General features: G+C 71.9%; 52 protein-coding genes and 1 riboswitch. Of the genes, 33 read left to right on the top strand and 19 right to left on the bottom strand.

What is annotated here, in order from left to right:
• Positions 1 to 155 precede the first annotated feature (155 nt).
• From NOD94_RS19045 to NOD94_RS19000, 10 genes are all read left to right on the top strand, one after another.
• Positions 156 to 746, top strand: coding sequence for a CDP-alcohol phosphatidyltransferase family protein (locus tag NOD94_RS19045; RefSeq protein ID WP_281207176.1), 591 nt, complete (start codon positions 156 to 158; stop codon positions 744 to 746).
• Between the two features lie 102 nt (positions 747 to 848).
• Complete coding sequence (locus tag NOD94_RS19040; RefSeq protein WP_281207175.1) at positions 849 to 3,347, top strand: mannose-1-phosphate guanyltransferase; 2,499 nt, start codon at positions 849 to 851, stop codon at positions 3,345 to 3,347.
• Between the two features lie 111 nt (positions 3,348 to 3,458).
• Positions 3,459 to 4,352: a DUF881 domain-containing protein gene (locus NOD94_RS19035; protein WP_281207174.1), complete on the top strand. Its 894-nt coding sequence runs from the start codon at positions 3,459 to 3,461 to the stop codon at positions 4,350 to 4,352.
• Positions 4,349 to 4,681 carry a small basic family protein gene (locus NOD94_RS19030; RefSeq protein WP_281207173.1) on the top strand — a complete coding sequence of 111 codons (333 nt, stop codon included), beginning with the start codon at positions 4,349 to 4,351 and terminating at the stop codon, positions 4,679 to 4,681. The genes NOD94_RS19035 and NOD94_RS19030 overlap by 4 nt, the downstream gene beginning before the upstream one ends.
• Before the next feature lie 5 nt (positions 4,682 to 4,686).
• Positions 4,687 to 5,541 (top strand): DUF881 domain-containing protein, encoded by an 855-nt coding sequence (locus NOD94_RS19025; protein WP_281207172.1) that lies wholly within the window; start codon positions 4,687 to 4,689, stop codon positions 5,539 to 5,541.
• Between the two features lie 82 nt (positions 5,542 to 5,623).
• On the top strand, positions 5,624 to 6,568 hold the full coding sequence (locus NOD94_RS19020) for an FHA domain-containing protein (protein ID WP_281207181.1): 945 nt from the start codon (positions 5,624 to 5,626) through the stop codon (positions 6,566 to 6,568).
• A 44-nt stretch (positions 6,569 to 6,612) separates the two neighbouring features.
• Positions 6,613 to 7,386 (top strand): MerR family transcriptional regulator, encoded by a 774-nt coding sequence (locus NOD94_RS19015; RefSeq protein ID WP_281207171.1) that lies wholly within the window; start codon positions 6,613 to 6,615, stop codon positions 7,384 to 7,386.
• A gap of 63 nt (positions 7,387 to 7,449) precedes the next feature.
• A complete protein-coding gene (locus NOD94_RS19010) occupies positions 7,450 to 7,923 on the top strand; it encodes a bifunctional nuclease family protein (protein WP_007262890.1) in 474 nt (157 codons plus the stop codon).
• Positions 7,924 to 8,126: 203 nt separating this feature from the next.
• Positions 8,127 to 8,765, top strand: a complete 639-nt coding sequence (locus NOD94_RS19005; protein WP_281207170.1) for a MerR family transcriptional regulator — start codon at positions 8,127 to 8,129, stop codon at positions 8,763 to 8,765.
• Between the two features lie 130 nt (positions 8,766 to 8,895).
• On the top strand, positions 8,896 to 10,398 hold the full coding sequence (locus tag NOD94_RS19000) for a DNA polymerase IV (RefSeq protein ID WP_281207169.1): 1,503 nt from the start codon (positions 8,896 to 8,898) through the stop codon (positions 10,396 to 10,398).
• Here NOD94_RS19000 and NOD94_RS18995 read toward each other — a convergent pair.
• Positions 10,395 to 10,817, bottom strand: a complete 423-nt coding sequence (locus NOD94_RS18995; RefSeq protein WP_281207168.1) for a PRC-barrel domain-containing protein — start codon at positions 10,815 to 10,817, stop codon at positions 10,395 to 10,397. The two genes, NOD94_RS19000 and NOD94_RS18995, sit on opposite strands and share 4 nt — an antisense overlap.
• Positions 10,818 to 10,904: 87 nt before the next feature.
• A riboswitch (glycine riboswitch) is annotated at positions 10,905 to 11,003 on the top strand.
• A 195-nt stretch (positions 11,004 to 11,198) separates the two neighbouring features.
• Here NOD94_RS18995 and gcvP point away from each other — a divergent pair.
• Positions 11,199 to 14,084 carry an aminomethyl-transferring glycine dehydrogenase gene (gene gcvP, locus NOD94_RS18990; protein ID WP_281207167.1) on the top strand — a complete coding sequence of 962 codons (2,886 nt, stop codon included), beginning with the start codon at positions 11,199 to 11,201 and terminating at the stop codon, positions 14,082 to 14,084.
• 105 nt (positions 14,085 to 14,189) lie between these two features.
• Here the strand turns inward: gcvP and NOD94_RS18985 are convergent, their stop codons facing one another.
• Positions 14,190 to 14,378 (bottom strand): DUF5999 family protein, encoded by a 189-nt coding sequence (locus tag NOD94_RS18985; protein WP_007262885.1) that lies wholly within the window; start codon positions 14,376 to 14,378, stop codon positions 14,190 to 14,192.
• Positions 14,379 to 14,648: 270 nt separating this feature from the next.
• Positions 14,649 to 15,269, bottom strand: a complete 621-nt coding sequence (locus NOD94_RS18980; RefSeq protein ID WP_281207166.1) for a hypothetical protein — start codon at positions 15,267 to 15,269, stop codon at positions 14,649 to 14,651.
• A 496-nt stretch (positions 15,270 to 15,765) separates the two neighbouring features.
• Here NOD94_RS18980 and NOD94_RS18975 point away from each other — a divergent pair, with 496 nt between their 5' ends.
• Both NOD94_RS18975 and NOD94_RS18970 read left to right on the top strand, forming a co-directional pair.
• The gene (locus NOD94_RS18975; RefSeq protein WP_281207165.1) at positions 15,766 to 17,301 is read left to right on the top strand and encodes a glutamate-cysteine ligase family protein; all 1,536 of its coding nucleotides are present in this window, start codon (positions 15,766 to 15,768) and stop codon (positions 17,299 to 17,301) included.
• Between the two features lie 129 nt (positions 17,302 to 17,430).
• On the top strand, positions 17,431 to 18,264 hold the full coding sequence (locus NOD94_RS18970) for a CPBP family intramembrane glutamic endopeptidase (protein ID WP_281207164.1): 834 nt from the start codon (positions 17,431 to 17,433) through the stop codon (positions 18,262 to 18,264).
• A 25-nt stretch (positions 18,265 to 18,289) separates the two neighbouring features.
• Here NOD94_RS18970 and NOD94_RS18965 read toward each other — a convergent pair whose 3' ends face one another.
• The gene (locus NOD94_RS18965) at positions 18,290 to 19,108 is read right to left on the bottom strand and encodes a PhzF family phenazine biosynthesis isomerase (protein WP_281207163.1); all 819 of its coding nucleotides are present in this window, start codon (positions 19,106 to 19,108) and stop codon (positions 18,290 to 18,292) included.
• Positions 19,109 to 19,185: 77 nt separating this feature from the next.
• Entirely contained in the window at positions 19,186 to 19,710 is a 525-nt protein-coding gene (locus NOD94_RS18960; RefSeq protein ID WP_281207162.1) for a DUF6193 family natural product biosynthesis protein, read from the bottom strand.
• 263 nt (positions 19,711 to 19,973) lie between these two features.
• Here NOD94_RS18960 and NOD94_RS18955 point away from each other — a divergent pair, with 263 nt between their 5' ends.
• Entirely contained in the window at positions 19,974 to 20,588 is a 615-nt protein-coding gene (locus tag NOD94_RS18955; protein ID WP_281207161.1) for a PadR family transcriptional regulator, read from the top strand.
• A gap of 141 nt (positions 20,589 to 20,729) precedes the next feature.
• Here the strand turns inward: NOD94_RS18955 and NOD94_RS18950 are convergent, their stop codons facing one another.
• The gene (locus NOD94_RS18950) at positions 20,730 to 21,158 is read right to left on the bottom strand and encodes an SRPBCC family protein (RefSeq protein ID WP_281207160.1); all 429 of its coding nucleotides are present in this window, start codon (positions 21,156 to 21,158) and stop codon (positions 20,730 to 20,732) included.
• A 171-nt stretch (positions 21,159 to 21,329) separates the two neighbouring features.
• Here NOD94_RS18950 and NOD94_RS18945 point away from each other — a divergent pair, with 171 nt between their 5' ends.
• Complete coding sequence (locus tag NOD94_RS18945) at positions 21,330 to 22,286, top strand: EamA family transporter (RefSeq protein WP_281207159.1); 957 nt, start codon at positions 21,330 to 21,332, stop codon at positions 22,284 to 22,286.
• 293 nt (positions 22,287 to 22,579) lie between these two features.
• Positions 22,580 to 23,608 carry a DMT family transporter gene (locus NOD94_RS18940; protein WP_281207158.1) on the top strand — a complete coding sequence of 343 codons (1,029 nt, stop codon included), beginning with the start codon at positions 22,580 to 22,582 and terminating at the stop codon, positions 23,606 to 23,608.
• Here NOD94_RS18940 and NOD94_RS18935 read toward each other — a convergent pair.
• Positions 23,590 to 24,255 carry a pyridoxamine 5'-phosphate oxidase family protein gene (locus NOD94_RS18935; protein ID WP_281207157.1) on the bottom strand — a complete coding sequence of 222 codons (666 nt, stop codon included), beginning with the start codon at positions 24,253 to 24,255 and terminating at the stop codon, positions 23,590 to 23,592. The two genes, NOD94_RS18940 and NOD94_RS18935, sit on opposite strands and share 19 nt — an antisense overlap.
• Positions 24,256 to 24,292: 37 nt before the next feature.
• On the opposite strand from NOD94_RS18935, the gene NOD94_RS18930 reads away from it, so the two are divergent.
• A complete protein-coding gene (locus NOD94_RS18930) occupies positions 24,293 to 25,624 on the top strand; it encodes an aminotransferase class I/II-fold pyridoxal phosphate-dependent enzyme (protein WP_281207156.1) in 1,332 nt (443 codons plus the stop codon).
• A 7-nt stretch (positions 25,625 to 25,631) separates the two neighbouring features.
• Here NOD94_RS18930 and NOD94_RS18925 read toward each other — a convergent pair whose 3' ends face one another.
• Positions 25,632 to 26,654, bottom strand: a complete 1,023-nt coding sequence (locus NOD94_RS18925) for a DMT family transporter (protein ID WP_281207180.1) — start codon at positions 26,652 to 26,654, stop codon at positions 25,632 to 25,634.
• A 38-nt stretch (positions 26,655 to 26,692) separates the two neighbouring features.
• On the opposite strand from NOD94_RS18925, the gene NOD94_RS18920 reads away from it, so the two are divergent.
• A complete protein-coding gene (locus tag NOD94_RS18920) occupies positions 26,693 to 27,643 on the top strand; it encodes a LysR family transcriptional regulator (protein WP_281207155.1) in 951 nt (316 codons plus the stop codon).
• Between the two features lie 81 nt (positions 27,644 to 27,724).
• On the opposite strand, the gene NOD94_RS18915 is transcribed toward NOD94_RS18920, so the two are convergent.
• Complete coding sequence (locus NOD94_RS18915; RefSeq protein WP_281207154.1) at positions 27,725 to 28,183, bottom strand: pyridoxamine 5'-phosphate oxidase family protein; 459 nt, start codon at positions 28,181 to 28,183, stop codon at positions 27,725 to 27,727.
• 75 nt (positions 28,184 to 28,258) lie between these two features.
• On the opposite strand from NOD94_RS18915, the gene NOD94_RS18910 reads away from it, so the two are divergent.
• On the top strand, positions 28,259 to 28,876 hold the full coding sequence (locus tag NOD94_RS18910; RefSeq protein WP_281207153.1) for an isochorismatase family protein: 618 nt from the start codon (positions 28,259 to 28,261) through the stop codon (positions 28,874 to 28,876).
• Positions 28,877 to 29,176: 300 nt separating this feature from the next.
• On the opposite strand, the gene NOD94_RS18905 is transcribed toward NOD94_RS18910, so the two are convergent.
• On the bottom strand, positions 29,177 to 29,758 hold the full coding sequence (locus NOD94_RS18905) for a GNAT family N-acetyltransferase (protein ID WP_281207152.1): 582 nt from the start codon (positions 29,756 to 29,758) through the stop codon (positions 29,177 to 29,179).
• The gene (locus NOD94_RS18900) at positions 29,742 to 30,272 is read right to left on the bottom strand and encodes a DUF3995 domain-containing protein (protein WP_281207151.1); all 531 of its coding nucleotides are present in this window, start codon (positions 30,270 to 30,272) and stop codon (positions 29,742 to 29,744) included. Before NOD94_RS18900 ends, NOD94_RS18905 begins: the two co-directional genes overlap by 17 nt.
• A 315-nt stretch (positions 30,273 to 30,587) precedes the next feature.
• On the opposite strand from NOD94_RS18900, the gene NOD94_RS18895 reads away from it, so the two are divergent.
• The 8 genes from NOD94_RS18895 (at position 30,588) to NOD94_RS18860 (ending at position 37,285) form a co-directional block, all read left to right on the top strand.
• Entirely contained in the window at positions 30,588 to 30,941 is a 354-nt protein-coding gene (locus NOD94_RS18895; RefSeq protein ID WP_281207150.1) for a DUF6191 domain-containing protein, read from the top strand.
• Positions 30,942 to 31,085: 144 nt separating this feature from the next.
• On the top strand, positions 31,086 to 31,934 hold the full coding sequence (locus NOD94_RS18890; RefSeq protein WP_281207149.1) for a HipA family kinase: 849 nt from the start codon (positions 31,086 to 31,088) through the stop codon (positions 31,932 to 31,934).
• The gene (locus NOD94_RS18885) at positions 31,931 to 32,314 is read left to right on the top strand and encodes a DUF3037 domain-containing protein (RefSeq protein ID WP_281207148.1); all 384 of its coding nucleotides are present in this window, start codon (positions 31,931 to 31,933) and stop codon (positions 32,312 to 32,314) included. The genes NOD94_RS18890 and NOD94_RS18885 overlap by 4 nt, the downstream gene beginning before the upstream one ends.
• A 228-nt stretch (positions 32,315 to 32,542) precedes the next feature.
• A complete protein-coding gene (gene fabG / locus NOD94_RS18880; protein ID WP_281207147.1) occupies positions 32,543 to 33,304 on the top strand; it encodes a 3-oxoacyl-ACP reductase FabG in 762 nt (253 codons plus the stop codon).
• A 28-nt stretch (positions 33,305 to 33,332) separates the two neighbouring features.
• Positions 33,333 to 34,094 carry an SDR family oxidoreductase gene (locus NOD94_RS18875; RefSeq protein WP_281207146.1) on the top strand — a complete coding sequence of 254 codons (762 nt, stop codon included), beginning with the start codon at positions 33,333 to 33,335 and terminating at the stop codon, positions 34,092 to 34,094.
• A 152-nt stretch (positions 34,095 to 34,246) separates the two neighbouring features.
• Complete coding sequence (locus NOD94_RS18870; protein ID WP_281207145.1) at positions 34,247 to 35,830, top strand: ABC transporter substrate-binding protein; 1,584 nt, start codon at positions 34,247 to 34,249, stop codon at positions 35,828 to 35,830.
• Between the two features lie 99 nt (positions 35,831 to 35,929).
• The gene (locus tag NOD94_RS18865; protein WP_281207179.1) at positions 35,930 to 36,598 is read left to right on the top strand and encodes a uracil-DNA glycosylase; all 669 of its coding nucleotides are present in this window, start codon (positions 35,930 to 35,932) and stop codon (positions 36,596 to 36,598) included.
• 93 nt (positions 36,599 to 36,691) lie between these two features.
• Positions 36,692 to 37,285 carry a hypothetical protein gene (locus tag NOD94_RS18860; RefSeq protein ID WP_281207144.1) on the top strand — a complete coding sequence of 198 codons (594 nt, stop codon included), beginning with the start codon at positions 36,692 to 36,694 and terminating at the stop codon, positions 37,283 to 37,285.
• A gap of 92 nt (positions 37,286 to 37,377) precedes the next feature.
• On the opposite strand, the gene NOD94_RS18855 is transcribed toward NOD94_RS18860, so the two are convergent.
• Entirely contained in the window at positions 37,378 to 37,824 is a 447-nt protein-coding gene (locus tag NOD94_RS18855) for a hypothetical protein (RefSeq protein ID WP_281207143.1), read from the bottom strand.
• 278 nt (positions 37,825 to 38,102) lie between these two features.
• On the opposite strand from NOD94_RS18855, the gene NOD94_RS18850 reads away from it, so the two are divergent.
• Positions 38,103 to 39,014: a Gfo/Idh/MocA family oxidoreductase gene (locus NOD94_RS18850; RefSeq protein WP_281207142.1), complete on the top strand. Its 912-nt coding sequence runs from the start codon at positions 38,103 to 38,105 to the stop codon at positions 39,012 to 39,014.
• Here NOD94_RS18850 and lnt read toward each other — a convergent pair.
• The 5 genes from lnt to NOD94_RS18825 form a co-directional block, all read right to left on the bottom strand.
• The gene (gene lnt / locus NOD94_RS18845) at positions 38,953 to 40,497 is read right to left on the bottom strand and encodes an apolipoprotein N-acyltransferase (protein WP_281207141.1); all 1,545 of its coding nucleotides are present in this window, start codon (positions 40,495 to 40,497) and stop codon (positions 38,953 to 38,955) included. The two genes, NOD94_RS18850 and lnt, sit on opposite strands and share 62 nt — an antisense overlap.
• A 47-nt stretch (positions 40,498 to 40,544) precedes the next feature.
• Complete coding sequence (locus NOD94_RS18840) at positions 40,545 to 41,012, bottom strand: nuclear transport factor 2 family protein (protein ID WP_281207140.1); 468 nt, start codon at positions 41,010 to 41,012, stop codon at positions 40,545 to 40,547.
• Between the two features lie 68 nt (positions 41,013 to 41,080).
• Positions 41,081 to 41,257 carry a hypothetical protein gene (locus NOD94_RS18835; RefSeq protein WP_281207139.1) on the bottom strand — a complete coding sequence of 59 codons (177 nt, stop codon included), beginning with the start codon at positions 41,255 to 41,257 and terminating at the stop codon, positions 41,081 to 41,083.
• Positions 41,258 to 41,384: 127 nt separating this feature from the next.
• Positions 41,385 to 42,263 (bottom strand): undecaprenyl-diphosphate phosphatase, encoded by an 879-nt coding sequence (locus NOD94_RS18830; RefSeq protein ID WP_281207138.1) that lies wholly within the window; start codon positions 42,261 to 42,263, stop codon positions 41,385 to 41,387.
• Between the two features lie 48 nt (positions 42,264 to 42,311).
• Entirely contained in the window at positions 42,312 to 43,028 is a 717-nt protein-coding gene (locus tag NOD94_RS18825) for a TVP38/TMEM64 family protein (protein WP_281207137.1), read from the bottom strand.
• Positions 43,029 to 43,077: 49 nt separating this feature from the next.
• On the opposite strand from NOD94_RS18825, the gene NOD94_RS18820 reads away from it, so the two are divergent.
• The 4 genes from NOD94_RS18820 (at position 43,078) to NOD94_RS18805 (ending at position 46,248) form a co-directional block, all read left to right on the top strand.
• Entirely contained in the window at positions 43,078 to 43,803 is a 726-nt protein-coding gene (locus NOD94_RS18820) for a DNA alkylation repair protein (RefSeq protein ID WP_281207136.1), read from the top strand.
• A 394-nt stretch (positions 43,804 to 44,197) separates the two neighbouring features.
• The gene (locus tag NOD94_RS18815; protein ID WP_281207135.1) at positions 44,198 to 44,359 is read left to right on the top strand and encodes a hypothetical protein; all 162 of its coding nucleotides are present in this window, start codon (positions 44,198 to 44,200) and stop codon (positions 44,357 to 44,359) included.
• 185 nt (positions 44,360 to 44,544) lie between these two features.
• On the top strand, positions 44,545 to 45,378 hold the full coding sequence (locus NOD94_RS18810; protein ID WP_281207178.1) for a patatin-like phospholipase family protein: 834 nt from the start codon (positions 44,545 to 44,547) through the stop codon (positions 45,376 to 45,378).
• 78 nt (positions 45,379 to 45,456) lie between these two features.
• The gene (locus tag NOD94_RS18805) at positions 45,457 to 46,248 is read left to right on the top strand and encodes a fused MFS/spermidine synthase (protein WP_281207177.1); all 792 of its coding nucleotides are present in this window, start codon (positions 45,457 to 45,459) and stop codon (positions 46,246 to 46,248) included.
• Positions 46,249 to 46,279: 31 nt separating this feature from the next.
• On the opposite strand, the gene NOD94_RS18800 is transcribed toward NOD94_RS18805, so the two are convergent.
• Together NOD94_RS18800 and NOD94_RS18795 are read right to left on the bottom strand one after the other, a co-directional pair.
• Positions 46,280 to 47,584, bottom strand: coding sequence for an MFS transporter (locus NOD94_RS18800; RefSeq protein ID WP_281207134.1), 1,305 nt, complete (start codon positions 47,582 to 47,584; stop codon positions 46,280 to 46,282).
• 81 nt (positions 47,585 to 47,665) lie between these two features.
• Entirely contained in the window at positions 47,666 to 48,715 is a 1,050-nt protein-coding gene (locus NOD94_RS18795; RefSeq protein WP_281207133.1) for a hypothetical protein, read from the bottom strand.
• A gap of 96 nt (positions 48,716 to 48,811) precedes the next feature.
• Between NOD94_RS18795 and NOD94_RS18790 the strand changes: the two genes are divergently transcribed.
• Positions 48,812 to 49,270 carry a DUF4442 domain-containing protein gene (locus tag NOD94_RS18790; RefSeq protein ID WP_281207132.1) on the top strand — a complete coding sequence of 153 codons (459 nt, stop codon included), beginning with the start codon at positions 48,812 to 48,814 and terminating at the stop codon, positions 49,268 to 49,270.
• Positions 49,271 to 49,546: the final 276 nt, after the last annotated feature.

Raw genomic sequence — 49,546 nt, 5'->3', positions numbered from 1 at the left:
GGGAGAGTAGGACGCCGCCGAACAATCATTGTGGGAAAGCCCCGCACCAGTTATCTGGTGCGGGGCTTTTCTGCGTTCAGGGCCTGGTCAGGGACTCCTGTAGGGTCAGGGGGCATCGATTCGACATTTTCTACAGTCACAGTGGAGGCCCCCGGGTGGAGGTCCAGGAGACTCGGGTCCAGACTGACCGAATTTTCACCATTCCCAACATCCTGAGCATGGCTCGCCTCGCCGGCGTACCGCTGTTCCTCTGGCTGATCCTTGCCGAGTACGACGGATGGGCACTCGCTGTCCTCATGCTCAGCGGGATCAGTGACTACCTCGACGGAAAACTCGCGCGCCGCTGGAATCAGATCAGCAAACTGGGCCGGCTGTTGGACCCGGCCGCGGACCGGCTCTACATCCTGACCACGCTCTTCGGCCTGACATGGCGCGAGATCCTGCCCCTGTGGCTCACGGCCGCGCTCCTCGCCCGTGAGGCAATGCTGCTGGTCATGGTGTGGATCCTGCGCCGGCACGGCTATCCGCCGCCCCAGGTCAACTTCCTCGGCAAGGCCGCGACCTTCAACCTGATGTACGCGTTCCCCTTGCTGTTGCTCAGCGACGGGACCGGCTGGTTGGCCTGGACGGCGTCCGTTTTCGGATGGGCGTTCGCGGGATGGGGTACAACGCTCTATTGGTGGGCAGGAATCCTTTACGTGGTGCAAGTCCGTCGTCTCGTGAAGGCGGATGCCACGGCCGATTGAGCTCGCTCGGCGCCGGTAACTGACGCGGAGGAGTAGCGGAGTCACCGTCCGGGGCGGGTGAGGTCGGCCAGACCGTCATCTCTCTAGGAGGACTCTTCCGACATGAAGGCCGTCGTGATGGCCGGTGGCGAAGGTACGCGGCTTCGCCCCATGACCTCAAGCATGCCCAAGCCGCTCCTGCCGGTGGCGAACCGGCCGATCATGGAGCACGTGCTCAGGTTGCTCAAGCGGCATGGGCTCAGTGAGACCGTCGTCACCGTGCAGTTCCTGGCGTCGCTCGTCAAGAACTATTTCGGGGACGGCGAGGAGCTCGGAATGGAGCTCACCTATGCCAACGAGGAGAAGCCACTCGGCACCGCCGGCAGCGTGAAGAACGCCGAGGAGGCGTTGAAGGACGACACCTTCCTCGTCATCTCCGGCGACGCGCTCACCGACTTCGACCTCACCGATCTCATCAGCTTCCACAAGGAGAAGGGCGCACTGGTCACGGTGTGCCTGACGCGTGTGCCGAATCCCTTGGAATTCGGCATCACCATCGTGGACGAGGAAGGGAAGGTCGAACGCTTCCTGGAGAAGCCCACGTGGGGCCAGGTGTTCTCGGACACCATCAACACCGGCATCTACGTGATGGAACCCGAGATCTTCGACTACGTCGACGCCGACGTCTCGGTCGACTGGTCCGGTGACGTCTTCCCCCAGCTCATGAAGGAAGGCCGGCCGATCTACGGCTACGTGGCCGAGGGCTACTGGGAGGACGTGGGCACCCACGAGAGCTACGTCAAGGCGCAGGCCGACGTGCTCGAAGGCAAGGTCCAGGTCGACATGGAGGGCTTCGAGATCTCCCCCGGAGTGTGGATCGCCGAAGGCGCCGAGGTCAGCCCCGACGCCGTCCTGCGCGGCCCCCTGTACATCGGGGACTACGCGAAGGTCGAGGCCGGGGTCGAGATCCGGGAACACACGGTCATCGGCTCGAACGTCGTCGTGAAGAGCGGTGCCTTCCTGCACAAGGCCGTCGTCCACGACAACGTGTACATCGGCCCCCACAGCAACCTGCGCGGCTGCGTCATCGGCAAGAACACCGACATCATGCGGGCCGCGCGGATCGAGGACGGCGCCGTCATCGGCGACGAGTGCCTCGTCGGCGAAGAATCCATTGTCCAGGGCAACGTCCGCGTCTACCCGTTCAAGACGATCGAGGCCGGCGCCTTCGTCAACACGTCGGTGATCTGGGAGTCGCGCGGGCAGGCCCACCTGTTCGGCGCTCGCGGGGTCTCCGGGATCCTGAACGTGGAGATCACCCCCGAGCTGGTCGTCAAGCTGGCTGGCGCCTACGCCACCACCCTGAAGAAGGGGGCGATCGTCACCACCGCCCGTGACCACTCCCGAGGCGCGAGAGCGCTCAAGCGGGCCGTGATCTCGGCGCTCCAGGCCAGTGCCATCAACGTTCGCGACCTGGAGAACGTACCGCTGCCGGTGGCCCGGCAGCAGACGGCCCGCGGCGCCGCCGGCGGCATCATGATCAGAACCTCGCCCGGCGTGCCGGACTCCGTGGACATCATGTTCCTGGACGAGCGCGGGGCGGACCTCTCGCAGGCGGGCCAGCGGAAGCTGGACCGGGTCTACGCGCGCCAGGAGTACCGGCGTGCCTTCCCGGGCGAGATCGGCGACCTGCAGTTCCCGTCGAGCGTCTTCGACTCGTACACGGGTTCCCTGCTGCGGCGCGTCGACATCACCGGGATCGCCGATTCCGGGCTCAAGGTCGTCGTGGACGCTTCGAACGGTAGTGCCGGTCTGGTGCTCCCCAGCCTGCTCGGCCGGCTCGGGGTCGACGCGCTGACGATCAATCCCGGTCTGGACGAGTCCCGGCCGACCGAGACCGCCGAGTCCCGGCGGGCCGGGCTGGTACGGCTCGGGGAGATCGTGGCCTCGGCGCGGGCGGCGTTCGGCATCCGCTTCGACCCGGTGGGCGAGCGGATCTCGCTGGTCGACGAGCGCGGCCGGATCATCGAGGACGACCGGGCGCTGCTCGTGCTCCTCGACCTGGTCGCCGCGGAGAAGCGCAGCGGCAAGGTGGCGCTGCCCGTGACCACCACCCGGGTCGCCGAGCAGGTGGCGGCGTACCACGGGACGCAGGTGGAGTGGACGACGACCTCGCCCGACGACCTGACACGGGTGGGACGGGCCGAGAGCACCATCTTCGGCGGTGACGGCCGGGGCGGGTTCATCATCCCCGAGTTCGGCAGCGTCTTCGACGGCTCGGCGGCGTTCGTGCAGCTCATCGGGCTGGTCGCCCGCACGCAGCTCACGCTGAGCCAGATCGACGCCCGGATTCCGCGGGCGCACGTCCTCAAGCGCGACGTGCCGACGCCGTGGGCCGTCAAGGGGCTCGTCATGCGACGGGTCGTCGAGGTGGCCGGCGAGCGGCAGGTGGACACCACCGACGGGGTGCGCGTGGTCGAGGCCGACGGACGCTGGGCGCTCGTCCTGCCGGACCCGGCGGAAGCGGTCACCCACCTGTGGGCGGAAGGCCCCGACGACGCGTCCGCGCAGGCACTCCTCGACGAGTGGGCAGAGGTCGTGGACGGCGCGGGACAGCACTGAGCGGCCTCGCGTAGCGGAGCGTACGGCGGGCCGGGCCGGGCAGTCGCCCGGCCCGGCCCGCCGCACGACCGCATTCGGTGGGAGCGGGGGCGACATGCGACGATGTGGTGCATGTCGCAGCCGCCCAACAACCGGAGTTCGGCCACACCGCCCGCGCGCCCGGACGCCTCCATGTCGCTGCTGACGCACGTGATGGACCACAGCCTCGACGAGGGCTATGCGGAAGCGGCGGCCCGGAACCGGGCGGACGGAACGGCAGGGCTGCCGCGGACCCTCAAGGCGAAGCTGGCGCTCGCGGCCGGGCTCGTCGTCGCCGCCATGGTCGTCACGCTAGGTGCCGCCCAGGCGCGCATAGCGGCGCCGGTGCTGGCCAAGGAGCGCCAGGAACTGATCGACCGCGTGGAGCGTGCCGACGCCGGCGCGAACGGCCTGGAGCGCGACATCGAGCGGTTGCGGACCGAGGTCGCCGACCGCCAGGGCGCGGCGCTCCAACAGCACGGCGGGGACCAGGGTCGACTCGTTGCCCTGTTGTCGGGTGCGACCGAGGTGCGGGGCCCCGGCGTCAAGCTGGTGGTGGACGACGCCAAGGGCGCCGCGGCCGGCGGCGGCGGACCGCGCGAGAGCGCCGGGTTCTCCGACACCGGCCGGGTCCGTGACCGTGACATGCAACGGATCGTGAACGGACTGTGGCAGGCCGGAGCGGAGGCCGTCTCGATCAACGGACAGCGGCTGACGGCGCTGTCGGCGATCAGGGCGGCCGGTGACGCGATACTGGTCGACAACAAGCCGTTGGTGCCGCCCTACGAGGTCCTCGCGGTGGGGGACAAGAAACGGCTCGGCACCAACTTCCAGGACTCCGTGGACGGCCAGTACCTGCACGTGTTGCAGGAGAGCTACGGGATCCGCTACACGCTGTCCGCCGTGGACGAGGTGAAGGTGCCGGCCGCGTCGAGCCTGACCGTCCGTACAGCCACGGCAGAAGAGCCGAAGAAGGGTGCATCGTGATCGCGGTACTGGGCCTGGTGGCCGGAGTGGTGGTCGGGCTGCTGGTCCGGCCCGAAGTGCCGGCCGTCGTCGAGCCGTATCTGCCGATCGCGGTGGTGGCCGCGCTGGACGCGGTGTTCGGCGGCCTGCGCGCGATGCTGGACGGCATCTTCGTCGACAAGGTCTTCGTCGTGTCGTTCCTGTCGAACGTGGTCGTGGCCGCGCTGATCGTCTTCCTCGGCGACAAGCTGGGGGTCGGCGCGCAGCTGTCGACGGGCGTGGTCGTCGTCCTCGGCATCCGGATCTTCTCCAACGCCGCGGCCATCCGCCGGCACGTCTTCCGGGCGTGAGGCCGATGAGCAGCGACAACACCCCGCAGGGGGAGTCCGGGGAGCCTCAGCCGCTCCGGAAGGACGAACCGGCGGCGCAGGCCGCGCCAGGGCCCTCCGCGGTACCTTCGGCGGGTCCCGGGGCCGCCGAGGAGGAACAGACCGGTAGGCAGCGCCTCGCGGCCGGACTGTGGCCGCCGCGCGTGAGCCGGGCCCAACTGATCGTCGCGCTGCTGCTGTTCGTCCTCGGCCTGGGCCTCGCGATCCAGGTACGGTCGAACAGCGACTCCAGCGCACCGCTGCGCGGTGCCCGCCAGGAGGACCTCGTACGGATCCTCGACGAGCTCGACGGGCGGACCACGCGCCTGGAGGACGAGAAGCAGCGGCTCGACGACCAGCGCAAGGAGTTGGAGAGCAGCTCCAACCAGGCCGAGGAGGCCCGTCGGCAGACCGTGGAGAAGGAACGCCAACTGGGCATCCTGGCCGGTACGGTGGCAGCGCAGGGACCCGGCATCACGCTGCGGATCACCGATCCGCAGGGGCACGTGCAGTCCGACCAGCTCCTGGACACGTTGCAGGAGCTGCGGGCGGCCGGGGCCGAGGCGATCCAGATCAACGGTGTGCGCGTCGTGGCGAGCTCGTTCTTCTCGGACGAGGGTGGCGGCGTGTCGATCGACGGTAAGAAGATCACACAGCCTTACGAGTTCAAGGTGATCGGCAGGCCGCAGGATCTGGAGCCTGCGCTCAACATCCCGGGCGGTGTGGTGCAGACGTTGGAGAAGGAACAGGCGACGGTCGCCGTCGCGCGGTCGGCGAAGATCGTTGTGGATGCCTTGCGGGCTGCGAAGCAGCCTGACTACGCTCGGTCGTCATCGCCGTGATGTCGGGTGTGATGTGGACCGGCTCACGCGGGCGGACGCCTGCGGGGGGTCGACGCACCGAAGTCGCGGTGCGTGGTGGAAACTGTCTGGTGGTTACGGACGTTGTGAGAATGTCCGGGTCGGCAGGTGTGTGCATGCAGAGTTCGTCCTGCCCCACGGGCGGGTCTGTTTCGGTCAAGGGGAATCGCCCGTGAAGTTGTTTGAGAAGTTGTTCGGCAAGAAGAACCGCGAGGACAGCGGTGCCGCGCGGCACCGTGCGGGGCACGGAGACGGGGAAGCGCAGGGCGACCGGCCGCTCTTCCGCGATGAGGTGGCCGGCCAGGGTGACAATTCGGGCGCGCAGGGCGCGTCGGGTGTTGACCCTGCCGGTTCCGGACGCATAGGTTTCGGTGAACCATCAACCTCAAGTGCGGGTGGAGGGTTTGCGCCCGACCCGTATGCCACCAATGCCTCCGCGGGGCAGCCGCGGCGCGAGGAGCCGTCCATGTCGGCCGAGCAGGTTTGCAGCAGGTGTGGGCACCGCAGCGATGCGGCCAGCCGATTCTGCTCCAACTGCGGCGCGCCGCTGCGGGCGGGCCTGACGCCGGAGCGTGCCTCGGAGACCACGTCCACGATCTCGATCTCGGGCCTCGAGGCCTACGAGGCCGAGGTGTCGGGACAGCCGCACGCGTCGTCGTCGCTCTCTCCCGAGGCCCAGGCCGCGGTGGAGGCGCTGCCGCCGGGTTCCGCTCTGCTGATCGTCCGGCGCGGCCCCAACTCGGGCAGCCGCTTCCTCCTCGACGGTGAGCTGACCACGGCGGGCCGGCACCCGCAGAGCGACATCTTCCTGGACGACGTCACCGTCTCCCGGCGGCATGTCGAGTTCCGCAGGGGCCAGGAGGGCGGCTTCACCGTCTCCGACGTGGGCAGCCTCAACGGCACGTACGTGAACCGCGAGCCGATCGACTCGGTCGCCCTGCACAACGGCGACGAGGTGCAGATCGGTAAGTACCGGCTGGTCTTCTACGCGAGCCTGCGGGGCATCTGACCCTTCCCCCGGACCCGGTCCGGGGGACCCACAGGGAAGGTTCCATGCTGCGTACCCCCACCGGCGGTGCCCCGAAGAGCGGCACCGCCGGCACCGTCGGCCCGGCCGGGCGGCTGGTCAGCATCGGCACGGTGCTGACCACGCTGCGCGACGAGTTCCCCGAAGTCACGATCTCGAAGATCCGCTTCCTGGAGGCGGAGGGGCTCGTCGAGCCCCGGCGCACGCCTTCCGGATACCGCAAGTTCAGCACCGGCGACGTGGAACGGCTCGGGCACATCCTGCGCCTCCAGCGGGACCACTACCTGCCGCTGAAGGTGATCAGGGAGCAGCTCGACGCGCTCGACCGGGGTGAGCAGATCCGCATCCCCGGGCCGACCGCCCACGGGGAGTCCGTGGATCCCGCGAGCCCGTCCGCCGTCTACGGCGAGGTCGGTCGGGAGCGGCCGACCGTGCCCCGGGTGGGGCGGGCCGAGTTGATCGCGGCCGCCGAGGCGGACGAGGCCCAGCTCGTGGAGTGGGAGTCGTACGGCCTCATCTCCGAGGCGCCCGGCGGCGGGTTCGACGCGGAGACGGTCACCGTGGCCCGTCTGATCGCCGATCTCGGCCGGTTCGGCCTGGAGCCGCGCCACCTGCGTGCCATGAAGGCGGCCGCGGACCGCGAGGCCGGTCTGGTGGAACAGGTCGTCGCGCCGCTGCGCAGACACCGCAACCCCCAGACCAGGGCGCACGCCGAGGCGACGCTGAAGGAGCTCGCGAGCCTGTCGGTACGGCTCCACGAGGCCCTCGTGCAGACCGCCCTCGGCGTCCGGTTGCGCTGACGGCGCTGGTCGGCGTGGGGCCCCGACTACCCAAACCGGCCGGGCAGGTCCTAGGGTTGCTGTGTGAACGAGCTCGACGTTGTGGGTGTCCGGGTGGAAATGCCCTCCAACCAGCCGATCGTGCTCCTGCGTGAAGTGGGAGGCGATCGGTACCTCCCCATCTGGATCGGTCCTGGGGAGGCTACCGCCATTGCCTTCGCCCAGCAGGGAATGGCCCCTGCCCGGCCGCTGACGCACGACCTGTTCAAGGACGTGTTGGAAGCGGTCGGTGAGGAACTCACCGAGGTCCGGATCACGGATCTGCGGGAGGGTGTCTTCTACGCGGAGCTGGTCTTCGCCAGCGGGGTCGAGGTGAGCGCGCGGCCTTCCGACGCCATAGCGCTTGCCCTGCGGACGGGGACGCCGATCTACGGCAGTGACGGTGTCCTCGACGACGCCGGAATCGCCATTCCCGACGAACAGGAGGACGAGGTGGAGAAGTTCCGCGAGTTCCTCGACCAGATCTCACCGGAGGACTTCGGTACCGGCCCACAGTGAGGTTGGCGGTGGCGGCGCCGTGAAACGCGGCCGCGTCGTCCACCGGGAACTTTCAGCCCATTCGAGTAGCCTTTCCCCGCAATGGGGTACGGGAAACCACTCTCAGGGTGATTATCACTCGGCGTGCCGAGTGTGGCGATCGTTGACGCACCCCTGGTCACTGCCTACCTTCAAGGTGGGCAGGTCAAGGACGGAGGGTCGGCGTGAGGATCACGGGCGACGGTACGACCGGGGGCACCCCCGCACGGAGTGATGGTGGGCCGTACCCGCTGCACGGCGGCGCGGCCGGGCCCGCGCACCGTCAACCGGCGTCCACGCCGGTCGGACCGGTGAGCGACGCCCCGGCGCCCGAGCAGGTCGGCTACCGAGGCCCCACGGCGTGTGCCGCGGCGGGCATCACGTACCGGCAGCTCGACTACTGGGCGCGGACGGGGTTGGTGGAGCCGAGCGTCCGGCCCGCGTACGGATCCGGCACGCAGCGGCTGTACAGCTTCCGCGACGTGGTTGTCCTCAAGATCGTGAAGCGCTTCCTGGACACCGGGGTGGCGTTGCAGAGCATCCGCACCGCCGTCCAGCACCTGCGGGACCGGGGATTCCAGGACCTGGAGCGCATGACGCTGATGAGCGACGGCGCGACCGTGTACGAGTGCACCTCGCCGGACCAGGTGGTGAGCCTGCTCCAGGGCGGGCAGGGCGTCTTCGGCATCGCGGTGGGAGTCGTCTGGCGGGACGTGGAGAACGCCCTGTCGCAGCTGCACGGGGAGCGCGTGGACACGGGGGAGACCCTGGTCGGCCAGAATCCGACCGACGAGCTGGCCGCCCGCCGGAACCGGGCCGTCTGACCCGGCCGGGCGGGGCGGCGGCCCCCTGCGGGGGCCCACCGCCTTCCCGCGACCGCGGGGACGGCCCGTACCGCGGCGCCGTCGACGCGTTGGCGGCGCCCGTGTCAGTGCCGTAGGGCAGCATCGGGCTGTGAGATCCGCGCCGACCATCCTGCATCTGGACATGGACGCCTTCTACGCCTCGGTGGAGCAGGCGTCGAAGCCCAGCCTGCGCGGGAAGGCCGTGATCGTCGGAGGGCTCGGACCGCGGGGTGTCGTGGCCACCGCCTCCTACGAAGCCCGACGGTTCGGCGTCCACTCGGCGATGCCGATGGCGCAGGCCCGCCGGCTCTGCCCGAACGGGGCCTGCCTGATCCCCCGCTTCAGCCTCTACCGCGAGGTCAGCGACCTTGTCATGGGGTTGCTCAGGGAGCTGTCCCCGCTGGTCGAACCCCTCAGCCTGGACGAGGCCTTCGTGGACCTGGAGGCGGGCTCGGCCGCCTTCGACGCGGCCGGGGCCAGAGCGGTGGGGGAGCGGCTGCGGGCCGACATCACGGCCGCCACGGGGCTCAGCGGCTCCGTGGGACTCGCGGGATCCAAGATGCTCGCCAAGGTGGCCTCCGAGGAGGCCAAGCCGAACGGGCTGCTGCTCATCGAACCCGGCACCGAACGGGAACTGCTCGCGCCGATGTCGGTGCGGACCCTGCCAGGGGTGGGACCGGCCACCGGGGAGCACCTGCGCCGGGCCGGGATCACCACGGTCGGGGAGCTCGCCGAAGCCGGTGAGGACGAGCTGGTGCGGATGGTCGGCAGGGCGCACGGGGCGGGGCTGTACCGGATGGCGCTGGGGCTCGACGACCGGCCCGTGGTCGCGGAGCGCGACGCGAAGTCCGTATCGGTCGAGGACACCTTCGACGTGGACATCCACGACCGGGTACGGATCCGCCACGAGGTGCAGCGGCTCGCGGACCGGTGCGTGGGCCGGCTGCGGGCCTCCGGGCACTCGGGCCGGACCATCGTCCTCAAGGTGCGGCGCTACGACTTCTCGACGCTGACCCGCTCCGAGACCCTGCGGGGCCCGACGGACGATCCGGCCGTGGTGCGGGAGGCGTCCGCGCGGTTGCTGGAGGGCGTGGACACCACGGGTGGCGTCCGACTGCTCGGGGTCGGAGTGACGGGCCTCGCCGACTACACGCAGGAGGACCTCTTCGCCCAGGTGCGTGCCGCCGAGGCGGACGGGGAACCGGCGGGCGGAGCGGAGGAGAGCGGGGCCGTTGCGCCGGACGGGGTGGAGGGGTCATCCGGGGCCGTGGAGGCCGGCGCGGGAGGAGGGGCCGAAGTGGCGGGAGAGGCCGGGGGAGCGGGCGGTGTGGGCGGCGCCGCGGGAGCGGAAGGGGTCGTGGCGGCCGGAGGGGCCGTGGCGGCGTCCGGGGACGCTGTGGGCGCCGTGGGCGCCGTGGTGCGCCACTGGGCGGCCGGGAGTGACGTACGGCACGCCGTGTACGGGCCCGGCTGGGTCCAGGGCAGCGGGGTGGGACGTGTGACCGTACGGTTCGAACAGCCCGGGACCCCGCCCGGCCGGGTCCGTACCTTCCGGGTGGACGACCCCGAACTGGAGCCGTCCGATCCGCTGCCCCTGGTGGGTACGGCCTAACTCCCGCCGGTCAGCCGCCCGGCGTCGCGGCGGCGCTTCTTGGAGGGCGGGGGCGGGGGGTGCTGGAACTCCGAAGGGAGGGCCACGTCGAGCCCGTAGTGGTGGTACAGCTGGAGCTCCTGCTCGGGGGAGAGGTGGCGGCCGACCCCGAAATCGGGGGCGTCCTTGATGAGGGAACGTTCGAACGGCACGCGCAGGGTGTCGTCCACCACCTCGCTGGGCTCCAGCGGGACGAAGGCGTCCCGACCGAAGAGGCCGGTCCGCACCGCCGCCCACTCCGGTACGCCCGTGGCGTCGTCGAGGTAGACCTCGTCCACGGTGCCGATCTTGGCGCCGTTGCGGTCGAATGCCTTGCGGCCGATCAGGCTGCGCGGATCGATGTCGGTCTGCACGGTCCCTCCACTTGGTCGCAACTCCATCCGTAATCACTACAAAAGTGCATATCCGCAGACGGGGCCACTCGAGGGAGGGTCCAGATCCTCGCTGGTAGGCTGGGTGACGGCTGTCGACCCTGTGCGGGAGAGTCCTCCGAATGAGTTCGACGGAGGCGCCGAAGGAGCAAATCCTCCCCGGAATCTCTCAGGCATACGTACCGCACGTGAAGAGGCCACTCTGGAAAGCAGGAGCGGTGCCGGGACGCAGTGCCGGCTCCTCTCCTCACCGACGGTGAAAGCCGGATCCCGCGGGCGACCCCCGCGTGGCCCGGTGAAGCTCTCAGGTTGAGATGACAGAGGGGGAGGCCGTCCGGGTGCCCGCGCCGTGGTGCCCCTCGCAGGTCATACGACCAGGAGGCCTCCGTAATGACCGCCAACCGCATTCCGCTCTCCCAGCTTGAGCGAGGCATCCCCTTCGAGCAGCGCCACATCGGCCCGGACGCCGAGGCGCAGGCGAAGATGCTCGCCCACGTGGGCTACGGCTCCCTGGACGAGCTCACCGCCGCCGCGGTACCGGATGTGATCAAGTCCGCCGAAGCGCTGAACCTGCCCGAGGCGCGGACCGAGGCGGAGGTGCTCGCCGAGCTCCGCTCGCTCGCCGACCGCAACCAGGTCCTGTCCTCGATGATCGGCCTCGGTTACTACGGCACCTTCACGCCGCCGGTGATCCTGCGCAACGTCATGGAGAACCCCGCCTGGTACACGGCGTACACGCCCTACCAGCCGGAGATCTCGCAGGGTCGCCTGGAAGCCCTGCTGAACTTCCAGACCGTCGTGGCCGACCTGACCGGTCTGCCGACCTCCGGCGCCTCCCTCCTCGACGAGGGCACCGCCGCCGCCGAGGCCATGTCCCTGGCCCGCCGCGTCGGCAAGGTCAAGGGCGGTGTCTTCCTGATCGACGCCGACGCCCTCCCGCAGACCATCGCTGTCATCGAGACCCGCGCCGAGCCCACGGGCGTCGAGGTCGTCGTCGCCGACCTCTCGGACGGCATCCCCGCCGAGATCGCCGAGCGCGGCGTCTTCGGCGTGCTGCTCCAGTACCCCGGTGCCTCCGGCGCGGTACGCGAGATCAAGCCGGTCATCGACCAGGCGCACGAGCTCGGGGCCATCGTCACCGTCTCGGCCGACCTGCTCGCCCTGACCCTGCTGACCTCGCCGGGCGAGCTGGGCGCGGACATCGCCGTCGGCACCACCCAGCGCTTCGGCGTTCCGATGGGCTTCGGCGGACCCCACGCCGGCTACATGGCCGTCCAGGCCAAGCACGCCCGCTCGCTGCCGGGCCGCCTCGTCGGCGTCTCCGTCGACGCGGACGGCAACAAGGCGTACCGCCTGGCACTGCAGACCCGCGAGCAGCACATCCGCCGCGAGAAGGCCACCAGCAACATCTGTACCGCGCAGGTGCTGCTGGCCGTCATGGCCGGCATGTACGCCGTCTACCACGGGCCGGACGGGCTGCGGACGATCGCCCGCCGCACCCACCGCTACGCCGCCCTGCTCGCCGCGGGCCTGACGGCCGGCGGGGTCGAGATCGTGCACGGCTCGTACTTCGACACGGTCACCGCCCGGGTGCCCGGCAAGGCCGCCGAGGTCGTCGCCGCCGCCCGTGCGGCCGGCGTCAACCTCTTCCAGGTCGACGCCGACCTGGTCTCCGTCGCCTGCGACGAGACCACCCTGCGTGCCGACGTCGAGGCCGTCTGGGGTGCCTTCGGGGTCGACGCCGACCTGGAGGCCCTGGACGCGACCACGGCCGAGACCCTCCCCGAGGGCCTGCTGCGCTCGGACGAGGTCCTGACCCACCCGGTGTTCCACCAGCACCGCTCCGAGACCGCGATGCTGCGCTACCTGCGCAAGCTGTCGGACAAGGACTACGCGCTGGACCGCGGCATGATCCCGCTGGGCTCCTGCACGATGAAGCTGAACGCGACCACCGAGATGGAGCCGGTGACCTGGCCCGAGTTCGGCCAGCTGCACCCGTTCGCCCCGGTCGAGCAGGCGGAGGGGTACCTCACGCTCATCACCGAGCTGGAGGAACGACTCTGCGAGGTCACCGGCTACGACAAGGTCTCCATCCAGCCGAACGCCGGCTCCCAGGGTGAGCTCGCCGGCCTGCTGGCCGTCCGCGCCTACCACCGGGCGAACGGCGACGAGCAGCGCACCATCTGCCTCATCCCGTCCTCGGCGCACGGCACCAACGCGGCGAGCGCGGTGATGGCCGGCATGAAGGTCGTCGTCGTGAAGACGGCGGACGACGGCGAGGTCGACGCGGGCGACCTGCGCGCCAAGATCGAGCAGTACCGCGACGAGCTCGCCGTGCTGATGATCACCTACCCGTCGACGCACGGTGTGTTCGAGGAGCACGTCGCCGACATCTGTGCCCAGGTGCACGAGGCCGGTGGCCAGGTGTACGTGGACGGCGCCAACCTGAACGCCCTGGTGGGCCTGGCCAAGCCGGGTCACTTCGGCGGCGACGTATCGCACCTGAACCTGCACAAGACCTTCTGCATCCCGCACGGCGGCGGCGGCCCCGGCGTGGGCCCGGTCGGCGTCCGGGCGCACCTGGCTCCGTACCTGCCGAACCACCCGCTCCAGCCGACGGCCGGCCCGGAGACGGGCGTCGGCCCGATCTCGGCCGCGCCGTGGGGCTCGGCCGGCATCCTGCCGATCTCCTGGTCGTACGTACGCCTGATGGGTGGTGAGGGTCTCAAGCGAGCCACCCAGGTGGCGGTACTGGGCGCGAACTACATCGCCAAGCGTCTTGAGCCGCACTACCCGGTGCTGTACACGGGCCCGGGCAACCTGGTCGCGCACGAGTGCATCATCGACCTGCGTCCGCTGTCGAAGGTGACGGGCGTGAGCGTCGACGACATCGCGAAGCGTCTGATCGACTACGGCTTCCACGCGCCGACGATGTCCTTCCCGGTCGCCGGCACGCTGATGATCGAGCCGACGGAGTCCGAGGACCTCGCCGAGATCGACCGTTTCTGCGACGCGATGATCGCGATCCGCGGCGAGATCGAGCGGGTCGCGGGCGGCGAGTGGCCGGCCGACGACAACCCCCTCGCCAACTCCCCGCACACCGCCGCGTCGCTGGGCGGAGAGTGGAACCACCCGTACACCCGCGACGAGGCCGTCTTCCCGGCCGGTGTCACGGCCGCCGAGAAGTACTGGCCGCCGGTGCGCCGGATCGACGGCGCGTTCGGCGACCGTAACCTGGTGTGCTCCTGCCCGCCGCTGGACGAGTACGACAACTGATCCCGCGCGAGCGGTGACCGGGCGCTGACGTGGTGAGCTGACGCGCCGAAGGGGCCGTTCCCGGAGCATGTGCTCCGGGAACGGCCCCTTCCTCGTTCGGTCCGGTCAGGCCGCCGCGAGCGGGCGGTGCGGCGCGATGATCTGGCCGTCCGGCAGGAGTTCACCGGTGTCCTCGAAGAGGAGGACGCCGTTGCACAGCAGGCTCCAGCCCTGCTCCGGGTGGTTGGCCACCGGGCGCGCGGCCTCCCGGTCGGCGGATTCGGATGACGGGCAGGCAGGCTGGTGCTGGCACATGGATGCGTTCTTTCGCTGCGGTGTGGTCTGTTCGCTACGGCTCGATGCGTGATTCATGGCCGTCCCCCTGGGTCGTCCCCGCACCTGCGGGGAGGATGGGCTCAGTCTTCCCCCAGGACGGCTGCTTCGCAGGTATTTCCCGGCAGCTGTCCTCATGGATTGAGGACGCATCACCCGTGCGGGCGGTTCAGGCCAACTGCCCTGTCATTTCGGATGGTTCGCGAGTGGTCCGAGCTGACTAGGCCGAATGGGTCATCCGGGTGACTGTGGTCATGCCGCCGGAGCGGCTACTGGAGGCGGAACGGGAGGCGCCTGTCGGGTCAGCCGGTGCGTCAGTACGGGCAGCAGTTCGGACACGGTGTGCGGCCGGAACGCGGCGATGCCGGGGGGTGCCGGGGCGAGCGGAACCAGCAGGTCGGCGGCGGCGGGCAGACCGGCCGCCGCGTCGGCCCCGACCGCGCCGTGCAGCCACAGGGTGAGCATGTACAGCTCCGGTACGGACAGCAGCCGCGGTTGGTAGCCCGTCCCCATCGACTCCGCCTGGCGCAGGGCGCGTTCGGTGGCGGTGACGTAGGGGCCCTCGAAGAAGTGGGAGAAGGTCCAGCCGTCCGCCGTGAGACGGGTATCGGCCGCGGCGACGAAACGGTCCCCGCTGCGGATCAGGAACCGCCACGCGGTGAGCCTGGTGCGCGGGGGCCTTCCGCCGGCCGCGAGGTTGGACGCGTGGAGCCGGTCGATCACGTGCACCGGAAGGGGCAGCTCGGCGGTCAACGGGCCCTGGACCGTGCGCAGGGCCGGAGTGTGCGCCTCGTGGACGGCGGTGGGGGAACCGAGTGCCGCGAGGACGCTGCGCAGGGCGGGCGCGGGAGCCGGAGGGACATGCAGCGGCATGGTGGGTCGCCTCTCACTTGGGAGACCTGTGGTTCGGGGGAAGGAACGGGACGGCGCTGTCGCATTCTGGGGTCAGAGGGGGGCTGAGGGGCAATGACCGCGCGCCAACTCTCTGCCTCGATTGCGGAGTTTATACGACACGTGTTCACGCAGTGTTTCGGCTAGCTGTCCCCGCAATTGCCGACAAGTCGCTTACCGGTCCCGCTGCGATGCCATTCGTGCCGCCTGAGCGCAGACCTGCCGCGCTGACCTCGGAGGCTACCGGAAGGGGGCTCGGCTGGAAAGCATCGGTTATCCGGAACCGGCAAAGTCGACGCGGAATTTGCATACGACGACTTGCCAGGTGAATGTGCCGAAGCGCCCATCCGGCCATACCGGCGCGCGCTCCTGTCCGAGGGGCGGTCACCGGCGTTATCGATCACGGCGCCTGGGCATCATCGACCGTACGTGCGCGCCCGGATGCACTCGGCCGGGCCAATGGAGGAGGGACACTTCGATGGGGGAGAAGGTCGTGGCAGGCGGATTCGACCTGTCCGATCGGCAACGGTATCGGAGGAAGCTCCACGAGTGCCTGGAGGGACTGGAGCGGCTTCTGGCGGAGAAGAGGTTCGATCGCCCCAAGAACATGATGGGGCTGGAGATCGAATTGAATCTCGCGGGTGCCGACGGTTTGCCGCGAATGGTGAATGCCCAGGTGTTGGAGCGGATTGCCAGCCCCGATTTCCAGACCGAACTCGGATTGTTCAACCTTGAGGTCAACGTCCTTCCCCACCGCCTGGACGGCCGGGTATTCGACCAGCTCGCGGAGGAGCTGAGCGCGGGGCTCCACTACGCCCATCGGCAGGCCGCGGAGATCGACGCGGGGGTGGTGATGATCGGGATCCTGCCGACCCTCTCCCGCGCGGACCTGGCGCCGGCCAACCTCTCGGCGGTGGACCGCTACTCGCTGCTGAACGAGCAGATCCTGATGATGAGGGGGGAGGACTTCACCCTCGACATCGACGGTGTGGAGCGGCTGACCTGGAGCACCGGGTCGATCGTGCCGGAGGCCGCCTGCACCTCCGTACAGCTCCACCTGCAGGTGACTCCGGCGCGGTTCGCGGACGTGTGGAACGCGGCGCAGGCGGTGAGCGCCGTACAGATAGCGGTGGGCGCCAACTCGCCCTTCCTGTTCGGGCGCGAGCTGTGGCGCGAGTCGCGGCCGCCGCTCTTCACGCAGGCCACCGACACCCGGCCGCCCGAGCTCCAGGCCCAGGGGGTACGGCCGCGGACCTGGTTCGGGGAGCGGTGGGTGGATTCGGCGTACGAGCTGTTCGCCGAGAACCTCCGCTACTTCCCCGCGCTGCTGCCGATCTGCGACGAGGAGGAGCCGCTGCGGGTACTGGCCGACGGCGGGGTGCCGAGCCTGCAGGAACTGGTCCTGCACAACGGCACGGTCTACCGCTGGAACCGGCCCGTGTACGGGGTCGCCGACGGGGTGCCGCACCTGCGGGTGGAGAACCGGGTGCTGCCCGCGGGGCCGACCGTCGCCGACGTCGTCGCCAACGCGGCCTTCTACTACGGGCTGGTCCGCACCCTCGCGGACGAACCGCGCCCGGTGTGGACCCGGATGCCGTTCGCCGAGGCGGAGGCCAACTTCGACGCGGCCTGCCGGTACGGGATCGACGCCCGACTGCGCTGGCCCCGGCGGGGGCGGGCCGGGGGGCTGGTGAGCGTACCGGCGGTGAGGCTGGTGCTGGACGAGCTGCTGCCGATGGCCGCGGCCGGCCTCGACGCCTGGGGGATCGAGGCCGCGGACCGGGACCACTACCTGGGGATCATCGAGGAGCGTTGTCGGCGGCGGGTGAACGGGGCGACCTGGCAGGTGGACACCTACCACCGGGCCCGCGCCGGCGGGCTCGACCGGGACGCCGCGCTCGCCGCGACCACCCGCCGGTACAGCGAGCTGATGCACCGGGGTGACCCCGTGCACACCTGGCCCGTCGGAATCGCGGAGCGGGAGGTGGACGCCGCGACGGTGGCCGGCCGCTGACTCGTCCGTCCTCGGGCGGCCCCTCCGGTCCGCGCCCGTCGCTCCCGCATCCCCCGATCCCGCCGCGATCGTCCCCTCCGGCCGCCGAGGAGGCAGTATGGGGTGGTCGAAACAGGACGTCGCGGCGGGATGGCTCGCAGCGGGGCGGCGGGACGGGAGTCGGGCGTGCGCGCGGAGCCGGTGGTGGTGGAGCTGGACGAGGACCAGCGGCGGCGGGGGGTCCTGCGCACCGAGACGCTGCTCGTGCTCGCGCTGTCGTTGGGCGCGAGCGGGGTCTCCGCGCTGATCAGCTTCATCGGCTCGCTCACCAAGCCGGGCGGCCTCAAGGACCAGGCCGCCACGCTCAACGGCTCGTACGCGCCGGGCCGGCCATGGCTGGACCTCGCCTGGCAGCTGTTCGGCATCGCCTCGGCGCTCGTCCCCGTGCTGCTGGTCGCGCACCTGCTGACCCGCGAAGGGGCGCCCGGGTTGCGGGTCCTGGGCTTCGACCGGACCCGGCCGTGGCAGGACCTGGGCCGGGGGGCGCTGGTGGCGGCCGGGATCGGCAGCGCCGGACTCGCCTTCTACCTGGCCGCCCGCGCCACCGGCTTCAACCTGACGGTCGTGCCGGAGGCGCTGCCCGACGTCTGGTGGAAGTTCCCCGTACTGATCCTCTCCGCGGTGCAGAACTCCGTGGTGGAGGAGGTCATCGTGCTGGCCTACCTGCTGCGCCGGCTCGACCAGCTGGGCTGGTCACCGATGGCGGCGCTGCTGGCCAGCTCCCTGCTGCGCGGTTCGTACCACCTCTACCAGGGCATCGGCGGGTTCATCGGCAACATGGTGATGGGCGTGGTCTTCGTACTGGCCTACCGGCGCTGGGGCCGGGTGGGGCCGCTCGTCGTCGCGCACGCGCTGCTCGACATCGTCGCCTTCGGCGGGTACGCGCTGCTCGCGGGCAAGGTGGGCTGGCTGCCCACCCCCTAGGCTTTTCGGACTTCGGGGGCGGGCCTCACGGGGCGGTGAGCAGTTCGCCGTCGAGGACGGTGACGGCGTGGCCGGTCAGGAGGGTGCGCTCGCCGGCCAAGGTGACGCGGACCAGGCCGGTACGGGCTCCGCCCTGGAGGCCGGTCATCTCGGTGCGGCCCAGGCGGGCGCCCCAGAAGGGCGCGAGTGCGGTGTGCGCGCTGCCGGTTACCGGGTCCTCGTCGATGCCGACGGCGGGGAAGAAGCCGCGCGAGACGAAGTCGTAGCCGCGGGCGGGGTTCTCGGCGGCCGCGGTGACGATCACCCCGCGGCGGGAGTGGGCGCGCAGGGCGGCGTGGTCGGGGGTGAGCTCGCGCACGGCACGTTCGTCGGCCAGCTCGACCACCAGGTCGCCGATGTGGGCGGAGGTGTCGTGCACCGACTTGATCTCGGCGCCCAGCGCGCGGCCCACCTCGGGGTCCGGGTCCACGGGCGTCAGCGAGGACGTCGGGAAGTCCATCGTGATCGATCCGTCCCCGGTGGCCCGGGCGGTGAGGACGCCGCAGCGCGCCGCGAAGCGGATCAGGCCCTCCGCGAGGCCGTCCGAGGCGAGGACGTGGGCGGTCGCGAGGGTGGCGTGTCCGCACATGTCGACCTCGGCGGCCGGGGTGAACCAGCGCAGCGCCCAGTCGGCGTCCCCGCCGGGCGGCAGGGGGCGGGCGAAGGCGGTCTCGGAGAGGTTCACCTCGGCGGCGACCCGTTGGAGCCAGGCGTCCGGGGGGAAGGGGCCGTCGAGGAGCAGGACTCCGGCGGGGTTGCCGTGGAAGGGGCGGTCGGTGAAGGCGTCGACGATTCGGATGCGCATGGATCCGACGGTAGATCGGTCCGCCGGACGCGGACAAAGGCCAATCGGGGCCGACTGGCCTGGTCGCGGCCGGGGGATCACTCGTGCGGTGCGTGCGGTGCGTGCGGTGCGTCCGGTTCTGGCTCGGCCGGGAGGTGGCCCACGGCCATGGCCACGGCGTCCCGGGCCGTGCCGGCCTCGCCGATGACGTCGCCGTGCGGGTGCGTCAGGACGCGGTAGGCGCCGGCGGGGGCGCTCAGGGCAACCTCGATCTCGTACGGGTGGCCGGTTCCGGAGCCGAAGCCGAGGGTCCAGTGGCTGGAGTACACGTACAGCCGTCTCAGCCGGGGTTCCGCGCCGGCCGCTTCCAGGAGTTCGCCGAACCGAGGGAATTCCGGGGCCTCGGCCGCCGGCTGCCGGGTGAGGCGCCACTGCAGCTCGACCAGCGCCGCCGGACCGCGCTCGTACGCCTCGGCCTCCTCGTCGTAGGACAGGAACGGCAGTTCCGCCCGCAGGTCCCGGATCCCCTTGCCCCGCCCCCAGGCCACCCCGGCCCGTACGACGTCCGTCAGGTCGTCGGTCGATCCGGAGACGAGCTCGACCCCCCGGCTCCAGCCGTGCACGTCGAACCGGGGGCTCCCGGAGCGGGCGCGGACCGACAGCGGATTCCGGGCGGGATCCGGGGAGGCGATCCCCGCCGAGGCGAGCGGCCCCCGGTCACCGGGCAGGACGGTGACGTCGGCGCCGAGTTCGGCCGCCCATCACGCTCGGCGAGTGTTGACGATAGTTTCCGATATATCGTTGACGCATCGCGATGGATCAGCGATAGTGAAGAAGTCGAAAGACGACGACCGCCATGACAATCGATGACGAAAGGAGCGCAGTGATGCGTTCACGTGGACAGCACGACCATGGACAGGGGCATGAGCACGGGCGGGGGCACGGGCACTGCGGGCCCGACCGTCGGGAGGAGTTCCGGGAGCGGCGTGCCGCCTTCGGGCCGTTCGGCCCGCCCTTCGGTGGCGGTCCCTTCGGGGGGCGCGGCGGCCGCGGGGGACCGCGGGGCCGGGCGCGGCGCGGTGACGTGCGCGCCTCGATCCTGGCGCTGCTCGTCGACCGGCCGATGCACGGTTACGAGATGATCCAGGAGATCGGCGAGCGCAGCGGCGGGGCGTGGAAGCCCAGCCCCGGCTCGGTCTACCCGACCCTCCAGCTCCTGGAGGACGAGGGGCTCATCGTCAGTGAGAGCGAGGGCGGCAAGAAGCTGTTCACCCTCACCGACGCCGGCCGCACCGAGGCCGAGTCCGGTCCGGACGCCCCCTGGGCGGACGCCGGGCGGGGCTTCGACTTCGAGGCGATGCACGAGGTGCGCACGGCCGGGGTCGGCCTGATGGAGGCCTTCGGGCAGGTCTTCAAGACCGGCTCGCCCGAGCAGCGGGAAAAGGCCCTCGCCGTGATCAACGACGCCCGCAAGAAGCTCTACCTGATCCTGGCGGACTAGCGCTGAGCCGCCCGGCGGCCCCCGGGCATCCGGCCCGTCGGTCGACTCCCGTACGGACGACGGCGCGCCCCGCGAGAAGCCTCGCGGGGCGCGCCGTCACGTCGCCGTCCGGCCGGGTCGAACCGGCTCCGGTGGCCGCGGTCAGACGACCAGGCCGGCCAGTTTGCGCAGCGACTCGTTCAGTGCCGCGGTGGCGGAGTCCTTGAGCTTGCCCGCCATCAGGGACACGGCCGCGCCCGTGAACTCGCCGTCGATGCGGACGGTGGTGGCGCCGGCGTCCTCGGTCAGCGTGTAGCGGGTCAGGACGGCCACGCCCATGGGGCCCTTGCCGGTGATGGCGAAGAGCCGTTCGTCCTCCAGCTCCGAAACGGTCCACAGGACCTCGGCGGGGAAGCCCATCATCTTCATGTTCTCGGCGAAGGTGGCACCGAGCGCCAGGGTCTCGGGGCCGCCCTTCGGGAAGTTGGTGTGGGTCATGCTCCACTGCCCGTACGCGTCCCAGTCCGTCAGCTGGGCCCACAGCTGCGCGGCGGGCGCCTCGATGCGTGATTCCGCGGTGACTTCAGCCATGCGTCCACCCCTTCTCGTCGGGTACGTGCGGCGGAAGGTAGTCCCGGCGACCCCAACATTCAATACTGACGACCTGTCAGATCCGGAGGATCGCCGGAGTCCCGGTCTCGGCCGCGTCTCAACAGGCGTCACCGGCGTGACGGTGCTGACCGGCCCTGCCATGATGGCCGGATGCAAGCGTCAGGGAAGAACGCCGGACTGGGCCTCGCCCTCGTCTCGGCGTGCGCGTTCGGTGGTTCGGGGGTCGCGGCGAAGCCGCTGATCGAGGCGGGGCTGGACCCGCTCCACATGGTGTGGCTCAGGGTGGCCGGGGCGGCGCTGGTGCTGTCCCCGCTCGCCTGGCGCCACCGTGATCTCGTACGGCGCAAGCCGCTGCTCCTCGCCGGCTTCGGGCTCATCGCCGTCGCCGGTGTGCAGGCGTTCTACTTCGCTTCCCTGTCCCGGATCCCGGTCGGCGTGGCCCTGCTCCTGGAGTACCTGGGCCCGGCCCTCCTGCTCGGTTGGATCCGCTTCGTCCAGCGCAAGCCCGTGACCCGGGCGGCCGCGGCGGGGGCGGCGGTGGCCGTCGTCGGCCTGGCCTGCGTGGTCGAGATCTGGGCGGGTCTGAGCCTGGACCCGCTCGGCGTGCTCCTCGGTCTCGCCGCCGCCTGCTGCCAGGCCTTCTACTTCGTCTTCGCGGACCAAGGGGCGGACGGGGACGACGTGCCCGACCCGATGGGCGTGATCGCGTACGGAATGATCATCGGCACCTTGGTGATGACCGTGATCGCCCGGCCCTGGAACATGGACTGGCAGGTGCTGGGCGGGGACGCCGTCCTGAGTGACCTGGCGGTGCCCGCGTTCGCCCTGCTCGGCTGGGTGGTGCTGGTCGCCACCGTCTTCGCGTACGTCACCGGAGTGGTCTCGGTGCGCAAGCTCTCCCCGCAGGTGGCGGGCGTGGTGGCGTGCCTGGAGGCCGTCATCGCCACCGTCCTCGCGTGGATCCTGCTCGGCGAACACCTCTCCCTCCCGCAGATCATCGGCGGCGCGCTGGTGCTGAGCGGCGCCTTCATCGCGCAGTCCTCCCGGCCGACCCCGCCGGCCGCGGTCGAACCCGCCGTGCTCGACCTGGAGCACACCCGGGCGTGACGCGGCCTCCGGGCTGCCGGCCTGGTCAGGCGGGCGGAGGAGCCCGTAGGGTACGCACCATGCCTTCGACCGTACTTCCGCCTCCCGCCGCCTAGGTCCTGTCCGGACGCCCCCGCGGTCCCCGCCCGTCGTGCGGGGACACCTGGGGATTCCCGCGCAGGACCGGGCGCGGGTGGCTGCTCCTTTGAGGACCCACCCGTCCCGGCCGCCCTCCGGCGGCCCGGGGCGGGTTCGTGCTGCCCGCGAAGTGATGACCCGCTTTCCTCATCCTTCACGCATGCGCGGAGAACCACGTGTCGAACCATTCGCCCGCCGCCGGGCGCGATCTGCTGTACCTCGTCGTCGCCGGAGTCGCCTGGGGCACCGCCGGGGCCGCCGCCTCCCTCCTCTTCCTGGCCAGTGACCTCGGCCCGCTCGCCCTGTCCTTCTGGCGGTGCGCGGGCGGGCTCGTCGTGCTGCTGGGGGTCCTCGCCGTACGACGCCCCCGGGCCGTACCCGGCTCCGGAGCCGTACGACGCCCTGGATTCGGTCGTCGCCCCGGAGCCGTCCGCGGCCGGGCCGGGACGCGCCGTCCGTCCGTCGCCTCGCTCATCGGGACCGGCCTGATGTTCACCGTGTTCCAGGCCGCGTACTTCGGCGCGGTGCGGGAGACCGGCCTGGCCGTCGGCACCGTCGTGACCCTGGGGGCGGGGCCCGTGTTGATCGCCGTAGGCGGCCGGTACTGGATGGGCGAGCGGCTGGGCCGGGGCGGGGCGGCCGCCGTCGGCGGTGCCCTCGCCGGGCTGGCCGTGCTCGTCCTGGGCTCCGGCGGCGGGGAGGTGCGGCCGATCGGGGTGTTCTGGGCGCTGCTCTCGGCCGCCGGGTACGCGGCGATGACGCTGCGGGCACGCCTGCTCGGGCGGCGCGGCGCGGGCGGCGACCCGCTCGTCACCACCGCCTGGTCGGTCGGGGTGGGCACGGTGTGCCTGCTGCCGCTCGCGGCGGTGGAGGGGCTGGTGCCGCACACCGCCGACACGGTGCGGGTGCTGTGGCTGCTGGTGTACGTCGCCACCGTGCCGACGGCGTTGGCGTACGCGCTGTACTTCACCGGGGCCGCGTCCGTGCGCGCCGCGACCGTGTCGGTGATCATGCTGATCGAGCCGGTGAGCGCCGCGGCCATCGCGGTCGGGCTGCTCGGGGAGCGACTGACCGGGGCCGTGGTGCTCGGCACCGTACTGCTCCTCGCCGCCGTCGGCGCGCTGATCGGCGCCGAGGTGCGCAGGCCCGCGGACGAGCCGGTGGAGGTCCGGCCCGCCCCCGAGGCTCAGAGCGCTGCGATGTAGTCCGGCGTGGTGATGCCCGGGGCCAGATCGGCGGCCGGGACCGGCCTCCCGTACGCCGGGGCGACCGGGACCACGCCCGACCAGAACGGCAGGTCCAGGTCCTCGGCGTCGTCGTTCGGCCCGCCGGTGCGCAGCTTCGCCGAGACCTCCTCCAGGTCCAGTCGGATCACGGCCGTGGCGGCGAGTTCCCGGGCGTTCGCGGGCCGGGAGTCGGCGGAGCGGCCGGGTACGACGTGGTCGACCAAGGCGTCCAGCGCCGTCCGGCACTCCGCCTCGTCGGTGACCTGCCGCGCGACGCCGTGCGCGACCACCGAGCGGTAGTTGAGGGAGTGGTGGAAGGCCGAGCGGGCCAGCACCAGGCCGTCGACGTGGGTCACGGTGAGGCAGACGGGCAGCCCCGGGTCGGTGCGGCCCGCGGCGAGCAGCGGGCGGGAGCCGGTGGAGCCGTGGACGTAGAGGGTGTCGCCGACCCGTCCGAAGAGGGTCGGGAGGACCACCGGCGCGCCGTCCCGGACGAAGCCGAGGTGGCAGACGTAGGCCTGGTCGAGTATCGAGTACACGGTCTCCCGGTCGTAGCGCGCCCGGTCGCGGGAGCGGCTGGGGACGGTGCGGTCGGTGGGCTCGTAGGCGGCGGGCGTGGTGGTCATGGTGCGAACTCCGTTGTACTAGTGCATAATGTTGTTTGTGCTAGGAGAGTATCGGATCAGTGGGCGTCGCGCATCGGAAATCGCGGCCAGTGTCGAAGCGGGCGTCGGGTCGGGCGCCCTGGAGCCGGGAGCGTTGTTGCCGGCGATGCGGGAACTGGCCGGTGAGTTGGGGGTGAACCCCAACACGGTGGCCGCCGCGTACCGGACGCTGCGCGAACGCGGAGTCATCGAAACGGACGGCCGGCGTGGCAGCCGGGTGCGGCACCGGCCCGCGACCGCCCCCCGGAGCTCGCTGCGGATGTCGGTGCCCGAGGGAGTGCGCGACGTCGCCCAGGGCAACCCGGACCTGTCCCTGCTGCCCGCCTTGGACGGGCCGCTCGCGGCTGCCGCCCGTAGGTACGCGCAGGCCCCGACCCTGTACGGGCAGGACCCCGTGGTCCCCGAGCTCGCCCGCCTCGCTCGGGCCGGGTTCGCGGCGGACGGCGTTCCGGCCGGGGCCATGGCCGTGACCTCGGGCGCGCTGGACGGGATCGAGCGGGTGCTGGTCGCCCACCTGCGGCCCGGCGACGCGGTCGCGGTCGAGGATCCGGGCTGGGGGAGCGTGCTCGACCTCGCCCCCGCGCTGGGACTGAGGGTGCTCCCGGTCGCCGTCGACGACGACGGCCCGCTGCCGGACGCGGTGGCCCGGGCGCTGGCCGAAGGGGCCAGGGCCCTGGTGGTGACGGCCCGCGCGCAGAACCCGACGGGCGCGGTGGTCGGCGCGGAGCGGGCGTCGGCCTTGCGGGAGCTGCTGGCGGCCCACCCCGACGTGCTGGTCATCGACGACGACCACGGCCACGGGATCGTGGACGTCCCCCTGTGCGCGCTGAGCGGCGCCACCCGGCACTGGGCGCTGATCCGTTCGACGGCGAAGGCGTACGGCCCGGACCTGAGGCTGGCCGTCCTGACCGGAGACGCGGTGACCATGGACCGGGTCCGCGGCCGGCAGGGGCTGGGCCCGGGGTGGGTGAGCCGGTTGCTCCAGTACGCAGTGGTGGAACTGTGGAGCACCGGCGCCGTCGATCCGGCGGCGGTGGCCCGCTCCTACGGGGTCAGGCGGGACGCGCTGGTCGCGGCGCTGGCGGAGCGGGGGGTACCGGCGCACGGGCGGAGCGGGATGAACGTGTGGGTGCCGGTGTCCGACGAGACGGCCGTGGTGACGCGGCTGCTGACGGCGGGTTGGGCGGTGACGGCGGGAGCCCGGTTCCGGGTGCACTCGGGACCCGCGGTGCGGATCACCGTCTCCGGGCTCGCGCCCGCGGAAGTGCCCGCGCTGGCGGACGCGGTGGCCTCGGCGGTGCGTCCCGTACTCGGCGGACGCCGGGACTGAAGGGGGGCTACGGGCGGGGGGTCCTCGGGCGGGCCTGGGTGAGGGCGGCTCCGGCCAGGACCACGGCAGCGCCGACCGGGGTGTTCCAGTGGAGCTGCTCGCCGAGGACGAGGACGCCCGCCGTGGTCGCGATCACCGGGATGAAGTAGGTGACCATCTGGGCGGTGGTCGGCCCGACCTCCGTCACCAGCTGGTACTGCATCTGCAGGGCCATGCCCGTGCCCAGGGCGCCCAGGGCGATCACCGACAGGGTCGGCCACAGCGGGAACGAGACGGGCACCGAGGTGAACGCCGCGCTGACGGCGGCCAGTTGGACGGTCGAGACCAACAGCTGGGCCCCGGTGAGCGCCACCGGGGAGCCGGGCGCGGAGGCCAGCGTCCGGCGTACGTAGATCCAGCCGATCGGGTAGCAGAGCGCGGCCAGCAGGGCGAGCGCGGTGCCCTTGGCGTCGACCCCGGCGAAGCCCTGCCAGGCGCCGAGCACGGTCAGGACGCCGAGGAAGCCCAGCCCCAGCCCGGCGAAACGGCGTCGCGTCGGACGGTCCTCGGAGAGGGCGACCAGGGACAGGGCCATGCCCCACAGCGGGGAGGTGGCGTTGCAGATCCCGGCCAGGCTCGACGGGATGCTGAGCTCCGCGTAGGCGAAGAGGGAGAACGGGACGGAGTTCAGCAGCAGCGCCGCCACCGTGAGGTGGGCCCAGGTGCGCGCCGTGCGGGGCAGCGGCTCGCGGCGCACCAGCAGTACGGCGAGCAGGGCCAGCGCTCCGAAGAGGACCCGGCCCAGGGCGACTTGGAAGGGAGCGTACGCCTCGGTGCCCACCTTGATCAGGAGGAAGCTGAAGCCCCAGACCACCGAGAGGACCGCGAAGCGCAGCCGCCAGTCCAGCCGCGAGCCGGCGGTGCGGTCCTTGGTGGGAGGGGTCGCTACCGGCGCCGGGACCGGGCCGGTGGGGGAGGGTTGCGGGGTGGGGCGGGAGGGGGCGGGTGCGCTCATGAGGCTCACTCTGCTGTGCGCGATGTCGTAGGACAAGCGAGATTTCATGCGGCTTACGGCGTAGCATCCCTTACATGTTGAACCTGGAGCGCCTGCGCACCCTCGACGCCCTCGCCCGCCACGGTTCGGTCAGCGGGGCCGCGGGCGGTCTCCACGTGACCACCTCCGCCGTCTCCCAGCAGATGGCCAAACTGGAGCGGGAGGTCGGGCAGCCCCTGCTGACCAAGAACGGGCGCGGGGTCCGGCTCACGGACGCGGGGCGACTGCTCGCGGACCACGCGGCCCGGATCATCTCCCAGGTCGAGCTGGCCCAGGCCGATGTGGAGGCCCAACGGGGTTGCGCCGTAGGGGAGTTGCGGGTCGGGGCCTTCCCGACGGCCATGCGCGGGCTGCTGCCCCACGCCCTGACCTCCCTGCGCGAGGGCCATCCCGAACTAAGGGTCCTCGTACGGGAACGGGAACCCGAGGACAGCATGGCCGCCGTCGTGCGCGGGGACCTCGACATGGCCCTGGCCATCGACTGGCACAACAAGCGGATGCCGGTGCCGGGCGAGCTGACCCGCACCCATCTGCTCGACGACGGCGTCGACATCGCGGTCCCGGCCGGGCACCCGCTGGCCGACCGCACCGGCATCTCCCTCGCCGACTTCGCCGACGACGACTGGATCTCCTGGAACGAGGGGCAGTTCTGTCACGAGTGGCTGGTCTTCACGCTGCGTGGCACCGGCATCGAGCCGCGCATCCGGCACATCGCCGAGGAGCACCACACCCAGCTGGCCTTCGTGGAAGCCGGGTTGGGCGTGTGCGTGACGCCCCGGCTGGGTCGGGGACCCGTACCGGCCGGCGTCAGGCTGCTGCCCGTCTGCGACACCGTACGTCGACACGTGTACGCCGTCTGGCGGGCCGACGCGGGTCGCAGGCCCTCCATCCGGGCCGCCGTCGAGGCGCTGCACGAGGCGGCGGCGCGGGTGCGGGAGGCGCCGGGAGGTTCCGGGGGGTCGGCGGCGGTGGAGGCCCGGCCGTGAGGGGGCCGGCGACCGGTAGCCGGTCGGGGCCCCGGCATCCCCCCGGCCGGGCTCGCGCTCGGGGGGCTCCGTGCCGCGCCGTCAGATCTTGCGGAAGTCCCAGGACACCACCGACTCGGGGGTGAGTCGGATCCAGGCGTGCCGGCCGTCGTGCGGCATCTCCTCGATCCCGAAGTTCTTCACCGGGAAGAGCCGCTCCGCCTCGGCCAGTTCCGGGCAGGGCTCCCCCGTCCGGGGCGCCTCGCCGACGAAGGTGACGCTGCCGGACAGTTCCACCCCACGCAGTTCGTCGTACGCCTCCCCGGAGTCGACGACCACCGAGATCCTGGGATCCGCGCGCAGGTCGGACCAGCGCCGGCTGCGCGTGATCGAGTACAGCCACAGGGACTTGCCGTCCCACACGAACCACAGGGCGCCCACGTGCGGACGCCCGTCGGGGGAGACCGTGGCCACCCGACAGGTCCGCTGTTCGCGCAGGAAGACGTCCACCTCCGCGTCGGTCATCATGATGCGGCGTCCCCGCCGCTGGGTGCCGTCCATCCGCCCACGTCCCTTCACATCTGACTATGTGTCAGGAATCATGGGGGCTCTTTCGTCGCCGCACCAGGGGGAGCCATGCCGGACCTCGATCCCGCCACCACCGCGCTGCTCACCGTCGAATGCCAGAACGGCGTCGTCGGCGAGGAGAGCGCCCTGCCCGAGCTGGCCAAGGAGGCAAGGGACTCCGGGATGCTGGCCCGGGTGGCCGCGCTGGCCGACGCCGCGCGCGCGGCCGGCGTACAGGTGGTGCACGCGGTCGCCGAACGGCGGCCGGACGGACGCGGGGCCAACGCCAACGCCCGACTGTTCCGCGCCGCCGGGAAACTCCCGGTGCGCCAGCTGAGCGGGACCGGTGCGGTGGAGATCGCGGCGCCGATCGTCGTGGCGGAACAGGACCTTGTGGTGCGCCGGCTCCACGGGCTCTCCCCGATGGCGGGCACCGACCTCGACGCGCTGCTGCGCAACCTCGGCGTCCGCACCCTCGTCGTCACCGGGGTCTCCTCGAACATCGCGATCCCGAACACCGTCTTCGACGCCGTGAACCTCGGCTACCAGGTGGTCGTACCGGCCGACGCCATCGCGGGCGTACCCGCCTCCTGCACCGCGGAGGTGATCCGCAACTCGCTCGTCCTCGTCGCGTCCGTCGTCACCACTGACGACCTGCTGCGACAGTGGGTCGCCGCCGCGCGCTGACCGCGCCCCGGAAGCCGCACCGGGCCCGGCGCGGGGCCGTCCTCCGGCCCGTCCGTCGACAGTGGTTCGTCATGGCTGATCAGCTCGACGATCCTTGCGTCGCGCACGGACTCCGGGCAGTGCGCGATCGACAGGAACGTACGCCCCTCGATCAGCGCGGCGAGCGGGTCACCAACGCCTGCCGCAGCCGCGCGTCCGCCGCGTCCGGACGGCGCAGCGGCCTGGCTGCTGACGGGCCACGGCGGTGGCGGAGCGCGCCGGCTCCGGTCCCGGCCCGGCGGTCGTCCGGGTCGTGGCGGCTCAGGGGCAGGGCATGCTCATGTAGAGGGCGTGCTCGCCCTCCGATTCGGTTCCCTGGTAGAGGGTCGTGTCCAGTCCGCAGAAGGCGAAGCCGAGGCGCCGGTACGCGTGGATGGCCGGGGCGTTGATGTTGGTCACTTCCAACCAGACGTGCCCGGACCCCCGTTCGCGCGCGAAGTCCACCGCCTGCCCCATCAACGCCCGGCCGAGCCCCCGGCCCCGATGGCGCGGGGCGACCTCGATGTCCTCGATGGTCAGCCGCCGGTTCCACGGGGAGTGGGAGACGGCGACGAAGCCGGCGAGCCCGCCGTCGGCGGCGACGGCCACGAACGTCCGGCTGTCCCCCTCGGCGGCGTCCTCCCCGTTTTTGCCGTCCGCCGAGCCGTCACTGCCGTCGTCCCGCGGGAACACCTTGACCAGTGGCGGATCCACCGGCACCTCGCGAAGGGCGAAACCCTCGCCGGTCACGGCCACGGAGAAGACGGTGGCGGTGGTGAAGGAGCCGTCGATGCCGTCGATGGCCCCGGTGTCCTCGGGCCCGGCGATCCGGAACTCGTACGTCGTGTCACTGGTCGTGGTCATGCCCCGAGGCTATGACCGCTCTGCCCGATGGAGAGCTGATTTCAGTCGAATCGCTTCCGGGGGTCGTCGTGGGCGCAGCACTCGGGTCGCCCGTTCGCCATTGGTCCGCCATGCCCTTGCCGAAGCTTCTCGTCGCCAGCCCGAACAGCACTCCACCGAGAACGAACCAGGGGTTCCACACGGTGAGCGTCCAGAACCTCTGGGCGGCGCTGATCCCACCGACGGCGGGGACGCCGGCGATCAGCAGCACCTCGACGAGGAGGCCCCGGACCAGCAGCAGCAAGCAGATGGCCAGTCCCAGCAGTTGGAGCACGCGCCACGTGCGCCCGCGCACACCGCGCTTTCGCAGGCCCAGCGCCACCAGGGCGCCGATCAGACACAGGAAGCCGACACCCCAGAGCCCTCCGGCCACGAACCAGGCCGGCCGTTCGGACGCGAGCCGCTCACCGGACGAGACGTCCAGCCCGACCTCACCGCCCAGGGCCCAGAAGAAGTGCAGAGCGGCGAAGGCCACCGCCCATCCGGCAGCAAGGCATCCGTGCCAACGCGATCCGCCGAAGCGCAAACCCCCCGCACCCCCCTCGTGTTGAGACCGTCCCCCATCGCCCTCGGGCGCTGCCCGAGTTTCCCGGTCCGCGAGAGCCGGGTGCCGGCATGTTAGTCCTCATTTCGGATTTCTGTGCCACGAGTTGACGGTGCGCGGATCGATCCGGGTCGGGCGGACCGGTCCGCCGATCGGCCGTCAAGGAATCCGGACACCGAACTCCACCCGGACGTGGGTTGGTTGACGTCGGCGGATAGCCTCGACCCATCGGCAGGAGGTCATTCGATGTCAGTTGTGTGGAGTGAGGCCGTCATACCCGGGCTCGCGTTGTTGCTGTTCCTGTGCTGCGGGACGGAAATGGTCATGCGCCGCTTCTTCAAGGGGCGCACCATCCTCTTCGGGCGCAGCAGTGCGCGACGGCCTTTGACCGGCCACGCTTTCGACGAGTTCAACCTGATCTTCAACGGCAACAAGCTGGTCGAGATCCAGCAGCAGCAGTTGCAGGAAGTGCTCCGCGACGACGAGTGCGACGGCGCCCCGCCGCGGACGCGCATCGACCTGGACAAGGGCACCGCAAGCGTCGTCCTGCCGGGCGAGGGCGACCTCTCTCCCCGCCCCCGGCCTGCCGGCCGCGGGTGACCGGTGTTCCCGGACCCGGAGCCGGACCCGCCCCCGGTCCTCGGCGGACCGGCGCGCGTGCCGGTGGCCCGTTCCGGCAGGCTGTGCGACGGTTCCGGCGAAAACCTTGGATCGTGAATCCCCGTCGCCGGATAGCCTGGGAAAATGCTCACAGAAGTGATCGCGACCCGCTACGTCACGCCCCTGCGTGAGGGCGGCTCGCTCCCGGGAATCGTCGAGGCCGACGACCTCGGTACCTACGTCATGAAATTCACCGGCGCCGGCCAGGGTCGCAAGACCCTGGTGGCCGAGGTCATCTGCGGACGCCTCGCCCAGCGGCTGGGTCTGCGCGTCCCCCGCCTGGTGCAGATGCAGTTGGACCCCGTCATCGGGCTCGGCGAGCCGGACCAGGAGGTCCAGGAGCTGCTCAAGGCCAGCGGCGGCCTGAACCTCGGCATGGACTACCTGCCCGGCTCGATCGGCTTCGACCCGCTCGCCTACCGGGCGGATCCCGTCGAGGCGGGGCGCGTGGTCTGGTTCGACGCGCTGATCAACAACGTCGACCGGTCATGGCGCAACCCCAACCTGCTGGTCTGGCACGGGGACCTGTGGCTCATCGATCACGGCGCCACCATGATCTGGCAGCACAACTGGCCCACCGCCCGGGCCGCGGCGGCCAAGCCCTACAACGCCTCCGACCACGTCCTGGCCTCCGTCGGCCCGGACATCGCCGCTGCCGCCGCCGAACTCGCCCCGCGGGTGACCGAGGAACTGCTCACCGAGGTCGCCGCCGACGTCCCGGACGAGTGGCTGGTCGACGAGCCGGGCTTCGACTCCGCGGCCGCGGTCCGGCGGGCCTATGTGGAGGCGTTGCTGCCGCGCGCGGCCACGATCCACGAGAGGATCTTGTTGGAGGCCGAGGTGAAGGCTCCGGCGGGTCCGCCCGGCTGGCTCACCGACCACCTCCCCGAATGGCCCCACAAGATCAACAAGAAGACGAGCGACGACGAGTGACCGAGCGGGACGTGTTCGAGTACGCGCTGGTGCGCGTGGTGCCCAGGATGGAGCGCGGCGAGTGTTTCAACGCCGGCGTCATCGTTTACTGCCGGGCGCGCTCGTACGTGGCCGCGCGCATCCACCTCGACGAGGCGAAGCTCCTCGTCCTCGACCCGGAGGCCGACGTTGCCGGCATCCGGGCGGCCCTGTACGGGGTCGAGGGGATCTGCGCGGGCGGGGAACGGGCGGGGCAGGCGGCGGACGGCGACGCGGGTCGGCGGTTCCGCTGGCTCATCGCCCCCCGCAGTACGGTCGTCCAGCCCGGGCCGGTGCACACCGGCCTGACGGCCGACCCGGAGGCGGAGGTGGAACGCCTCCTGGACCTGCTGGTCCGCTGACCGGCCCGCCCGGAGCCCGCCCCGGAGCCCGATCCGGACCCGCCCGGGACCGTCCGGGGAAACCGTCCCGGGGTCCGGGTGGGGAGCCACTCGCGGGTGGCCCGCGGGGCGCGTCGCGAGGGCCCCCGTTGACACCGGGTGCCATGGCTCCTAGCGTCTCCTCAGCTGAAGCTACTAAGCGGTTGCTCACCTCCGGGCGGCCGTTTCTCGACGGCGAGGAGATCCAGCATGTCCACCACCGAGCAGCGCGTGGCGATCGTGACCGGGGCGGCCCGTGGCATCGGCGCGGCCACCGCCCTGCGCCTTGCCGCCGAGGGCCGCGCGGTCGCCGTACTCGACCTGGACGAGGCGGCCTGCAAGGACACCGTGGAGGCGATCACGGCGGCCGGCGGCAAGGCCCTCGCGGTCGGCTGCGACGTGTCCGACAGCGCCCAGGTGGAGGCGGCGGTCGAGCGCGTCGCGAGCACCCTCGGCGCCCCGACCGTCCTGGTCAACAACGCGGGCGTGCTCCGCGACAACCTGCTCTTCAAGATGAGCGACACCGACTGGGACACGGTCATGAACGTGCACCTGCGCGGTGCGTTCCTGATGGCGCGGGCCTGTCAGAAGTACATGGTGGAGGCCAAGTTCGGCCGCATCGTGAACCTCTCCAGCAGCTCCGCCCTCGGCAACCGGGGCCAGGCCAACTACGCGGCGGCCAAGGCGGGCCTGCAGGGGTTCACGAAGACCCTCGCCTTCGAACTCGGCAAGTTCGGCGTGACCGCCAACGCCGTCGCCCCGGGCTTCATCGTGACCGAGATGACCGCCCAGACGGCCGCCCGGATCGGCATGGGCTTCGAGGAGTTCCAGACCGCCGCCGCCACCCAGATCCCGGTGCAGCGCGTCGGCCGTCCGGACGACATCGCCAACGCCATCGCCTTCTTCACCGGCGAGGCCGCGGGCTTCGTCTCCGGGCAGGTCCTGTACGTGGCCGGCGGCCCCCTCAACTGACCGGCTCACGAGAGACAGGGCGTACGTCATGACCTACAACGGCATCGACAGCGGCAAGGCCGCGCTGGTCACCGGCGCGAGCCGGGGCATCGGATACGGGATCGCCGAGGCGCTGGTGGCCCGCGGCGACCGGGTCTGCATCACGGGACGCAACGAGGACGCGCTCAAGGAGGCCGTCGAGCGGCTCGGCGCGGACCGCGTGATCGGCGTGGCGGGCAAGGCGCACGACGAGGCCCACCAGGCCGTCGCCGTGGAGCGCGCCATGGAGGCCTTCGGCCGCTGCGACTTCCTGATCAACAACGCCGGCACCAATCCGGTCTTCGGGCCGATCGCGGACCTGGACCTCGGCGTCGCGCGCAAGGTGTTCGAAACCAACGTGATCTCCGCCCTCGGCTTCGCCCAGCGCACCTGGCACGCCTGGCAGAAGGACAACGGCGGCGCGATCGTGAACATCGCCTCCATCGCCGCAGTGTCCGCCTCGCCCTTCATCGGGGCCTACGGGATGAGCAAGGCCGCCATGGTCAACCTCACCCTGCAGCTCGCGCACGAGATGGCCCCGCAGGTCAGGGTGAACTCGATCGCCCCCGCCGTCGTGAAGACGAAGTTCGCGCAGGCGCTCTACGAGGGTCGGGAGCAGGAGGCCGCGGCCGCCTATCCGCTCGGCCGGCTCGGGGTGCCGGAGGACATCGGAGGGGCCGCCGCATTCCTCACATCTGCACAAGCGGAATGGATCACAGGACAAACTCTCGTCGTTGACGGGGGAATCTTCCTCAATGCCGGAGTCGGCTGACCGGTATGCGGACGCATTTGCCTCCCCCGAGGAGGCAAATGCGTACCGAATGTGCATGAAATCGGTCAAGTGCCTCACGAAACCTACCCCTTGGATTTGTGATGCACTGCGGTAGGGTCTGCCGCATCCCTGGCTGATCGAGGAGCGTGCACGTGTTCAACCGGACCAGATGCCTGCGGATCACTGCGGCCCTTGCGTCCATATCCCTGCTCGCCGGGTGCGGTCTGTTCTCGGACGAGGGTGGTGACGGCGCCAAGAGGATCGTCGTCGGCACGACGAGTGCGCCGAGCCACCTCGACCCCGCCGCGGCCTGGGACGGTTCCTGGGAGCTGTACCGGAACATCTACCAGACCCTTCTGGCGTTCCCCACGGGCAGCACCAGGCCCCAGCCGGACGCCGCCCAGAACTGCGAGTTCACCGACTCGGCGAACCAGTCCTATCGCTGCACCCTGCGCAAGGGCCTGAAGTTCTCCAACGGCGAGACGCTCGACGCCAAGGCCGTCAAGCACTCCCTCGACCGCATTCGGAAGATCAACCACAAGTTCGGTCCCAGCGGGCTCTTCAACAGCCTCGACAAGATCGAGACCCCGGACGCCCTCACCGTCGTCTTCCACCTGAAGGCCTCCGACGCGACCTTCCCGTACGTGCTCGGCTCGCCCGCCGCCTCGCTCGTCGCGCCGGGGGAGTACCCCGCCGACAAGGTGCGGGACGACGGCAAGGTCACCGGCTCCGGCCCCTACGTCCTCGACTCGTACAAAGAGGGCGGCGAGGCGGTCCTCGGCCGCAACGAGACCTACGCGGGCTTCGCCGACCGCCGCAACGACGGCGTGACGATCCGCTACTTCTCCGACTCCAAGAAGATGGTCGCCGCGCTCAAGGGCAAGGAGATCGACGCGACCTACCGAGGCCTGTCCGCCACGGAGATCAAGGACCTCCAGACCCCCGAGTCCCACAACGCGGGCGTCCAGGTCGTCGAGAACGTCGGCGCCGAGATCCGCTACCTGGTCTTCAACCCCCAGGACCCGCAGGTCAACAAGCTGCCGGTGCGCCAGGCCATCGCCCAGATCCTCGACCGCGGCGCGATCGTCTCCAAGGTCTACCAGGGCACGGCCGAACCGCTGTACTCGATGGTCCCCAAGGGCGTCGTCGGCCACAAGACGCCGTTCTACGACCTGTACGGCCAGCCCGACGTCGCCAAGGCCAAGAAGATCCTCAAGGACGGCGGGATCACCCAGCCGGTCGACCTGACGTTCTGGTACACCACGGACCGCTACGGCGCCTCGACCGCGGACGAGTTCACCGAGATCAAGCGCCAGCTGGACGAGACCAACCTCTTCAGGGTCACCCTGCGCGGCAAGCCCTGGAAGGAGTTCCAGGAGGGCTACAAGAACCGCGAGTACCCGGTCTTCGGCCGCGGTTGGTTCCCCGACTTCCCGGACCCGGACAACTTCATCGCGCCGTTCGTCGGCAAGGACAACGCGGTCGGCACCCCGTACGAGCCGGCCGACGTCCTCAACGAGGTCCTGCCCAAGTCCCGCCGCGAGGGCGACCGCTCGGCCGGCGTCAAGGAGTTCGAGCGCGCCCAGCAGATCTTCGCCCAGGACGTCCGCCTGCTGCCCCTGTGGCAGGGCAAGCTGTACGTAGGAGCCCGCGAGGACATCGCCGGCGCCGAGCGGGCCCTCGACCCGCAGACCGCCATGCAGATGTGGGAGCTGTACCGCAAGACCAGCTGGTAGCGGACGGGCGGGCATCCGGGTCGCGGTGATGTCAGTGGCCCCCGGTAGGTTCTTGAGCAGTTGCACGAACTTGTACCGGAGGTTGTCGACGTGACCCAGATGCTGCCCGAGTCCTGGCTCCCCGCTCTCGGCGGGGAGCTGGAGCAGCCCTACTTCAAGGAACTCACCGAGTTCGTCGAGAAGGAACGGGCGAACGGGCCGGTCTACCCGCCCCGCGAGCAGGTCTTCGCGGCCCTGGATGCCACGCCGTTCGACAAGGTGAAGGTCCTGGTCCTCGGCCAGGACCCCTACCACGGCGCCGGCCAGGGCCACGGCCTGTGCTTCTCCGTGCAGCCCGGGGTCAGGACCCCGCCCTCGCTGCGCAACATCTACAAGGAGATGAAGGAGGAGCTCGGCCTCCCCGTCCCCGACAACGGGTACCTGATGCCGTGGGCCGAGCAGGGCGTCCTGCTCCTCAACGCCGTTCTCACGGTCCGCGAGGCCGAGCCCAACTCGCACAAGGGCAAGGGCTGGGAGAAGTTCACCGACGCCGTGATCCGCGCGGTGTCCGAGCGCCCCGACCCGGTCGTCTTCGTCCTCTGGGGCGCCTACGCCCAGAAGAAGATCCCGCTCATCGACGAGGAGCGGCACGTCATCGTCAAGGGCGCCCACCCCTCGCCGCTGTCCGCCAAGAAGTTCTTCGGTTCCCGGCCCTTCACGCAGATCAACGAGGCCGTCGCCGCCCAGGGACATGAGCCGATCGACTGGCGCATCCCCGACCTGGGCTGACGCCACCCCGCGCCTCGGCGTCAGAGGGGGTGCCTCCGGTTAGCTTCTTGTGATCAGGCCGTACCAGGTCTGCGGAGCAAGCCGGAGGCCGCGTTGACGGAGCAGCAGGAGGCGTCGGAGGACGCCGTCATGACGAGGATCGGCCAAGCGGTCATCCTGCTGCACGCCGGCGACCGCGAGGAGGCCCGCAACCGGCTCGGGGAGATCTGGTCCGAGATCGGCGAGGACGGCGACTCCCTCCACCGGTGCACCCTGGCGCACTACATGGCCGACGCCCAGGACGACCCCGCCGACGAACTGGCCTGGGACCTGCGCGCCCTGACCGTCGCCGACGGACTCACCGCCGACGGATCCGCGACCGACGGACCTACGACCGACGGGCTCGCGGGCCGGGAGGGCGACGCGCTTCCCGCCCGGCGCCCCGGGGACGGGCCGCGGCGACGCGAGCCGCAGCGGGCGGTACGCGTCTTCTACCCCTCGCTGCACCTGAGCCTGGCGGTCGACTACGTCAAGCTCCGGCGCCCCGATGCGGCCCGGGTGCACCTGGCACGGGCCCGCGCCGCCACCGGGGCCCTGTCCGACGACGGGTACGGCAACGGGGTGCGGGCCGCCATCGCCCGGCTGGAGCGCCGCCTGGCCGCGGAGCCGGGCACGCCCCACCGGCCGTTCCCCGAACAGTCCCCGTAGGGCCCGTCGTCGCGCCGCTCGCCGGGGCCCTCGTACGTCGTCCGTACCCGCCGCCACCGTCCGTGCGGCGGTGCCGTGGCCGGCCGTCGTGGTCAGCCGCCGTGGACGCCCGCGCAGATGCGGGCCTCGGGGCTGTCCGGGTGCCAGCGCCCGTGCCGGCGGCCCAGCGCGCACACGTCGGCCGGCCGGACCGGCAGCTCCCGCACCAGCTCGCGCGGAACCCGCGCGCCGGGCCGCACCGGGTGCGGGCGGGCCTCGGTGGGCTCCTCGGCGTGCCGCACGGGCTTCGGCGGCTCCGGGATGTCGGGGACGGGCGGCACCACCTCCCGGCGCGCGGTCGGCGCCGCCGCGGACCCGCTGTGCGCCGTCGTCGCCCGGTGGGGGGCGGCCGGTTCGGAAGGGTGCGCGGCGCTCCGCCCCGGCACCGTCCGCAGCGCCTCCAGGGCGGGCGCCTGGACGACCACCGGCAGGGTTCCCGGCCCGCCGCGCGGCCCGTGCCGCGGCGGCAGTCCGGTCGAGGGCGCCGAATCCGGGCGCATCGGCGCCGGCGTCACATTCACACAACCGGAGACGGCCGAGACGGCACAGGCCACTCCCAGCAGCAGTTTCGTAGAGGTTCGGGTTGGATGCACCCGCGCAACTCTGCTGTGCCAGGACCCCGTTGCGAAAACCCTGGACGCATAATGCCCCCGCACGGGTGACGGCCGGCCGGACCGGGCCCGACCCCCGCCCCGACCCCGACCCCGCCCCGACCACGGACCGCCGCGCCGGCGATTAAGCTCGGGCCTCCCACAAGGAACACACCTGGAGGCTGCCGGTGAAGGTCGGCGTCATCGGACTCGGAGACATCGCCCAGAAGGCGTACCTGCCGGTCCTCACCACCCGCCCCGGTATCGAGCTGCACCTGCAGACCCGGACTCCCGCCACGCTGGAGCGGATCGGCGCACTCCACCGCGTCCCCGCCGAGCGGCGGCACACCACGCTCGACTCCCTGCTCGCCCAGGGCCTCGACGCCGCCTTCGTGCACGCCCCGACCGCCGCCCACCCGGAGATCGTCGCACGGCTGCTGGAGGCCGGCGTGCCGACGTACGTGGACAAGCCGCTGGCCTACGAGTTCGACGCGTCACGGCACCTGGTGGAACTGGCCGAGGAACGAGGGGTCACCCTCTTCGTCGGCTTCAACCGCCGCTACGCGCCCGGCTACGCGCAGTGCGCCGACCACCCGCGCGAGCTGATCGTCCTCCAGAAGAACCGGGTCGGACTCCCCGAGGACCCGCGCACCCTGGTCCTCGACGACTTCATCCACGTCGTCGACACGCTGCGCTTCCTGCTACCGGGCGAGGCCGACCACATCGACGTCCGGGCCGTGGTCCGCGACGGGCTGATGCACCAGGTCGTCCTCCAGATGTCGGGCGACGGGTTCACCGCCCTCGGCATCATGAACCGGCTCTCCGGATCCACCGAGGAGGTCCTGGAGGTGTCCGGACAGGACTCCAAGCGCCAGGTCGTCAACCTCGCCGAGATCATCGACCACAAGGGCCAGCCCACGGTCCGGCGGCGCGGCGACTGGGTGTCCGTGGCCCGCCAGCGCGGGATCGAGCAGGTCGTCGACACCTTCCTGGAGGCGGTGGAGACCGGCCGGACGCTGAGCGCACGGGACGCCCTGCTCACCCACGAGCTGTGCGAGCGGGTGGTCCTGACGGCTCTGGAGCAGGCCTCCCGGACCTGACCGCCCGGGCCGTACGCGCCGCGCAGTACACCAGCAGCACGACCAGGGCGGCCCCGGTGGGCCAGTTCCCGAAGCGGGCGTAGACGGTCGTGCCGCCGGCGAGCGGCACCTCGTACACCGCCGCCGCCCCGGCCGTCGACGCGGGCAGGGCCGGGCCGATCCGGCGGCCCGACGGGCCGTGGACCACGCTGACCCCGGTCAGGGTCGCGTGCACCACCGGGCGGCCGGTCTCGGCCGCCCGCAGGGCCGCGAGCGAGGCGTGCTGGGCCGGCGCCCAGCTCTCCTGGAACGTCGAGGTCGCCGATTGAGCCACGATCAGCGCCGCCCCCTCGCGGGCCAGGTGCCGACTCATGTCGGGGAAGGCCGACTCGAAGCACACCAGCGGCCCGACGCGCAGCCCTCCGGGCAGGTCCATGACCACCGGTGCGGCGCCGCGCATCCGGTCCTCACCCGCCGCCTTACCGACCGAGGTGGCCCAACCCAGCACCGACCGGGCCGGCACGTACTCGCCGAAGGGGACCAGCCGCATCTTGTCGTAGCGCTCCCCGGTGGGCCCCTCGGGCCCGATCAGCAGCGAGCTCTTGTAGATCCCCGGCCGGTCCGACCGGCGGGCGTCCACGTTGACCAGCAGCGGCGCCCCGGTCCGCGCGGCCAGCTCCGCCAGCCGGCGCGACAGGTCGGGCCGGGCCGCGAGGTCCGCGCCCACACTGCTCTCCCCCCAAACCACCAGGTCCGGGCGGGCGCCGACGAGGCCCAGCGTCAGCCGCTCCTCCGCGTCGAACCGCCGCTCCGCGCCGTCCGCCCCGCCCACCGGACCCGGCTGCACGACCGCGACCCGCAGGACGCCCGTCAGCTCCGGGCGCGGCAGCCACAGCCACACGGCCCCCGTCAGCACCGCGCAGCCCGCCACCCCGGCGACCGCGGGGGCCCGCGCCCCCGGAACCGCGATCAACAGCACCAGCGCGCAGTTGACGGCCACCACCAACAGGCTCACCAGCCACACGCCGCCCACCGAGGCCAGCAGCAGCGCCGGCGGCACCTGCCACTGGCTGGCCCCCAGCAGCCCCCACGGCCCGCCCAGCCCCTGCCAGGACCGGACCAGCTCCGACAGCAGCCAGCCCGCCGGTACGACGACCAACGCGGCCGCCGCCCGACCCCGCGCGGGCGCCCCGCCGAGCAGCTCCCGCACCAGCAGGGCCCAGGGGATCCAGAGCACGCCGAGCAGCGCGGCCAACGGGATCAGGAACACGTGCAGGCTCGGCAGCAGCCAGTGGTGCACCGCCACGATGAACCCCGCGCCCCCCAGCCAGCCCTCCAGCGCGGCCCGCCGCCCGGTGGGGGCCGACCGCAGCAGCAGCATCCAGGGCACGAGGGCGACGTACGCGAACCACCACAGCGCCGGGGCCGGGAAGGCGAGACAGGGCAGCGCGCCGGCGGCCACCGCGGCCGCCGCGCGCCCCCACCGGGTCCGCTTCGTGAGCATCAGGCGCCTCCGCTTCCAGTGTGGGACGGCATCGGGCGGGGCGCGGCTCAGGCCGACACGTGGCGCCACTTCTCGTGCACGGTGACCCCGGTCAGCCGCCAGCCGTCCCGGGTACGGGCCAGAGTGAAGGTGTAGCGGCCCGCGGCGACGAAGTTGGGGGCGGTCACGGTGCCGTCGAAGTCCGCGCCCGCGAGCCGCATCGGATTGAGGAAGTCCGCCCGGACCCGCGCCACGTCCCCCGGGCCCCCGCCCTCGTCCTCCAGCCGCACCAGCCGGTTCACGATGAGGTGCTGGCGCACCGGGAACAGCTTCATCGTCTCGGCGAGCCAGTCCGCGACCTCCGCGGCCGGGCCCGCCACCCCGCCCGCCGCGCTGTAGTCGGCCCGGCCGCCGGGCGCGAACAGGGCCCGGTAGGCCTCCCAGTCGCCGTCGTCTACGGCGACCGCGTACCCCGAGACCACCTCGTCGATGGCCAACCGGTCCATTACCGTCGCGAGGTCCACACGCTGCGTCATCGGGTCAGTCTGGGGCTGTCCGCCCCCGACGCCAAGGGGCGTGCGCCGACCGGGTCATCCACGGACGATCAGTGACCGGAAAGAACCTCCCGCTGGCGGACCACGACGAGGAAGGCGTCGCTGTCGAGATCCATCACGACCTCCGCCGCGACGCCCTCGCGCTTGCGCTGCGCCGCGTACTCCTCGGCCGGCCAGCTTCCCCTCGGACTTCCCGCCGGAAAACGCTCCAATACCACGCGTCGCATGGGACACCCCCCTCTGCCTGCCGGGTCCCTCCCGGCACACATCTCTACGGGGACAACGACGCGGAGGCCACCCGGGAACGTTCCCGAGCGGCCTCCGATTCACGCGAAGTGGTGAGCGTACGGCCCGCTAGGAGCCCGACTCGCCCGCGTGCGGGCTGAGGACGTCCGTGCCGATCAGCACGAACAGCACGATGCCCAGCACGATCCGGTAGATCACGAACGGCATGAAGCTCTTGGTGGAGATGAACTTCATGAACCACGCGATGACGGCGTACCCGACGAAGAAGGCGATCACCGTCGCGAAGACGGTCGGACCCCAGGAGATGTGGGTCGGGTTCTCCATCACGTCCTTGATCTCGAACGCTCCCGAGGCCAGCACGGCCGGGATCGCGAGGAGGAAGGAGTAGCGGGCGGCCGCCTCACGGGTGAAGCCCAGCAGCAGACCGCCGGAGATCGTCGCACCCGAACGGGAGACGCCGGGGATCAGCGCCATCGCCTGGCAGAGACCGAAGATCAGACCGTCCTTGACGCCCAGCTCCTTCAGCGTCTTGCGCTGGACGACGACCCGGTGCCGGCCACCCTCCTCGTCGCGCGAGGCCTGCCAGTCGGCGAAGCCGAGGACGAGACCCATCAGGATCAAGGTGGTGGCCGTCAGCCGCAGGTCGCGGGCCGGACCGGTGATCTGGTCCTTGAAGAGCAGGCCGAGGATGCCGATCGGCAGCGAGCCGACGATCACCAGCCAGCCCATCTTGGCGTCCTGCTCGGAACGCAGCGCCTTCGTGTACAGGGAACGGAACCAGGTGGAGACGATCCGCGCGATGTCCTTGCGGAAATAGATCAGGACGGCGGCCTCGGTGCCGATCTGGGTGATGGCCGTGAAGGCCGCACCGGGGTCGTGCCAGCCGGCGAACGCCGCGGTCAGGCGCAGGTGGGCACTGGAGGAGATCGGGAGGAACTCCGTAAGCCCCTGGACGAGACCGAGGATTAGGGATTCGAACCAGCTCATGTCGGGGTGCGCTCGTCCTTGTGATCGTCGGGCAGTTCGGGTCCGATGCTAGGGCCCGTGGGAGGCGGCCGTGACCACAGGGGGGTGTTGGGGCGCCGGCTCGAACGCGGCGCCCGGCGCCAGGCGGTGCCGCTTGCGCCACGCGACGACCGCGGCGATCACCGCGGACACCGCGATGAACCCGAACGAGACGAGGAACGCGGGTGATCCGGGCGAGGAGGCACTGGCCCCCGCGATCACGTAGGCGGCGGTGTTCGGGACCGTACCGAGCGCCGTCGCGCACAGGAACGGCAGCCAGCCGCACCGCGACACCGCCGCGATGTAGTTGGCCGCGGCGAACGGCACCCCGGGGAAGATCCGCACCGCGAGCATCGACCGGAAGCCGTGCCGGCTCAACTGCGCGTCGGCCGCCTTCAACCAGCGGCCGCGAAGGTACGGGCGCAACGCCTCCTGCCCCATCGCCCGGCCCAGACCGAAGGCGATGCCTGCCCCCACAACCGTCCCCGCGACGGCCGCGACCAGCCCGAACTGGGTCCCGAAGACAGCCCCCGCCGCCAGGTTCAGCAACGGCCGAGGCACGAACGCCGCCGTGCACACCCCGTACGCTCCCGCGAACGCCAGCACCGCCGCACCCACCGGCAGCTCCGGCGGCCAACCCTGCGACAGCAGTCGCTGCGGCTCGTACAGCACCACGCACACCCCGGCCGCCAGCAGCAGCACGACGAGCAGCGACAGCCGGGTCCACGGCGCGAGGAGGAGGGACATTCCGGGAGACTAACCGACCAGTGCGACGCACCGCCGTAATCTGGGCCTCATGCGGCCGAACACCCGGCGACCCCCGGCGATCCCACCCAGCGCACTCGCCGACGTCCTCGTGGAACGGCTCACCACCGCGTACGCCGCGGCCGCCGATCCGGCGCAGGCCGGACCCATGACCGCGTACATGAAGGACGTCGCCCCCTTCCTCGGCATCCGCACCCCGCGGCGCCGCGCCCTCTCCCGGACAGTGACGAAGGACACCCCGCGCCCCTCCGAGGCGGACTGCGCGGCCCTCGCGCTGCGCTGCTGGTCGCTCGCGGAACGTGAGTACCACTACTTCGCCGTCGACTACCTCCGCCGGTACGTGCCGCGGTGCACCTCCGGCTTCCTGCCGGTGGTCCGCCACCTGATCGTCACCACCTCCTGGTGGGACACCGTCGACCTGCTCGCCGCCCACACCGTCGGACCGCTCGTGGCGGCCGACCCGCGGCTGGGCGCCGTCATGGACGAATGGGTCGAAGGCGACGACCTCTGGCTCGCCCGCGCCGGACTGCTGCACCAACTCACCTACAAGTCCGCCACCGACGCGGGCCGGCTCTTCGCCCACTGCCGTCGCCTGGCCGGCCACCCCGACTTCTTCATCCGCAAGGCCGTCGGCTGGGCCCTGCGCGAGTACGCCAAGACGGACCCGGCCGCAGTGCGCGCCTTCGTCACCGCCGAACGGGACCGCCTCGCACCGCTGTCGGTGCGCGAGGCGCTCAAGTCCCTCCAGTGCGCCTGACGGCGGCGGAATGCGTTCGCCCCGCGTCAGGGCGGCGCAGGGGACCCTCCACGCCGCGCCACGGGGGGAGGGTCGGGGCATCGCGGCGCGCTGTCCAGAGTGTCAAAGTTCGACCCACGCGTTTGTACACATACGGACAGTGATGGCGCGGGGTGGTCGGGCCGTAGCCTTGGTTCCACCCAAGGCCCTTGGAAATCAGGGGCGTTGAAGTCGTGCTGCCCGCGCCCGGAACGCTTCCGAGCCCTCGCTGCCACAGTCCGCGCAACATGGCCGGCGACAAACGACTTCGCACGGCGCCCCCGCCACGCCGCCGTCACCCACGTCACGCAACGGGGCGCGACAAGAGGCGTGGGGCAAGAGGGACCGACGCCAGGACCGGAGAGGAACCCGCACCGTGACCACTACTCCCGAAGCGGACGCCACGAGCGAACAGCCGCACATCGAGGTTCGATGGGGCGGACTGCGCATCACCGTCCAGCGAATCCCCGGATGGCTGGTCGGGCTCATCACCACCGCCGCCGGGGCGGCCGGAGCGTGGTGGTCGCAGCAGCCGTAGAGCCCGTGCGGGACGTCCCGCCGGGCGCGGGCCCCGGCTTCGTGATCCGCGAGGGCGGCCGCACGGTCGGCGCCGGGACGGTGACCGAGGTTGGACAGCACCCCGGATGTGGTGACGGCGGCCCCGCTGCGTCAGACTGCCGTCACCACACGGGCGGGACACCACAGGCAGGACGGGGACGGGCCATGGGCGGCGACACGGCGCTGGTACTGGGCGGCGGAGGACTCACCGGCATCGGCTGGGAGACCGGGATCCTGTACGGGCTCGCCCGCGAGGGCGTCGACCTGACCGGCGCCGACCTCGTCGTCGGCACCTCCGCCGGCTCGGTGGTGGGCGCCCAGCTCACCTCCGGCCTGCTCACCCCGCGGGAGCTGTACGAACGCCAGCTCGGCGACGCCGTGGCCAGGTTCGGCCCCGGGCTGCTCGCCCGGTACGCCGTCGCGATGGCCCGCTCGCGGGACGCCGCGCAGTACCGCAGACGGATCGGCGCCATGGCCCTCGCCGCCGACACCGGCCCGGAGGCCGTGCGCCGCGAGGTGCTGAAGGCCCGCCTCGTCTCGCACGAATGGCCCGAGCGGCGCCTCGTCGTGACCGCCGTGGACGCGCTGAGCGGCGAGCTGACGGCCTTCGACCGCGCCGGCGACGCCGGCCTCGTCGACGCGGTCACGGCCAGCTGCGCCGTGCCCGGGGTGTGGCCCCCGGTGACGGTCGCGGGCCGCCGCTTCATCGACGGCGGGGTCCGCTCCGCGACCAACGCGGACGTCGCCACCGGCTGCCGACGAGTGGTGATCATCGCGCCGATGGCGCTCGGCGCCGGGAAGATCCCCTCGCCCGCCGCCCAGGCGGAGCGACTGCGGTCGGCCGGCGCGCGGGTCCTGCTGATCACGCCCTCCGCGCAGTCCCGCAAGGCCTTCGGACGCAACGTCCTGGACCCGGCACGCCGCGACCCCGCCGCCCGCGCGGGGCTGGCGCAGGCCCCCGCGCACGTCGCCGCGGCGAAGGCGGTCTGGAGCGACTGACCGGCGCCCGACAATGGTGGGGTGAGCGACGAACAGATCCCGGTGATCCGGGACGTGGGCCAGGGCACCGCCAAACTGATGCCGGACGTGGACCGGGACCGGGCCTGGCTGCTGACGGTCGACGGGGCGCCGCAGTCCTACGTCGACCTCGACGACCCCGAGCACCTGGAGTTCGAGTACGTACGCCGCCTCGCGCACGTGCTGGACTGCGCGGCCGAGCCCGGCGCCGCCCTGGACGTGCTGCACCTGGGCGGTGGCGCGCTGACCCTGCCGCGCTACGCCGCCGCGGTCCGCCCCGGGTCCCGGCAGACGGTGGTGGAGTTCGACGCCGCCCTGGTGGATCTGGTCGCGGAGCACCTGCCGCTGGGCGCGGGGGCGAAGGTGACGGTGCACGCCGCCGACGCGCGGGTCTGGCTGGCGGCCGCTCCGGCGGCGAGCGCGGACGTGCTGGTCGCCGACGTGTTCGGGGGCTCGCGGGTGCCGGCCCAGCTGACCTCGGTGGAGTACGCGAGGGAGGCGGCCCGGGTCCTGAGGCCCGGCGGTCTGTACGCCGCCAACCTGGCGGACGGGGCGCCGTTCGGGTTCCTGAAGGCGCAACTGGCCAACTTCGCGGCCGCCTTCGGGGAGCTGGCGCTGATCGCGGAGCCGGCGGTGCTGCGCGGGAGGCGCTTCGGCAACGCGGTGCTGCTGGCCTCCGACTCCCCGCTGCCGGTGGCCGCCCTGGCCCGGCGGTGCGCCGGCGACGCGTTCCCGGCCCGGGTGGAGTCCGGCACGGGGCTGGCCCGCCTCATGCGGGGCGCGCGGACCGTGCCGGACGCGGAGGCGGTGGCCTCGCCGGAGCCGCCGCAGGGCGCCTTCAGCCTGGGGTGAGCCCGGCGCCGGCCCCGGCACCGGGCCCGCCTCACACCGCGGCGGGGCTGGTGCTTTCCGTCGTGGTCGGCAGCCGCGGGGACTTCGCCGGAGGGGGCTTGCGGGTCATGTTCCGTACGTCCGGGACGAAGAGCACCGCGGCCGTGCCGACCACCACCAGCGCGGCGCACCCCCACAGCGACGGGGCGCGGCCGAAGGCCGACTCGGCGGGGCCGGCCAGGGCGGTGGCGAGCGGCAGCATCGACACCGAGCCGAACCAGTCGTAGGCGGAGACCCGGGAGAACTTCTCCTCCGGGATCTCCTGGTGCATCGTGGTCATCCAGTTGACGCCGAACACCTCGATGGCGGCGCCACTGACGAACATCACCGCGCACAGCGCCCACACGGGCAAGGGCACCGCGAGGCCCGCCGACGGCAACGCCAACGGGAAGACGCACAGCGTGCCGACCAGCAGCAGCCTGCGGGGCTTCCACACCATCATCAGCACGGCGCCGGCGATGGTCCCCACCCCGAAGAAGGCCAGGGCCACGCCCCACGGCGCGGGCCCGCCCAACTCGTCGCGGGCGACGAGAGGTCCGTACACCGCCTCCGCGGCGCCGACGACGGCGACGACCACGGAGAACTGGAGCACGATGCTCCACAGCCAGGGCCGGGTCCTGACCTCCACCCAGCCCTCGCGCAGGTCGGCCAGCAGGCCGCCGCCGGGGGCCCGGTCCGCGACGTGGCCGACGTCCAGGAACGCCCGGAGGGCGCCCGCGAGGGCGAAGGCCAGGGCGTCGACGGCCAGTACCCAGCCCGGTCCGATGGCGGCGATCATCGCTCCGCCGAGGGCGGCGCCGCCGATGCCGGCGCCGTTCATGGCCATCCGGAAGAGCGCGAAGGCGCGGTTGGCGTGTTCGCCCGAGACGCTGGAGAGCAGCATGCCCTCGGCGGCCGGGTTGAAGAAGGCCGTTCCGGTGCCGCACAGCGCGGTGAGCAGCATCATCTGCCACAGCTGGGGGTCCCCGACGAGGACGAGAAGGGCGAATGCGCCCTGTGACACGCAGTTGAGCGCGTTGGCGGCGACCATCACGCGGTGCCGGGGCAGTCGGTCGGCGAGCGCGCCGCCGATGAGCAGGAAGAGGACGAGGGGCAGCGTGCGGGCGGCCGCGACGAGGCCGACGTCCCCGCCGGAACCACCCGACTCCATGACGGCGAAGGCGGCCGCGATGAGCGCCCCGTGGCTACCGAGGTTCGTGATGACCGCGGCACCCGTCAGCAGGGTGTAGTTGCGGCCGGCCCACGCGGGCCGACGGGGCGCGCGGGCGGGGGAGGGAAGATCAGGGGGTGGACTCACCCGTGGACTCTCCCCGCTCCGGGCCGGGAATCCAACCGAATTATCGGAAAGCGGATGTCCGGCCCGGAGGCGGGGCGGGGGTCAGCTCGGCGGCGCGGCCTCGGTGAGCCGGACCGTGCTGAGGATCTTCTCGTACGTCGCCTGGTCGACCTCGCCCGGGACGCCGGCGGCGCCGTAGAGGACCCAGGTGGAGAAGTCACCGTTGGTGGTCTTGAAGCTGAACGCGATGCTCTTGCCGTCGGAGTCGCACTTGTTCTCCTTCGGCACGCCGGTCACCGTCGCCGAGGTGACGTGGCCCTTGAGCCCGGAAGTGGAGGTGTACTCCTTCGGCTCGGTGAACTTGACGATCTCCTTGGGCTGCTTCTGGGCGTAGCCGCCGTACACCCAGGTGCCGGCCTCGCTGCGCGAGGCGGAGGCGGTGTCCTTGGCGCCCTGACCGCCCTTGGTGCCGGTGCCGGCGAGGGAGGTGGTCTCCTCACTGCCGTTCTTGTCGGAGTCGACCTTGCACCAGTCCTCCTTGAGGAAGGCCGGCGCGGTCATCATGACGAAGGGGGCGCCGTCGGTCTTGGTCGCGTCCTCGAAGCCGATGGACGTGCCCGAGCCGAGCACGTTCCACTCCGGCGGGACGTCGAAGGCGGTGCCGTACTTCGGGTTGACGACCACCTTCCAGCCGGCGATCAGCGGCTTGAGGTCCCCACCGGAGCGCGGGTTCCCGCTCGGGGCGGGCGGCGCCGCCGGGGAACTGGCCGGAGCGGAGGGGGAGGCGGCCGGCTTGTCGTTCGCCTCGGTCTTCTTGTCGTCGTCCCGGGTCAGGACGAAGGCCCCGGTGGCGGCCGCGGTCACGATGACCGCCGAGGCCGCGACGATGGCCACGGTCCGCGTGGCGAAGGGGCTGCCGCCGCCGGGGGCGGGGGCCGACGGCTGCTGGGGCGGGCCCCAGGGCTGGACCGGCGGAGGCGTCTGGTAGCCCGCCTGCGGGTATCCGTAGCCGGGCTGCTGCTCGCCGAACCCCGGCTGCGGTTGATGCTGGTACGGGTTCGGCTGCTGCCCGGGCTGCTGCTGGTACGGGTTCTGTTGCGGGTCCTGGGGGCTCTGCTCGCCCCCGGGCTGCTGCTGCTGTCCTGGCCACATGGCCGGTAACGATAGTGGGCGTGGCCTCCGGGAGCCACGGCCGCCCCCGGGACAGGTATGGCCAAGGCCTTCTACTCGTGGGTAACATCGCGTGCCATGAGCGCAGAACAGATGAACGTGGGCGAACTGCTCGCCCGGACGGTGCCGATGGCCCGCACCCTGAACCTCGAGTTCCTGGAGACCACCCCCGAGCGCGCGGTCGTCCGCCTGCCGGACCAGCCCGACTTCCACAACCACGTCGGCGGCCCGCACGCCGGCGCGATGTTCACCCTCGCCGAGTCCGCCAGCGGCGCCATCGTCCTGGCCGCCTTCGGTGACCAGCTCTCGCGTGCGGTGCCCCTCGCCGTCAAGGCCGAGATCGGTTACAAGAAGCTCGCCAAGGGTGTCGTCACCGCCACCGCCACCCTCGGCCGCCCCGCCGCCGACGTCGTCGCCGAACTCGACGCGGGCGGCCGCCCCGAGTTCCCCGTCACCGTCGCCATCCGGCGCGAGGACGAGGCCGTGACGGGCGAGATGACGATCCTGTGGACCCTGCGGCCGATCGCCGCCGGCTGACGGGCGGCACACGCACCGGGCCGCCGCAGGGCTGAACCCGGGGCGCCGCGGGGCGCGTCCGGCCGGGCCCGGGGGGTTCGGCGCGCACAGTGGACGCGGGAGCGGTCCGGCGCGGGCCGCTCCCGCCCACCGATGCCGAGGCCGGCGCCCGGGCGCCGCCGCAGGGAGCGCCCATGAGCGAGGCCGTGTCCAGACGTTCCGCGATCCGGCTGCTCGGCGCGGTGGGCGCCGCCGGTTCCGCCCTGGGAGCGGCGGGCTGCGTGGCCGGCGTGCCGC

The sequence above is a fragment of the Streptomyces sp. Isolate_45 genome (assembly GCF_024721315.2).
GTDB lineage: Bacteria > Actinomycetota > Actinomycetes > Streptomycetales > Streptomycetaceae > Streptomyces.
This window is presented reverse-complemented; position numbering and strand designations above follow the sequence as displayed.

Coding starts and splice junctions, on each gene's coding strand:
- NOD94_RS19040 (WP_281207175.1), top strand. CDS start 849: ATGAAGGCCGTCGTGATGGCCGGTGGCGAAGGTACGCGGCTTCGCCCC.
- NOD94_RS19035 (WP_281207174.1), top strand. CDS start 3,459: ATGTCGCAGCCGCCCAACAACCGGAGTTCGGCCACACCGCCCGCGCGC.
- NOD94_RS19025 (WP_281207172.1), top strand. CDS start 4,687: ATGAGCAGCGACAACACCCCGCAGGGGGAGTCCGGGGAGCCTCAGCCG.
- NOD94_RS19015 (WP_281207171.1), top strand. CDS start 6,613: ATGCTGCGTACCCCCACCGGCGGTGCCCCGAAGAGCGGCACCGCCGGC.
- NOD94_RS18995 (WP_281207168.1), bottom strand. CDS start 10,817: ATGGAGTTGCGACCAAGTGGAGGGACCGTGCAGACCGACATCGATCCG.
- gcvP (WP_281207167.1), top strand. CDS start 11,199: ATGACCGCCAACCGCATTCCGCTCTCCCAGCTTGAGCGAGGCATCCCC.
- NOD94_RS18985 (WP_007262885.1), bottom strand. CDS start 14,378: ATGTGCCAGCACCAGCCTGCCTGCCCGTCATCCGAATCCGCCGACCGG.
- NOD94_RS18980 (WP_281207166.1), bottom strand. CDS start 15,269: ATGCCGCTGCATGTCCCTCCGGCTCCCGCGCCCGCCCTGCGCAGCGTC.
- NOD94_RS18975 (WP_281207165.1), top strand. CDS start 15,766: ATGGGGGAGAAGGTCGTGGCAGGCGGATTCGACCTGTCCGATCGGCAA.
- NOD94_RS18970 (WP_281207164.1), top strand. CDS start 17,431: ATGGCTCGCAGCGGGGCGGCGGGACGGGAGTCGGGCGTGCGCGCGGAG.
- NOD94_RS18965 (WP_281207163.1), bottom strand. CDS start 19,108: ATGCGCATCCGAATCGTCGACGCCTTCACCGACCGCCCCTTCCACGGC.
- NOD94_RS18955 (WP_281207161.1), top strand. CDS start 19,974: ATGCGTTCACGTGGACAGCACGACCATGGACAGGGGCATGAGCACGGG.
- NOD94_RS18950 (WP_281207160.1), bottom strand. CDS start 21,158: ATGGCTGAAGTCACCGCGGAATCACGCATCGAGGCGCCCGCCGCGCAG.
- NOD94_RS18945 (WP_281207159.1), top strand. CDS start 21,330: ATGCAAGCGTCAGGGAAGAACGCCGGACTGGGCCTCGCCCTCGTCTCG.
- NOD94_RS18935 (WP_281207157.1), bottom strand. CDS start 24,255: ATGACCACCACGCCCGCCGCCTACGAGCCCACCGACCGCACCGTCCCC.
- NOD94_RS18920 (WP_281207155.1), top strand. CDS start 26,693: ATGTTGAACCTGGAGCGCCTGCGCACCCTCGACGCCCTCGCCCGCCAC.
- NOD94_RS18915 (WP_281207154.1), bottom strand. CDS start 28,183: ATGGACGGCACCCAGCGGCGGGGACGCCGCATCATGATGACCGACGCG.
- NOD94_RS18910 (WP_281207153.1), top strand. CDS start 28,259: ATGCCGGACCTCGATCCCGCCACCACCGCGCTGCTCACCGTCGAATGC.
- NOD94_RS18905 (WP_281207152.1), bottom strand. CDS start 29,758: ATGACCACGACCAGTGACACGACGTACGAGTTCCGGATCGCCGGGCCC.
- NOD94_RS18895 (WP_281207150.1), top strand. CDS start 30,588: ATGTCAGTTGTGTGGAGTGAGGCCGTCATACCCGGGCTCGCGTTGTTG.
- NOD94_RS18890 (WP_281207149.1), top strand. CDS start 31,086: ATGCTCACAGAAGTGATCGCGACCCGCTACGTCACGCCCCTGCGTGAG.
- fabG (WP_281207147.1), top strand. CDS start 32,543: ATGTCCACCACCGAGCAGCGCGTGGCGATCGTGACCGGGGCGGCCCGT.
- NOD94_RS18875 (WP_281207146.1), top strand. CDS start 33,333: ATGACCTACAACGGCATCGACAGCGGCAAGGCCGCGCTGGTCACCGGC.
- NOD94_RS18865 (WP_281207179.1), top strand. CDS start 35,930: ATGCTGCCCGAGTCCTGGCTCCCCGCTCTCGGCGGGGAGCTGGAGCAG.
- NOD94_RS18855 (WP_281207143.1), bottom strand. CDS start 37,824: ATGCGCCCGGATTCGGCGCCCTCGACCGGACTGCCGCCGCGGCACGGG.
- lnt (WP_281207141.1), bottom strand. CDS start 40,497: ATGCTCACGAAGCGGACCCGGTGGGGGCGCGCGGCGGCCGCGGTGGCC.
- NOD94_RS18840 (WP_281207140.1), bottom strand. CDS start 41,012: ATGACGCAGCGTGTGGACCTCGCGACGGTAATGGACCGGTTGGCCATC.
- NOD94_RS18835 (WP_281207139.1), bottom strand. CDS start 41,257: ATGCGACGCGTGGTATTGGAGCGTTTTCCGGCGGGAAGTCCGAGGGGA.
- NOD94_RS18830 (WP_281207138.1), bottom strand. CDS start 42,263: ATGAGCTGGTTCGAATCCCTAATCCTCGGTCTCGTCCAGGGGCTTACG.
- NOD94_RS18825 (WP_281207137.1), bottom strand. CDS start 43,028: ATGTCCCTCCTCCTCGCGCCGTGGACCCGGCTGTCGCTGCTCGTCGTG.
- NOD94_RS18820 (WP_281207136.1), top strand. CDS start 43,078: ATGCGGCCGAACACCCGGCGACCCCCGGCGATCCCACCCAGCGCACTC.
- NOD94_RS18810 (WP_281207178.1), top strand. CDS start 44,545: ATGGGCGGCGACACGGCGCTGGTACTGGGCGGCGGAGGACTCACCGGC.
- NOD94_RS18805 (WP_281207177.1), top strand. CDS start 45,457: ATGCCGGACGTGGACCGGGACCGGGCCTGGCTGCTGACGGTCGACGGG.
- NOD94_RS18795 (WP_281207133.1), bottom strand. CDS start 48,715: ATGTGGCCAGGACAGCAGCAGCAGCCCGGGGGCGAGCAGAGCCCCCAG.
- NOD94_RS18790 (WP_281207132.1), top strand. CDS start 48,812: ATGAGCGCAGAACAGATGAACGTGGGCGAACTGCTCGCCCGGACGGTG.